This window comes from Streptomyces sp. NPDC029014, assembly GCF_055564695.1.
In genome coordinates this window covers 1-44,066 of record NZ_JBVHVT010000076.1, presented here as the reverse complement: position 1 = coordinate 44,066, position 44,066 = coordinate 1, and the positions used below count along the sequence as shown (strand labels likewise).

Annotated in this window: 40 protein-coding genes, 3 tRNA genes and 1 pseudogene; 19 read left to right on the top strand and 25 right to left on the bottom strand. The window is 73.3% G+C overall.

Going from position 1 to position 44,066, the window contains the following annotated elements; all coding sequences use genetic code 11:
• The first annotated feature begins 406 nt into the window (after positions 1-406).
• The 3 genes from ACZ4VL_RS31715 to ACZ4VL_RS31705 all read left to right on the top strand — a co-directional run bounded on the left by ACZ4VL_RS31715 (position 407) and on the right by ACZ4VL_RS31705 (position 3,041).
• Positions 407-1,042, top strand: coding sequence for a lytic polysaccharide monooxygenase auxiliary activity family 9 protein (locus ACZ4VL_RS31715; RefSeq protein ID WP_468206827.1), 636 nt, complete (start codon positions 407-409; stop codon positions 1,040-1,042).
• 130 nt (positions 1,043-1,172) lie between these two features.
• Positions 1,173-2,909 (top strand): AMP-binding protein, encoded by a 1,737-nt coding sequence (locus ACZ4VL_RS31710; RefSeq protein ID WP_468206824.1) that lies wholly within the window; start codon positions 1,173-1,175, stop codon positions 2,907-2,909.
• A gap of 58 nt (positions 2,910-2,967) precedes the next feature.
• A tRNA-Lys gene (locus ACZ4VL_RS31705) sits at positions 2,968-3,041 on the top strand.
• A gap of 161 nt (positions 3,042-3,202) precedes the next feature.
• On the opposite strand, the gene ACZ4VL_RS31700 is transcribed toward ACZ4VL_RS31705, so the two are convergent.
• Entirely contained in the window at positions 3,203-3,961 is a 759-nt protein-coding gene (locus ACZ4VL_RS31700; RefSeq protein WP_468206822.1) for an IclR family transcriptional regulator, read from the bottom strand.
• Between the two features lie 338 nt (positions 3,962-4,299).
• On the opposite strand from ACZ4VL_RS31700, the gene ACZ4VL_RS31695 reads away from it, so the two are divergent.
• On the top strand, positions 4,300-5,367 hold the full coding sequence (locus ACZ4VL_RS31695; protein ID WP_468206829.1) for an LLM class flavin-dependent oxidoreductase: 1,068 nt from the start codon (positions 4,300-4,302) through the stop codon (positions 5,365-5,367).
• A 254-nt stretch (positions 5,368-5,621) separates the two neighbouring features.
• Entirely contained in the window at positions 5,622-7,346 is a 1,725-nt protein-coding gene (locus ACZ4VL_RS31690; protein WP_468206821.1) for a glycosyl hydrolase family 18 protein, read from the top strand.
• A gap of 84 nt (positions 7,347-7,430) precedes the next feature.
• Here the strand turns inward: ACZ4VL_RS31690 and ACZ4VL_RS31685 are convergent, their stop codons facing one another.
• Positions 7,431-9,275 carry a putative bifunctional diguanylate cyclase/phosphodiesterase gene (locus ACZ4VL_RS31685; protein WP_468206819.1) on the bottom strand — a complete coding sequence of 615 codons (1,845 nt, stop codon included), beginning with the start codon at positions 9,273-9,275 and terminating at the stop codon, positions 7,431-7,433.
• 387 nt (positions 9,276-9,662) lie between these two features.
• On the opposite strand from ACZ4VL_RS31685, the gene ACZ4VL_RS31680 reads away from it, so the two are divergent.
• The gene (locus ACZ4VL_RS31680; RefSeq protein WP_468206816.1) at positions 9,663-10,859 is read left to right on the top strand and encodes a M6 family metalloprotease domain-containing protein; all 1,197 of its coding nucleotides are present in this window, start codon (positions 9,663-9,665) and stop codon (positions 10,857-10,859) included.
• A gap of 62 nt (positions 10,860-10,921) precedes the next feature.
• Here the strand turns inward: ACZ4VL_RS31680 and ACZ4VL_RS31675 are convergent.
• The 4 genes and pseudogenes from ACZ4VL_RS31675 to ACZ4VL_RS31660 form a co-directional block, all read right to left on the bottom strand.
• A tRNA-Lys gene (locus ACZ4VL_RS31675) sits at positions 10,922-10,995 on the bottom strand.
• Positions 10,986-11,571, bottom strand: a pseudogene (locus ACZ4VL_RS31670) (bifunctional DNA primase/polymerase). Before ACZ4VL_RS31670 ends, ACZ4VL_RS31675 begins: the two are co-directional and overlap by 10 nt.
• A 254-nt stretch (positions 11,572-11,825) precedes the next feature.
• A complete protein-coding gene (locus ACZ4VL_RS31665; RefSeq protein WP_468206813.1) occupies positions 11,826-12,173 on the bottom strand; it encodes a hypothetical protein in 348 nt (115 codons plus the stop codon).
• An 88-nt stretch (positions 12,174-12,261) separates the two neighbouring features.
• Positions 12,262-12,825, bottom strand: a complete 564-nt coding sequence (locus tag ACZ4VL_RS31660) for an NADPH-dependent FMN reductase (RefSeq protein ID WP_468206811.1) — start codon at positions 12,823-12,825, stop codon at positions 12,262-12,264.
• Positions 12,826-12,946: 121 nt separating this feature from the next.
• On the opposite strand from ACZ4VL_RS31660, the gene ACZ4VL_RS31655 reads away from it, so the two are divergent.
• Positions 12,947-13,432, top strand: coding sequence for a MarR family winged helix-turn-helix transcriptional regulator (locus tag ACZ4VL_RS31655; protein WP_468206809.1), 486 nt, complete (start codon positions 12,947-12,949; stop codon positions 13,430-13,432).
• Between the two features lie 15 nt (positions 13,433-13,447).
• On the opposite strand, the gene ACZ4VL_RS31650 is transcribed toward ACZ4VL_RS31655, so the two are convergent.
• The 4 genes from ACZ4VL_RS31650 to ACZ4VL_RS31635 are packed head-to-tail and all read right to left on the bottom strand — an operon-like array spanning position 13,448 to position 18,366.
• Positions 13,448-14,803 (bottom strand): AAA domain-containing protein, encoded by a 1,356-nt coding sequence (locus ACZ4VL_RS31650; RefSeq protein WP_468206807.1) that lies wholly within the window; start codon positions 14,801-14,803, stop codon positions 13,448-13,450.
• Positions 14,800-16,377 (bottom strand): hypothetical protein, encoded by a 1,578-nt coding sequence (locus ACZ4VL_RS31645; protein WP_468206804.1) that lies wholly within the window; start codon positions 16,375-16,377, stop codon positions 14,800-14,802. The genes ACZ4VL_RS31650 and ACZ4VL_RS31645 overlap by 4 nt, the downstream gene beginning before the upstream one ends.
• Positions 16,368-17,507 carry a hypothetical protein gene (locus ACZ4VL_RS31640; RefSeq protein WP_468206803.1) on the bottom strand — a complete coding sequence of 380 codons (1,140 nt, stop codon included), beginning with the start codon at positions 17,505-17,507 and terminating at the stop codon, positions 16,368-16,370. The genes ACZ4VL_RS31645 and ACZ4VL_RS31640 overlap by 10 nt, the downstream gene beginning before the upstream one ends.
• Positions 17,446-18,366 carry a phosphatase PAP2 family protein gene (locus tag ACZ4VL_RS31635; RefSeq protein ID WP_468206800.1) on the bottom strand — a complete coding sequence of 307 codons (921 nt, stop codon included), beginning with the start codon at positions 18,364-18,366 and terminating at the stop codon, positions 17,446-17,448. The genes ACZ4VL_RS31640 and ACZ4VL_RS31635 overlap by 62 nt, the downstream gene beginning before the upstream one ends.
• 115 nt (positions 18,367-18,481) lie before the next feature.
• Here ACZ4VL_RS31635 and ACZ4VL_RS31630 point away from each other — a divergent pair, with 115 nt between their 5' ends.
• Complete coding sequence (locus ACZ4VL_RS31630; protein ID WP_361084476.1) at positions 18,482-19,078, top strand: histidine phosphatase family protein; 597 nt, start codon at positions 18,482-18,484, stop codon at positions 19,076-19,078.
• 74 nt (positions 19,079-19,152) lie between these two features.
• Here the strand turns inward: ACZ4VL_RS31630 and ACZ4VL_RS31625 are convergent, their stop codons facing one another.
• Entirely contained in the window at positions 19,153-20,445 is a 1,293-nt protein-coding gene (locus tag ACZ4VL_RS31625) for a tetratricopeptide repeat protein (RefSeq protein ID WP_468206797.1), read from the bottom strand.
• A gap of 287 nt (positions 20,446-20,732) precedes the next feature.
• On the opposite strand from ACZ4VL_RS31625, the gene ACZ4VL_RS31620 reads away from it, so the two are divergent.
• Together ACZ4VL_RS31620 and ACZ4VL_RS31615 are read left to right on the top strand one after the other, a co-directional pair.
• Positions 20,733-21,128, top strand: a complete 396-nt coding sequence (locus ACZ4VL_RS31620; RefSeq protein ID WP_468206794.1) for a hypothetical protein — start codon at positions 20,733-20,735, stop codon at positions 21,126-21,128.
• A 100-nt stretch (positions 21,129-21,228) separates the two neighbouring features.
• The gene (locus ACZ4VL_RS31615; protein ID WP_468206791.1) at positions 21,229-22,104 is read left to right on the top strand and encodes a spermidine synthase; all 876 of its coding nucleotides are present in this window, start codon (positions 21,229-21,231) and stop codon (positions 22,102-22,104) included.
• Positions 22,105-22,131: 27 nt separating this feature from the next.
• Here the strand turns inward: ACZ4VL_RS31615 and ACZ4VL_RS31610 are convergent, their stop codons facing one another.
• Positions 22,132-22,689 (bottom strand): hypothetical protein, encoded by a 558-nt coding sequence (locus ACZ4VL_RS31610; RefSeq protein WP_468206788.1) that lies wholly within the window; start codon positions 22,687-22,689, stop codon positions 22,132-22,134.
• A gap of 79 nt (positions 22,690-22,768) precedes the next feature.
• On the opposite strand from ACZ4VL_RS31610, the gene ACZ4VL_RS31605 reads away from it, so the two are divergent.
• The 5 genes from ACZ4VL_RS31605 to ACZ4VL_RS31585 all read left to right on the top strand — a co-directional run bounded on the left by ACZ4VL_RS31605 (position 22,769) and on the right by ACZ4VL_RS31585 (position 26,605).
• Positions 22,769-23,458, top strand: coding sequence for a response regulator transcription factor (locus tag ACZ4VL_RS31605; protein ID WP_404237566.1), 690 nt, complete (start codon positions 22,769-22,771; stop codon positions 23,456-23,458).
• Entirely contained in the window at positions 23,455-24,843 is a 1,389-nt protein-coding gene (locus tag ACZ4VL_RS31600; protein WP_468206785.1) for a sensor histidine kinase, read from the top strand. Before ACZ4VL_RS31605 ends, ACZ4VL_RS31600 begins: the two co-directional genes overlap by 4 nt.
• A gap of 79 nt (positions 24,844-24,922) precedes the next feature.
• Entirely contained in the window at positions 24,923-25,087 is a 165-nt protein-coding gene (locus tag ACZ4VL_RS31595) for a DUF5993 family protein (protein WP_468206783.1), read from the top strand.
• A 17-nt stretch (positions 25,088-25,104) separates the two neighbouring features.
• On the top strand, positions 25,105-25,761 hold the full coding sequence (locus ACZ4VL_RS31590) for a disulfide bond formation protein B (RefSeq protein WP_468206781.1): 657 nt from the start codon (positions 25,105-25,107) through the stop codon (positions 25,759-25,761).
• A 130-nt stretch (positions 25,762-25,891) separates the two neighbouring features.
• A complete protein-coding gene (locus ACZ4VL_RS31585; RefSeq protein WP_468206778.1) occupies positions 25,892-26,605 on the top strand; it encodes an NADPH-dependent F420 reductase in 714 nt (237 codons plus the stop codon).
• Between the two features lie 71 nt (positions 26,606-26,676).
• Here the strand turns inward: ACZ4VL_RS31585 and ACZ4VL_RS31580 are convergent, their stop codons facing one another.
• Positions 26,677-27,171, bottom strand: coding sequence for a MarR family winged helix-turn-helix transcriptional regulator (locus ACZ4VL_RS31580; RefSeq protein ID WP_468206775.1), 495 nt, complete (start codon positions 27,169-27,171; stop codon positions 26,677-26,679).
• A gap of 118 nt (positions 27,172-27,289) precedes the next feature.
• On the opposite strand from ACZ4VL_RS31580, the gene ACZ4VL_RS31575 reads away from it, so the two are divergent.
• Positions 27,290-28,177: an NAD(P)H-binding protein gene (locus ACZ4VL_RS31575; protein ID WP_468206772.1), complete on the top strand. Its 888-nt coding sequence runs from the start codon at positions 27,290-27,292 to the stop codon at positions 28,175-28,177.
• On the opposite strand, the gene ACZ4VL_RS31570 is transcribed toward ACZ4VL_RS31575, so the two are convergent.
• The 4 genes from ACZ4VL_RS31570 to ACZ4VL_RS31555 form a co-directional block, all read right to left on the bottom strand.
• Positions 28,169-28,241: transfer RNA gene (locus tag ACZ4VL_RS31570), tRNA-His, on the bottom strand. The two genes, ACZ4VL_RS31575 and ACZ4VL_RS31570, sit on opposite strands and share 9 nt — an antisense overlap.
• Positions 28,242-28,359: 118 nt before the next feature.
• Positions 28,360-28,962 carry an oligoribonuclease gene (gene orn, locus ACZ4VL_RS31565; RefSeq protein WP_361084445.1) on the bottom strand — a complete coding sequence of 201 codons (603 nt, stop codon included), beginning with the start codon at positions 28,960-28,962 and terminating at the stop codon, positions 28,360-28,362.
• 118 nt (positions 28,963-29,080) lie between these two features.
• Positions 29,081-30,253, bottom strand: coding sequence for a helix-turn-helix domain-containing protein (locus tag ACZ4VL_RS31560; RefSeq protein WP_468206769.1), 1,173 nt, complete (start codon positions 30,251-30,253; stop codon positions 29,081-29,083).
• Positions 30,254-30,626: 373 nt separating this feature from the next.
• Complete coding sequence (locus tag ACZ4VL_RS31555; RefSeq protein WP_468206767.1) at positions 30,627-31,079, bottom strand: hypothetical protein; 453 nt, start codon at positions 31,077-31,079, stop codon at positions 30,627-30,629.
• Positions 31,080-31,419: 340 nt separating this feature from the next.
• Here ACZ4VL_RS31555 and ACZ4VL_RS31550 point away from each other — a divergent pair, with 340 nt between their 5' ends.
• Both ACZ4VL_RS31550 and ACZ4VL_RS31545 read left to right on the top strand, forming a co-directional pair.
• A complete protein-coding gene (locus ACZ4VL_RS31550; protein ID WP_468206764.1) occupies positions 31,420-31,950 on the top strand; it encodes a universal stress protein in 531 nt (176 codons plus the stop codon).
• 97 nt (positions 31,951-32,047) lie between these two features.
• Positions 32,048-32,617, top strand: a complete 570-nt coding sequence (locus tag ACZ4VL_RS31545; protein WP_468206761.1) for a GPR1/FUN34/YaaH family transporter — start codon at positions 32,048-32,050, stop codon at positions 32,615-32,617.
• A gap of 118 nt (positions 32,618-32,735) precedes the next feature.
• Here the strand turns inward: ACZ4VL_RS31545 and glmS are convergent, their stop codons facing one another.
• From glmS to ACZ4VL_RS31530, 3 genes are all read right to left on the bottom strand, one after another.
• Positions 32,736-34,553: a glutamine--fructose-6-phosphate transaminase (isomerizing) gene (gene glmS / locus ACZ4VL_RS31540; RefSeq protein ID WP_468206758.1), complete on the bottom strand. Its 1,818-nt coding sequence runs from the start codon at positions 34,551-34,553 to the stop codon at positions 32,736-32,738.
• Between the two features lie 86 nt (positions 34,554-34,639).
• A complete protein-coding gene (locus tag ACZ4VL_RS31535; RefSeq protein ID WP_468206755.1) occupies positions 34,640-34,915 on the bottom strand; it encodes a hypothetical protein in 276 nt (91 codons plus the stop codon).
• 109 nt (positions 34,916-35,024) lie between these two features.
• Positions 35,025-35,939, bottom strand: a complete 915-nt coding sequence (locus ACZ4VL_RS31530) for a DUF4429 domain-containing protein (RefSeq protein ID WP_468206752.1) — start codon at positions 35,937-35,939, stop codon at positions 35,025-35,027.
• A 51-nt stretch (positions 35,940-35,990) separates the two neighbouring features.
• Between ACZ4VL_RS31530 and ACZ4VL_RS31525 the strand changes: the two genes are divergently transcribed.
• The gene (locus tag ACZ4VL_RS31525) at positions 35,991-37,589 is read left to right on the top strand and encodes a beta-N-acetylhexosaminidase (protein WP_468206749.1); all 1,599 of its coding nucleotides are present in this window, start codon (positions 35,991-35,993) and stop codon (positions 37,587-37,589) included.
• 107 nt (positions 37,590-37,696) lie between these two features.
• Here the strand turns inward: ACZ4VL_RS31525 and ACZ4VL_RS31520 are convergent, their stop codons facing one another.
• The 5 genes from ACZ4VL_RS31520 to ACZ4VL_RS31500 all read right to left on the bottom strand — a co-directional run bounded on the left by ACZ4VL_RS31520 (position 37,697) and on the right by ACZ4VL_RS31500 (position 43,950).
• On the bottom strand, positions 37,697-39,478 hold the full coding sequence (locus ACZ4VL_RS31520) for an IucA/IucC family protein (protein ID WP_468206747.1): 1,782 nt from the start codon (positions 39,476-39,478) through the stop codon (positions 37,697-37,699).
• Positions 39,475-40,059: a GNAT family N-acetyltransferase gene (locus ACZ4VL_RS31515; protein ID WP_468206744.1), complete on the bottom strand. Its 585-nt coding sequence runs from the start codon at positions 40,057-40,059 to the stop codon at positions 39,475-39,477. The genes ACZ4VL_RS31520 and ACZ4VL_RS31515 overlap by 4 nt, the downstream gene beginning before the upstream one ends.
• On the bottom strand, positions 40,056-41,375 hold the full coding sequence (locus ACZ4VL_RS31510) for a lysine N(6)-hydroxylase/L-ornithine N(5)-oxygenase family protein (protein ID WP_468206741.1): 1,320 nt from the start codon (positions 41,373-41,375) through the stop codon (positions 40,056-40,058). The genes ACZ4VL_RS31515 and ACZ4VL_RS31510 overlap by 4 nt, the downstream gene beginning before the upstream one ends.
• The gene (locus tag ACZ4VL_RS31505) at positions 41,359-42,840 is read right to left on the bottom strand and encodes a pyridoxal phosphate-dependent decarboxylase family protein (RefSeq protein WP_468206738.1); all 1,482 of its coding nucleotides are present in this window, start codon (positions 42,838-42,840) and stop codon (positions 41,359-41,361) included. Before ACZ4VL_RS31505 ends, ACZ4VL_RS31510 begins: the two co-directional genes overlap by 17 nt.
• A gap of 201 nt (positions 42,841-43,041) precedes the next feature.
• The gene (locus ACZ4VL_RS31500) at positions 43,042-43,950 is read right to left on the bottom strand and encodes a siderophore-interacting protein (protein WP_468206735.1); all 909 of its coding nucleotides are present in this window, start codon (positions 43,948-43,950) and stop codon (positions 43,042-43,044) included.
• Between the last annotated feature and the right edge of the window lie 116 nt (positions 43,951-44,066).

Sequence of the window (44,066 nt, the reverse complement as noted above, 5' to 3'; positions counted from 1 at the left end):
CTCCCCCCCCCCCCCCCCCCCCCCCCCCCCCCCCCCCTCCCCCCCCCCCCCCCCCCCCCCCTCGCCCTCCCCCCCCCCCCCCGCGGTCGTGCCCGCCTTGCCGCTCCTTTCGGCCACGGCCGCCGGTCGCCCGTCCTCGGCGGCCCGGGGCCGGGAAGAGGGGCGGAGGCCCGTGCGGGCAGCGCTCTTCCGGGCGGTCCGGTCCGGACCGAACGTTCCCGCATTGGTCTGGACATGGCCAACTCCCGTCAATAGATTGGAACTTGGTCTAGACCTGGAAGCGTGCCCGGTGCGGCCGCGGGAACCGCCCCCGCGGCCATCCCCGCACGCGCGCACGCTCTCACCGGAACTCCCCCCACGTTCGAGGAGCAGCTGACCCATGCGCCCCATCCGCATGCCCATTCGCATGCCCATCCGCGTCCGCACGCCGTTCCGTACGCCCGCCCGTCTGCCCCGGCGCGCCGGCGCCGCCGCCCTCGGGATCGGCGTGGCCGCCGGTCTCGCGCTCGCCGTCGCACCCGGAGCCAGCAGCCACGGCTACACCGACACCCCCGTCAGCCGCCAGAAGCTCTGCGCCAACAGGACCGTCTCCGACTGCGGCCCGATCCAGTGGGAGCCGCAGAGCGTCGAGGGCCTCAAGGGCTTCCCCGCCGCCGGCCCGGCCGACGGCCGCATATGCGCCGGCGGGCACGGCGAGTTCGCCCAGCTCGACGACCCGCGCGGCGGCGCCTGGCCCGCCACCCGGGTCACCGCCGGGCAGGGGTACGCCTTCCGGTGGCAGTTCACCGCCAACCACGCCACCACCGACATCAAGTACTACGTCACCAAGAACGGCTGGGACCCCACCAAGCCCCTCACCCGCGCCGCCCTCGAACCCCAGCCCTTCCTCACGGTCGCCTACAACGGCGCCCGGCCCGCCATGACCACCGTCCACCAGGGCGTCATGCCCGCGGGCAAGACCGGCCGGCACGTGATCCTGGCCGTCTGGACGGTCCACGACACCCCGAACGCCTTCTACGCCTGCTCCGACGTCCAGTTCTGACCGGCGACGGGCGAGGGTCGGAGCGGGGCCGGGGGTCGGGGTTCGGGGGTCGTGAGGTCGGGCCGGGGACCGTAGGGCCGCACCGCGACGGCATTCAGTTCTGACGCTGCGTCAGCTACCCTCCGGCCGCATGCGGACGACACCCGGCACCGGCACCGGCACCCCCGCCCACCGCACCGGCACCCCCGCCCACCGCACCGTGGCCGAGCTCATCGCCCGCCAATGGGGCGACCACCGCCCGGGGCTGAAGTACCACGGCCCGGACGGAGGCGCCGTCACCGTCCTCAGCCGCCACCGGACCGCCCAGGAGAGCGCGGCGCGCGCCGCGCTGCTCGCCGACCTCCTGCCGGCCCGGGCCGAACCGCACGTGGGGGTGTTGCTCGACAACACCCCCGAGTTCCCGTTCTGGCTCGGGGCGGCGGCCCTCGCCGGGGCCGCCGTCGCCGGGATCAACCCCACCCGGCGCGGTCCCGAGCTGGCGCGGGACGTCCTGCACACCGACTGCCGGATCCTGGTCACCGAGTCCGCCCACCTGCCGCTGCTGCGCGGCCTCGACCTGCCGGGCGTGCGCATCCTGGTGACCGGCACCGAGGAGTACGCCGCCCTGCTCGCCCCGTACGCGGCTGCCGCGCCCGGCGATGCCGGCATCGACACCGCCCCCGGGCCCGACTCCCGGTTCCTCCTCTACTTCACGTCCGGCTCCACCGGCACGCCCAAGGCCGCCGTCTGCACCCAGGGCCGGCTCGCCGCCGCCGGTGACTCCCTGGCCCGCGCCTTCTCGGTCACCCCGGACGACGTCCACTACGTCTGCATGCCGCTCTTCCACGGCAACGCCGTCATCGCCGACTGGCTGCCCGCCCTCGCCGCCGGCGCCCCGGTGGCGCTGCGCCGCCGCTTCTCCGCCTCCGCGTTCCTGGAGGACGTACGGGCCTTCGGCGCGACCTACTTCACGTACGTCGGCCGGGCCGTCCAGTACCTGCTGGCCACCGCGCCCCGCCCCGACGACCGCGAACACCCCCTGCGCCTCGGCTTCGGCACCGAGGCCGGGGCCGTGGACGCAGCCCGCTTCACCGACCGCTTCGGGGTCCGGCTGGTGGAGGGCTACGGGGCCACCGAGGGCGGCGCCTCCGTGCAGCGCACCCCCGACACCCCGCCCGGCGCCCTCGGCCGGGCGGCGCCGGGGGACGACCTCGCCGTGGTCGACCCGGAGACCGGAGCCGAGTGCCCGCCGGCCGAGCTGGACGGCCACGGCCGCCTCCGCAACGGCTCCGCGGCCATCGGCGAACTGGTCAACCGCGGCCGCGCCCGGTTCGAGGGGTACTGGCGCAACCCGGACGCCGAGGCGGCCCGCACCCGCAACGGCTGGTACTGGACCGGCGACCTCTTCTATCGGGACGCCGCCGGGTTCCTCTACTTCGCGGGACGCACGGACGACCGGCTGCGCGTCGACAGCGAGAACCTGGCCGCCGCGGCGATCGAGAACATCCTGGCCCGATGGTCCCCGGTGGCCGCGGTCGCCGTGTACGCGGTGCCGGACGAGGCGGCCGGCGACCAGGTCATGGCCGCACTCGTCATGAAGTCGGGGGAGCGGTTCGTGCCGGAGGCCTTCTCCGCGTTCCTGGCCGCCCAGCCCGATCTCGGCACCAAGATGGCCCCGCGCTACGTCCGCGTCCTGGACGCCATGCCGACCACCGCCACCAACAAGATCCACCGGGTCGCGCTGCGCCGTGCGGGCTTCCGCTGCCCGGACCCGGTCTGGTGGTCGCCCCCGGGCACGCAGGGCTACCGCCCGCTCGACCCGGAATCCCGGGCGGCCCTGCTCGCCGCGTACGCCGCGCACGGCCGCACGGAGCTCCTGGAGCGCTGACCGGAGAACCTGGTTTGGAGCACCCCTCGGGACCAGGTAGTATTTTCTCTGTCAGCAGGCGCCGCTAGCTCAGTTGGTTAGAGCAGCTGACTCTTAATCAGCGGGTCCGGGGTTCGAGTCCCTGGCGGCGCACCTGTCCTTCGGGCGGTTACCGGTTCACCGGTAACCGCCCGAAGTGTTTTCCCGGGCCTCCGCGCCCCGGGTCGTTCCCCGGTCGCCGTCTCCGCCCCGCCCCGCGCCGTCCCGCCCCGCCCCGCCCGCGCCCTCTCCCGTGAGGCGCGTCACAGGACGGTTCAGAGGGCGAGCGACAGCAGCAGGGGTGCGGCCTTCCGGTTCAGGACCTCCGCGGCGGCCCGCAGCCGGTGCGCGTGCTCGACCGGCATCGACAGGGCCAGGCAGCCCACCGAGGCTCCCGCGGTGATCGGGACCGCGGCACACACCGTGCCGAGCGCGTACTCCTGGAGGTCCAGCATCGGGACCGTGGCCGGCTGGGCGTCGAGCTTCGACATCAGGACCCGCTCGTTCACGATCGTCTTCGACGTGAGCCGGGCGATCTTGTGCCGGGACAGGTGGTCGCGCCGCCCGTTCTGGTCGAGCTGGGTGAGCAGGCACTTCCCGACCGCGCTGGCGTGCGCCGCGGACCGGAAGTCGACCCACTCGTGCACCTTCGGGGTGCGCGGACTGTCCGCGAACTGCGTGATCTTCACCTCGCCGTCCTCGTACCGGCTGATGTAGACCGCCGCGCCCACCGAGTCCCGCAGCCGGTCCAGGGTGTCCTGGAGCTTGGTCTGCAGGGCCTGCTGCCTGTCTATCCCCGAGCCGAGGAGCACGAGGGAGTCGCCTATGGCGTAGGCGCCGTCCGACACCTCCAGTACGTACCCCTCCCTGCGCAGCATGAGGAGCATGGGCGCGAGATGGACGGCGGGCAGTCCGGTCTCGCGCGCGATCTGTACGTCGGTCACCCCACCGGAATGGCGGGCGATGGCTTCGAGCACGCGCAGGGCGTACTGCACCGAATGGAACGGCGCGGTCGGCTCGGGCTTCAGCGCCACGGTCTCCCCCTACCAGGTTGTTACCGCTTGCGTTACCACGATAGCCACCAAGGGGCCCACGTGGAGCGCCTGTTGATGAGATTGATGGCTCAATCATGTGCCTCTGCCTCGATCTACTCCATTGGCATATGCCAAGGTCAAGGGCCCGCCCCCGGAGGGGTCGGGAATGCCCGCCGGGCCCTCACGGTTCGAGTTCCTCGTACGGATGCCGAACCGAGACGGGAGCGACAGTGAGTGACATCGGGGACCCCGAGAACGCCCGACGCGACACGGGACAGGACGCCGGACGACACCCCGGAGCGGGCGCGGCCCGGGCGACGGACCCCGCGCCCGACCCGGTGCGCGGCACCCGCCACGGCCGCGCGCCCGTCCCGCTCTCCGTCCTCGACCTCGTCACCGTCGGCAGCGGCAGCACCGCCCACCACTCCCTGCGCACCAGCGTCGCCCTCTCCCGGCTCGCCGAGTCCCGCGGCTACCAGCGCCACTGGGTCGCGGAGCACCACTCCATGCCCGGGGTGGCCAGCTCCTCGCCGGCGGTGATCCTGGCCCACCTCGCCGCCCACACCTCCCGGATCCGGCTCGGCTCCGGCGGGGTCATGCTGCCCAACCACGCCCCGCTCGCCGTCGCCGAGCAGTTCGGCACCCTGGAGGCCCTCGCCCCCGGCCGGATCGATCTCGGCCTCGGTCGCGCCCCCGGCACCGACGGGCGCACGGCCGCCGCGCTGCGCGGGCCGGGCCGGCTCGACGAGGCCGCGGACGAGTTCCCCCGCCTCCTCGCCGAACTCACCCGCTTCCTCGACGACGACTTCCCCGCCGGCCACCCGTACGCCCGGGTGCACGCCGTGCCCGGCCCGGTGCAGGGGCCGACCGGCCGCCCGCCGCTGTGGCTCCTCGGCTCCTCCGGGTTCAGCGCCCGCCTCGCCGGCGAGCTCGGCCTGCCGTTCGCGTACGCCCACCACTTCTCCGCCGCCGGCACCCTGCCCGCCCTGGAGCTCTACCGGCAGACGTTCCGGCCCTCGGCCGTCCTGGACGCCCCGTACGCCCTGATCGGCGTGTCCACGCTGGCCGCGGACACCGCCGCGGACGCCCGCGCCCAGGTCCTCACCGGCGCCCTGTCGATGCTGCGGCTGCGCACCGGCCGGCCCGGGCTGATACCCACCCCGGAGGAGGCGGCGGCGTACGGATACTCCCCGCTGGAGCGGGAGTTCGTCGACAACTGGATGTCCAACGTCGTGCACGGCACCCCCGACGAGGTCCGTGCCGGGCTCGACGCCCTGGCCGCCCGCACGGGCGCCGACGAGCTGATGCTGACCGCCAACGCGCACGGCGGCGCGGCCCGGCTGCGCTCGTACGAGCTCGTCGCAGACGCGTACGGGATGCCCGCCGGGGAGCCGGCAGCTGATTGATCCCGGGCGAACGCAGTTCGGCTGGTTTGTTGCCGAAACCTTGCGGGAGCATGCCCTAAAGGACCCTTAAACCGCTCGTCACCCGGGGTGGCGAGCGGTTTCTCTTGCCCTCGCACGCCTCTGACGAGGGGATTTGTGCGCGGAGTGGTCTAGTCCTTCTTTGGTCCAAACCATTGACGGGGTCAGTTGGTGATCGCTATCACTTCTCCCACCCGAACCTCTTGCCCTCCCCTCCCACTTCCCGGAGGCAGTTCATGCACATCCGTAAACCCCTCGTCGCGGCCGCCGCCACGGCCGCGCTGGCAGCCGGAGCGATGGCCGGCTTCGCGGGGCTCGGCACCGCCCGGGCCGCGGACGCCTCCGCGACGGCCGGCAGCGGCAACGTCCGGATCGCGTACTACGACCAGTGGAGCGTGTACGGGAACGCCTTCTACCCCAAGCACCTCGACACCCGTGGCATAGCGGGCAAGTTGGACGTCATCAACTACTCGTTCGGCAATATCCACCCCACCAACCTCACCTGCTTCATGGCCAACAAGGCCGCGGGTGACGACAACAACCCCAACGCGGGCGACGGTGCGGGCGACTCCTACGCCGACTACCAGAAGTCCTTCGGCGCGGCCGACTCCGTCGACGGCGTCGCCGACACGTGGGACCAGCCGATCGTGGGCGTCTTCAACCAGTTCAAGGAGCTGAAGGCCAAGTACCCCCACCTGAAGATCAACATCTCGCTGGGCGGCTGGACCTACTCCAAGTACTTCCACGACGCGGCCAAGACGGACGCCTCCCGCAAGAAGTTCGTCTCCTCCTGCATCGACCAGTACCTCAAGGGCAACCTCCCGGTCGAGGGCGGCTTCGGCGGCCCCGGCACCGCGGCCGGCATCTTCGACGGCATCGACATCGACTGGGAGTACCCGGGCTCCTCCGGCGGCCACCTCGGCAACCACTACGGCCCCGAGGACAAGCAGAACTTCACGCTCCTCCTCGCCGAGTTCCGCAAGCAGCTCGACGAGTACGGCGCCGCGGGCGGCGGCAAGAAGTACATGCTGACCGCGGCCCTCCCGGCCGGCCAGGACAAGATCAAGTACATCGAGACCGACAAGATCGGCCGGTACTTGGACTACGCCAACATCATGACGTACGACATGCACGGCGCCTGGGACGGCGACGGGCCCACCTACCACCAGTCCCCGCTGCTGGACTCCCCGGCCGACCCGACCGACCCGATCGCCCCGGGCACCGAGAAGTACGGCATCAAGAACGCCATCGACGCCTGGATCGACGGCGACCCGGTCTACGGCATCGCCGGCGGCTTCCCCGCCGACAAACTGACCCTGGGCTACGAGTTCTACTACCGCGGCTGGAAGGGCGTCCCGGAGGGCACGACCCACGGCCTCGCCCAGACCGCGACCGGCGGATCCGGCCCGCGCCCCTACAGCCAGCAGGCCGGCATCGCCCACTACAAGGAGCTCGGCGGCATCGTCGACAACCCGGCGACCACCTTCTGGGACGACCGGGCCAAGGCCTCGTACTTCTACAAGGACGGCGAGTTCTTCACCGGCCTCGACCAGAAGTCCGTCCGGGCCCGCGTCAACTACGGCAAGAGCCGCGGCCTCGCCGGCGCGATGATGTACTCCCTGCTCGGCCTGGACGACAACGCCACCCTGCTGAACCAGATCTCGGACGCCCTCGGCAGCTCCACGCAGCCCCCGACCACGCCGCCTCCCACCACCCAGCCGCCGACCACGCAGCCCCCGACCACCCAGCCGCCCACCACCCCGCCGACCACGCAGCCCCCGACCACCCAGCCGCCCAGCACGGGCTGCACCGCCCCGGTCTACGCCGCGGGCACGGTCTACACCGGCGGCACGGAGGTGTCGCACAAGGGCCGCAGGTGGAAGGCCCAGTGGTGGACGCAGAACGAGGAGCCCGGCACTACCGGTGAATGGGGTGTCTGGAAGGACCTCGGCGCCTGCTGATCTCCCCCCACCCCGCGCCGAGCGACTCCCCGCCCCGCACCCACCAGCCCGGGTGCGGGGCGGAGGGGTGCCTACGACACGGGCCTACCAGCCGTCGTGGTCGGCGCCCGGGCGGGTGCCGATCATTTCGGCGATGCGTTCCGGGGCGACCGCGCGGGAGTACAGCCAGCCCTGGCCGGTGTCGCAGCCGACGCGCCGCAGCCGGGCCGCCTGGCCGGCGGTCTCCACGCACTCCGCGGTGACGGTGAGGCCCAGCCGGTGCGCGAGCTGTACGAGGGCCTCGACGATGGTCTCGTCGGCCGGGTTCGGGTGGGTGCCCTCGTCGTAGCGGAAGCCGCGGACGAAGGAGCCGTCCAGCTTGAGCACCGACACCGGGAGGCGGCTCAGGTAGGCGAGGTTCGAGTAGCCGGTGCCGAAGTCGTCGATGGCGATCCGCACGCCCATGTCGCTGAGGGCCTGGAGGGCCTGGAGCGGGCGGCCCGCGGAGCCCATCACCGCGGACTCGGTGAGTTCCAGCTGGAGCAGCTGCGGGGCGAGTCCGGTCTCGGCGAGGATCCCCGCGACGTCGCCGACCAGGTCGGAGTCCCAGACCTGGCGGACCGCGACGTTGACGGAGACGAAGACGGGGGAGTCGCTGGGGTGCTCGATCTGCCAGCGCCGGGCCTGCCGGCAGGCGGTCCGCAGCACCCAGCGGCCCAACTGGACGATGGAGCCGTCCTCCTCGGCGATGCCGATGAACCGATTCGGCGTCAGGCTGCCGAACTGCGGGTGGTTCCACCGGACCAGGGCCTCCACCCCCCGCACGGCCCCGCTCTCCAGGTCCACCAGCGGCTGGTACTCCACCTCGAACTCGCCGCGCTCCACGGCCGGGCGGAGCGTGGAGGTGAGGGCCTGGCGGGTCATCCGGTGGGCGTTGCGCTCGGGGTCGAAGAGGGTCCAGCGGGCCTTGCCGTCGGCCTTCGCCCAGTACAGGGTCGTGTCCGCGGCCTGCATCAGGCCGGTCGCCGAGGTGCCGGCCGCGGCCCGCTCCACCACGCCGATCGACGCCGACACCGACAGCCGCTGCCCGGCCAGGTCGAAGGGCTCCTGGACGGCGGCCAGGGCGCTGCGCGCCAGGTCCACGAGCTGCTCGGTGCCGGTGGAGTCCTCCACCAGCAGGGCGAACTCGTCGCCGCCGAGCCGGGCGACGAGGTGCCCGCCGGTGCGCCCGTACCCGGACTGGTCGGCGCACTGGGTGAGTCGGGCCGCGACGGCGGTCAGCAGTCGGTCGCCGACCCGGTGGCCGAGGGTGTCGTTGACCGCCTTGAAGCCGTCCAGGTCGAGGTAGCACAGGCCGATCCGGCCCGTGCCGCCGTGCTCGTACGAGGAGGCCTCCAGGGCGGCGGAGAGCCGTTCGAAGAACAGGGTCCGGTTGGGCAGGCGGGTCACCGGGTCGTGCATCTGGAGGTGCCGCAGCCGGGCCTGGAGGTCGCGGCGGTCGCTGATGTCGGCGACGGACAGCAGCACGTCCCGGGTGCCGGGGACGGGGCCGAGGGTGACCTCGGTCCACAGGGAATGCCCGTCGGGGTGTTTGAGGCGGCGCGTGCAGCGCAGTCGGGCCTGTCGGCCGCGCAGCACCTCCTGGTAGGCCTGCCAGGTGCGGGCCTCGGCGCCGAGGTCCACCAGGTCGGCTGCGCGTTGTTCGACGAGCGCGTGCGGTTCGGTGCCGAGGAGGCCGGCCAGGGCGGTGTTCGCGGCGACGACGTGGCCGCTGCGGTCGACGACGGCCATGGCGAGGTGGGCGGCGTTGAACGCGGCCCTGAAGTCCCGTGCTTCGGAGTCGCTGCGGGGGGTCGGGGAGGGCATGACTGGCACGGCGGGGTGACGCTCCGTAATGGCCGATCGGATGCTGTCGGCCGCCGAACCGGTTTCGTCAGAGGTTCCGCTCACCGTTGGCTCCCGCAGTGCTCGTCGTGTCCGTGCAGGAAAGTGTGCCGATCATAGAGGTAGCCGTACGGCCCCATCCAGCGGCGTCGCCGGATGGGGGGCGGTGCTTCGGTGTGCTGACGGTCTGTCGGCACGTCCTCGCGCGATCGTTTCTGCGCAGCCCTGAGCGGCCTCCGACCCCTACTGATCTCCCGTGATCGGTCGTGACGTTCTGTAGCAAGAGGGTGAACCTCTGAGGTCACCGGGTTGCCGTATTGCTCACTCGTGTGGGGCACTGGAACAGGGCGCTAGTACGACAATCACCCCAGGGTGGGAGGAGTTGGTACGAATCCACCACGGGAGGTCGATGTGCCGCGACAGGAGACACCCGGGGGAGTGGATCGCTCCCGCATGCGCAGCACGGCGGCGGCCCTCACCTCCCTGACGGCGCTCGCGGCCATGTCGCTCGTCACGGGTCCCGCGTCCGCCGCCGATCCCGGTGTCGGCCCCTGTGCGCTGACCCGCACGTCGGCCCACCACTCCCTGGGGCTGGACACCTGGAACGGCGCCTATCCGCAGCCGCAGCGCACCCTGAACGCGGTCATGGTCTTCCTGTCCTTCCCCGACCACCGGGCCACCCTGACCACCGAGGAGCTGGCCGCCGACTACTTCCCCGCCACCAGCGACTTCTTCGAGCGGGCCTCGTACGGCCGGTTCCGCCTGGTCCCGCACCCGCAGGCGCAGTGGATCACCATGCCCAAGCCGTCCACCGCGTACGGGATACAGCGCGACTGGGCCGCCCGGGACCGGGCCGCCTACCTGCGCGACGCGGTCGTCGCCGCCGACCGGGAGGTCGACTTCTCGCGGTACGACATCGTGTACTTCGTCGCGGACCCGGACGCACCGGGCGTGGACTCGGACGCCACCAAGGTGGTCAACTTCGAACGGCCGATCCGGGCCGACGGGACGGACCTGCACCGCATCGTCACCGTCTTCGAGCGGCACCCGCCGGACCGCAACGTCCTGGCGCACGAGACCGGGCACGTCTTCGACCTGCCCGACCTCTACCACCGGCCGACGGACGGCAAGGGCGACTGGGACACGTACGTCGGCGACTGGGACGTCATGGGCAGCCAGTTCGGCATGTCGCCCGACCTCTTCGGCTGGCACAAGTGGAAGCTGGGCTGGCTGGACGCCTCCCAGGTGGACTGCGTGCAGTCGGGCTCCTCCCTGCACACCCTGCAGCCCGTGGGCCGCTCCCCGCTGCCGGGCGCCACGGGCGGGACCCGGCTCGCGGTGATCCGTACGGGGCCCGGCAGCGCCATCGCCGTCGAGGCGCGCGGCTCCTCCGGGAACGACGGGGACACCTGCACGGAGGGCGTGCTGGTCTACCGGGTGCGCAACGAGGCCCCCTCGGGCGGCGGCCCGATCGAGGTGCTGGACGGGCATCCGGACACGGAGGCGTGCTGGGACCGCTCGGTGTACCCGCCGCTGGCGGACGCGCCGCTGGAGGTGGGGCAGTCGTTCACGGTGCCGGGGGAGCGGATCAGGGTCGAGGTGGCGGACCGGACCGCGACGGGCGCCTACACCGTCAAGATCACCACTTGACCGGAGGCTGTCGGCATGACGAAGAAGGCCCCCCACTCGCGTGGGGGGCCTTCTTCCGTCTGTGCGCCGCCAGGGACTCGAACCCCGGACCCGCTGATTAAGAGTCAGCTGCTCTAACCAACTGAGCTAGCGGCGCTTGCTGACGAGGAAGACATTAGCAGGAGGACGGCCGGAAGGAAAAATCGATATCCGCAGCTCGGGCCGCCCGCACGTACGCCCACAGCAGCGTCTCCGGTCCGGGCAGCCAGGGGGAGCGGGTGTCGGGGGCCACGAGCCAGCGCGACGGGCCCGGGACGGCGGCCAGCGGCGGGACGGTGACGGCGTCCCCGTGGCCGTGGCACAGCGGTGCCGGGAGCGGCCCGCCCCACTCCTCCCAGGTCAGCAGGGACGGGAGCCGGTGGGCGGTCCCGGTGGTGGCGAAGAGCAGCATCCGGCCGCGGTGGACGGCGACCGGCCCGCAGCCCGGCCCCTCGGACCACAGCAGGTCCAGCATGCGGCGGCCGAGGACGAGGGGGACGTTGACGACGTCGAAGGCGGTCCCGCAGGGCAGCACGGCCGGGGCGGCGGGACGGGCCTGCCAGGCGGCGAGGGTGCCGTGCGGACGGGTCGAGGCCGACGCGAGCCAGGCGGCGCCCAGCGGGGTGACGTGGGTGGCGGTGCGGGCGTCCTGGGTGGGACAGGCGGAAGCGGAAGCCGTCGTCAGCGTCGTCATGCCGTCCGGTTTACCGCGCGTAGCGATTCGGTTTCCAGCAGTTACCGGAAACCCGGACGCGCGGGGTGCGCATGCGCTATGTTGCGCCCCGCATATGCCGCGGGCCGGTCCCCCCGGCCCGTTCCGCCGGCCCGTTCCGCCGGCCCGTTCCGCCCGCGCGGCCCGTTCCGGCCGCTGCCGTCCCGCCCGCTGGGCCTGTCCCGCCCGCCGGGCCCCGGCGGCCCCGCCGGTCCCGCTCGTCCCGCTCGTCCCGGTCAGACCGTGCCCGGCCCGCCGCTGCGCTGGAGGGTCTCCCCGAACTCGATCATCTTGCGGGCGTAGTCCTCGGTCCACTCGGCCTCGGCGGCGATCACTGTCGGGTCCAGCCGGTCGAACCGCCGCGGGTCCGCGAGCTGGGCCGCCGCCACCGCCTGGAACTCCATGGCCCGCTCCGTCGCCGCCCGGAAGGCGAGCGTCAGCTCGGTGGCCCGGGCCAGCAGCTCCCGCGGGTCCTCGATCGACTCCAGGTCGAAGAAGTGCTCCGGGTCCGCGGTCGCCTCCGAGGGCTCGAAGAGCAGGGGTGCGGGTCGCAGCTTCCGCTCGGTCCGCTCGGGCTCTGCCATGCGTGTCCTCCTGCTGACCTGCTGGACGTACGGGACCGGTCCTTCCGGGCCACCCTCCATTGTCCAACGCCGCGCAAGAGCGCCGTCGTCAGGCCGCGACCGGCTGCTGCCGCCGCAGCGTCGCCACTTCGTCGAGGACGCCGGCCAGTGCCCGCGCCGCCCCCTCCGGCGCCCGGAAGCCGCCGGCTCCGTCGAGGAGCTCGTGGATCCCGGGGAGCGAGAGGGTCCGCTGCGCCGGCAGCATGCCGACGCGGGCCAGCACGGGGCGCAGCATCTCGGCGGCCGGTGCACCGCCGGTGGGTCCGGCGCTGTAGCTGACCAGGCCGACCGGCTTGGCCTGCCACTCGTGGAAGAGGTGGTCGACGGCGTTCTTGAAGGGGGCGGTGAAGCCGCCGTTGTACATCGGCATGACGAACAGGAAGGCCTCGGCGGAGTCCACCAGGGCGCTCCAGTCGCGGGTGTGCCGGTGGGTGTAGATGCCGGTGGAGGCGTACTCCGGCTCGTCGAGGAAGGGCAGGGCGATCTCGCCGAGATCGACGGGGGTCACCTCGAAGCCGCCGTGGGTGCGGGCCTGCTCGGCGACCCAGCGGGCCACCGGGCGGGCCGAGGAGGTCGGGCGGACGGAGGCGGAGATGACGTGCAGGCGGGTCATGGTGGGGCTCCTCGGTGGCGTGGAGGGGGTCAGTGGTTGACGTATCACCTATCGAAGCGGACGGATGAGTGACGTGTCAACCATGTAGATGACATGTCATCGATCTGGGTAGAGTGGCCGTATGAGCGAATCAGGGCCGCGCTGGCTCACCGACTCCGAGCAGGACGCCTGGTACGCGTGGCGGCGGATGTTCCCGCTGGTCAACGCCGAGATCGCCCGCGACCTGACCCAGGACAGCGGACTGTCCGAGGCCGACTACGACGTCCTGTCCGTCCTCGGCTCCACCGACGGCCACCGCCTGCGCATCAGCGCCCTCGCCGAGCTCATGCAATGGTCCCGCAGCCGCCTGTCCCACCAGCTCACCCGCATGGAGCAGCGCGGCATCGTCCGCCGTGAGGACGTCGCCACCGACGGGCGCGGCGCCGAGGTCGTCCTCACCCCGCTCGGGGTGGACACGATCACGACGGCGGCGCCGCTCCACGTCGAGTCCGTACGCCGCCACCTCGTCGACGTCCTGACCCCGGAGCAGCTGCGCACCTTCGCCGAGGTCGGCGAGCTGCTCCGGGAGCGGATGGGCGTCACCCGCAAGCCCCGCACCCCCCGCTGAGACCGTCCGACGGGCTCAGGGCCGCCAGGGCACCCGGTGCTCCGCCAGGTGCGCCAGCACCGCGTGGTTGGCCTCCCAGCCGTCGGGGAACTTCACCGTCACCCCCAGCTGCACCGGCTCCGCGGACGGATGGTCGTCCAGCAGTTCCGCTATCCCCGCCCGGGCCACCACCACGCAGGCGTGCCGGTGCCGCGAGGCCAGCACGCACAGCCGGCCCGTCTCCAGGTGGAAGGCCGTGGCGTCCGGCCGCCCCGACAGCGGGTGCAGCACCACCGTCAGGTCGTACTCGCGGCCCTGGAGCCGGTTCGCGGTGTCCACGGTCACCCCGGACACCCCGAGCGAGGCCAGCGCCGTGCGCACCGCGGCCGCCTGGTCGCGGTGCGCGGTCCCCACGGCGATCCGGTCGGCCGTGAGCGGGACCGGGGCGGGCGACTGCTCGTCCGAGGTCGCCGCCCTGCGGTCCAGGGCCCGCCGGACCACCAGGGCCACGGCCCGGACCGCCTCCGGGTCCGTGCGCGGCGTGCGCCGGGCGGGCAGCTCCAGCAGGCCCCAGCCGGCCTCGGCGGCCTCGTCCAGCACCCGGTCCGGGCCGGAGCCGTCCGAGGGGACCCCGTACGCGAGCCGGCGCTCGCCGGGGCCGGTCCCGCTGCGGAACTGCGAGTACGGGTAGAAGGCTCGCGAGACCAGCGGCGCGGCCGTCGCCGGGAGCCGCCAGGACACGGGCAGCCGGTGCTGCGGCAGCTGCGGGTTGTGCGCCAGCAGCGTGGTGACCGCCGAGGCCGAGGGGTCGTAGGACAGGCCCGCCCACTGCTCGGCACCCACCACGCTGAACGGGTCCAGCTGCCCCGGGTCGCCCACGAACAGCGCCCGCTCGAACAGCCCGCCCACGGCCAGCAGCGCGTCCGAGCGCATCTGGTACGCCTCGTCGACGATCGCGTGCTCCCACGGCTCGGCGTCCTTCACGTACGCCCACTTCGCGGCCGTGGAGATGGTGACCGGCAGCTCGGCGAGGTCGGCGAGCTTCGCCGACAGCGTCACCGAGGGCAGCTCGCGCAGCGCGGGGTCGTAGGCGTCGGCGTCGCTGCTGTGCAGCCGTCCGACCTTCAGCTCCGGGTCCTTGGCGGCGAGCCGCAGCACCAGGTCGTCGACCTGGGCGTTCGTCTGCGCCACCACCATCAGCCGGCGGCCGGCCGCGGCCAGCTCGCGGGCGGCGCGCACCACGAGGGTGGACTTGCCGGCCCCCGGCGGGGAGTCGACGACGACGCCCCGCTCCGGCCCGTGCAGCGTGTCGTGCAGGATCGCGGCCGTGGCCGCGGCGGCCGCCGCAACCGGGTCGAAGCCGGCCACGGAGCAGCTCTCGGTCGCGGTCACAGGAGGTCCTCGTCGGTCACGGCGTCGGGCAGCCGGGCTTCGGCGGTCGCGGACCCGGGCGGCCCGCCGTGCGTCCAGGGCGTCTTCTCCGGCTCGGGCAGCTTCGGGCCGCCGCGCGCGTCGTGCTCGAACAGCGTCCAGCACACCCGCTCGCCCTTCTCCGGCACCGTGCCCGGTTCCGGCTCCCGGCCGCGGCCCATCTTGTCCAGCAGCCGCAGCACCACGCTGCCGTCGGGCTCCAGGCGGACGAACTGCGCGCTCTGCGGGCGCCCCTCCAGGGACCGGAACACCTTCTGCCCGCCGCTGCCGGGGCCGTCGGCGAGCTGCGGCCGGTCCTCGGTGGCCACCGTCACCAGCGGGCGCGGGCTGGGCCGCTTCGACTCCGTCCACTCCATGACGACGTCGGTGACCTCACCCGCGAAGGCCTCGCCCGCGAGCCGCCGCCCCGCCATCACCAGCGGGTCGTCCAGCGCCTCCTGGGCGTCGAGCCGCACCTGCTCGGTCTCCCGGGTGGCCAGCTTCTGGGCCGCCGTCACCGCGTCGTCGCGGCGCGGCTGCGGCGGCTCGCCCGCCCGGACCCGGTCGCGGTGCCCGGTGTACGACCAGCGGTCACGGACCCAGCGTTCCTCGGCCCGCTCCGCCCCGGGCAGGCCGCGCACCAGCTCCAGGGCCTGCCACACCGCCCGCCAGGTCGGCCGCAGCTGCGTCGCGACGAGCTCGCGCACGGCCTCCTCGGCGCGGGCCACCTCGGCCGGCCGGCCGGCGGCCCGAGCGGCGTCGTACCGGGCCATCGCCGGGGCCAGCAGCTTGTTGTCGAAGGCCGGGTCGGTGGCCGGTCCGGCGGGCGGGACCAGCAGCTGCCCGTCACGGTCGCGGCCCTGCTCGGCGCGCAGGGCCGCGGCGGCGCCGGACACGCCCTCCGGCGGGGCTATCCAGGCCAGCAGCGCGCCCAGGTGCTGGTCCTCCAGGTTGCTCTGACCCGTCGCCCAGTGCCGGCCGAGCAGCTCCGTCGCCGTCAGCAGCATCGACGAGCCGGGGACGCGGGCCCGCTCGCCCAGATGGGTGAGCCAGCGGCCCAGCAGCGGAACCCGGGAGGGAGCCGGGTAGGGGTTCTCCGGATCCTCCTCGGCGGTCCGCCTGAACCGCATCGACCGGCCCAGCAGCCGGACGAAGTCGACGCCGGCCCGGTTCGGCACCACCAGCTGCGGCGCGTCCAGGCACAGCTCCGCCGACACCTTGGCGCGGGCGCCCGTCTCCGGGTCGGTCTCGGTGCGCTCCACCAGCTCGACCTCGTCCGCGTACGCCTCCACGTACGGCAGCACCTCGTCGGCCAGCCGGGCGAGGAACGCCCAGCGCAGGTCGCGGTCGCGGGGCTGCGGCACCACCAGCAGCCGCGGCTCGTCCGGATCGGTGCCGACGAGCGCCCCGAGCGGGGCGCCCGTCTCGCCCGCGGTGGTCAGCGGGACGAAGACCAGCGGGCGCTCGTGCAGGTGCCGGTGGCGTACGGTCGCGAGCGGCTGGGCCCGGCCCGAGCGCACGGCCTCCAGCCGGGCGAGGGTGTCCATCAGCGGCATGCGGCCTCCCCGAGGGCCTCGGAGCGCAGCCGGGCGGCGTGCTGCAGCGCGGCCGCGGTCGGGTCGGCCGGACCGTCGGGGGAGCCCGCGCCGGCGGCGGCCGCCAGGGCCTCCTCGACGGTGGTGTACGCCCCGAGCTCCGCGCGGACGCCGCGGCCGAGCGTGGTGGCCTCGCCGGCGGCCCGGGCCCGCTCCCGGCAGTGGAAGGCCAGCTCGCAGGCGGCCAGGCACTCGGGGGCGTAGGCGGCGGAGACGGCGGCGACGGCCTCGGTCAGCTCCTCGGCGGGCCGGGCGGGGTCGAAGGTGAGCCCCTCGGGCAGCGCCGCGGCCAGTTCCTCGACGCGGGTCAGCCGGTCCAGCTGGCGCAGGGTCACGGAGCGTTCGCGGCGGATGTCGACGGGCGCGGCGGCGGGCAGGTTGGAGAAGTCCTCGGGGCAGACGAGCAGCACGCGGTGCCCGACGGAGGCGGCGGGCAGTTTCTCGGCGGTCTTCTCCAGCGCGAGGACGTAGACGGCGGCCTGCCGGGCGGCGGCGCCCACCTTCGCCGGGTCGGCGGCGCCGTCCAGCAGCGGGAACGACTTGATCTCCACCACGGTCCAGCGGCCGTCGGGATGCACCACGACGGCGTCCGGCTCCAGGTAGGCGGGGGTGCCGGCCACCTCCAGGGCCAGCATCGGGTGGTCCAGCAGGGTCCACTCGCCGGCGGCGGTGGCCTCGCGCAGGGCGAGCGCGGTGCGCGCGGCGCGGCCTTCGGGGCCGGCGGCGGTGAGGTCGGGGACGCGGGCGCCGCTGCCGGGGGGCTCGGCCCCGCCGGCCAGGTGCCGGTGGACCAGCCGCAGCAGCTCGGCCCCGCCGTCGGCCTTGACCCGGGCTTCGAAGGAGTGGCCCCGGATGATCGCGAACTGCGACTGGCCGAAGGCGGCCGGGGTGCCCAGCGCCGCGGCGAGGGCGGTCTTGTCCACCCCGGCCCCGTCGAGCAGTGCGCGTCTGCCGCAGCCCGGGTTGGCGGCGAGGGCCGCCAGCGCGCGGGCGTCGAGCGGGCGGGGCGGCACGGCGGGGCCGCGCAGGTCAGCGAGCCGCTGCCGCAGGGTCGTCTGCTGGGGCGGGCCGCTGTGCGGGTAGGAGCTCACGGGCGGAAGTGTCCCATCCGCCACTGACAATCGGGGTCGTACCGCGGAAACCGGCCGGTGGGGCCGCCTCCCCGGCCGGCGCCGGGGGCGCCTCGCCGACTGCCTCGCGGACCGTCGCGGGGACCTTCGTACGTGCCTGCGTGCGGCCCGACAGGGCGCGGGCCGCGGCGTGGCCGAGGCCCATGACGGCGGCCCCGGCGACCGCGTCGAGGAAGTAGTGGTTGGCGGTGCCCATGACCACGAGCACGGTGACGGCCGGGTAGGCGACGCCGAAGGCCCGCAGGAGCGGGTGCCGCCCGTGCCGCCACAACAGGACACCGCACCACAGGGCCCAGCCGACGTGCAGACTCGGCATGGCCGCGTACTGGTTGGTGAGCCCGCCGAGCCCGCGCGGGGCGCTGGCCTCGGCGCCCCACCAGCCGTACCCGCTGTACTGGGCCATGGTGTCGGTGAACCCGTGCGCCGCGTCGAGCAGTCGGGGCGGGCAGGTGGGCATCAGGGCGAAGCCGACGAGCCCGAGGAGGGTGGAGGCCGCCAGCCAGGTGCGGGCGGTCCGGTAGTGCGCGGGGCGGCGGCGGTAGAGCCAGACCAGCACGGCCGGGGTGACCAGGTAGTGCAGGGAGGCGTACACGAAGTCGGCGGGTACGCCGACCTGGGCGTGGTGGGAGAAGAGCCGGTTCAGCGGCCGTTCGAAGGCGATCCCCAGCAGCTCTTCGGTCCGGAGGATCGCGAGCCCGTGGTCGACGGCCAGGTGCACGTCACCCCGGGCGAGGAGTCTGCCGCCGGAGTACGCGCCGTAGAGGAGCCCCAGGAGCAGCAGTTCGGCCCACCAGCGGGTGGGCTTCTGCCAGTTGTTCATACGGTCTAGGACGACCGTTCGGGCGCGTGGGTTGCCTGCGGTTCATGTGATGGATGATGGTCGGACGATCCAATCGTCCGAATCGTGACGGACCACCAAAACCGGGAGAAACCGCATGGCCCCCCGTATCCTCCTCGCCCGGCACGGCCAGACGGCGTGGTCCAAGCTCGGCAAGCACACCGGACGCACCGACGTCCCCCTGCTGGAGGAGGGCCGGCGGGGCGCGAAGCTGCTCGGTGAGCGGCTCGCGCAGGACCCGTGGGGCGGCCTGCCCGGCGTGGAGGTCCGCACCAGCCCGCTGGTCCGCGCGAGCGAGAGCTGCGACCTGGCCGGCTTCGGCGCCCGCGCGGAGCCCTGGGACCTGCTGATGGAATGGGACTACGGCGACTACGAGGGCATGACCCCGGCCGAGATCCAGGCCGTCCGCCCGGGCTGGCTGATCTGGCGCGACGGCGTCCCCGGCGGCGAGTCCGTCGCCGACATCGCCGCCCGCGCGGACGAGGTCGTCGCCTGGGCCCGCTCGGCCGAGCGGGACGTGCTCGTCTTCGCCCACGGCCACGTCCTGCGCACCCTCGCCGCGCGTTGGCTCGGCTTCGACGCCTCCTTCGGGGCCCGCATCCGCCTGGAGCCGACCTCCCTGTCGGTCCTCGGCTGGGCGTACGGGGCCCCCGCGCTGGAGCGCTGGAACGACACCGGCCACCTGGAGGCGTAGCCCCCGCAGGCCAGCCCCCGGCAGGCCCCCCGCAGGCCAGCCCCCCCGCAGCCTCCCGCAGGCCCCCCAGGGGCTCAGGCCTCGGCGTGACGGGCCAGGAAGCCGCCCACCCGGGGGCTGCGCTGGTGCGGGACCAGGGTGCGGGCGGTCCCCGACAGCATCGACCGGATCCGCGTCGACTGGACGTCCTCCAGCAGGTCCAGGACCCGGCCGCCCGCCCAGGCGGCCTCGTCCGGGGCCCCGGCGCGGGCCAGGTTCTCGGCCAGCTCGGCGGTGTAGAGCGCCACGTTCCGCGCGAAGTGCGGGTCCTGGAGGTCCGCGGCGCGCCGGGCGTGCCGGGCCGCCCGGGCGTGCTCCCCGAGCGCCGCCCAGCAGCGCGACTCCAGCGACTCCAGCTCGGCCTCGCCGAAGAAGGACATCCACTCCGGGTCCGCGTCCGAGGGACCGCGGGAGAACTCCGTGTGCGCCCGCACCAGCGCATCCTCGCAGGCCCGACGGTCCGCCAGACCCGCCCAGCCGCCCGCCTCGCGCAGCGCGAGCAGCGACAGCAGCCGCGGGGAGCCGAGGGGGCGGGCGGCGCGGCGGCCCGCCTGCGCGGCCCGTACCGACTCGCGCGGCCGGCCGCAGTCCCGGGCCAGGAAGGACATGTTGCTGAAGGCGTGCGCCTCCAGCCCGGCGTCCCCCGCGACCCGGGCCGTCGCCAGGGCCTCCGAGTAGTGCGAGCGGGCGTCGTCGAAGCGCCCGGAGTCGTGGGCCAGCCAGCCGACCGAGACCGCCAGCTCCCCGGCGCCCGCGTGCAGCCGGTCCTCGGTGGACTGCCGGGTCGCCCCCGCGTCCAGCAGTGCGTAGGCGGCGCGCAGCGGTGCGGCCGCCCTGCGGTAGAGCGCGTCCGCGCCGTGCCGGTCGTCCAGCAGCCGGATCTGGCGTACGGCGTCCTCGACCGCGGCGGCCTCGGCCTCACCGGCGCGGGAGGGCGGGCGGCGGGTGTCGCCGAGGAGGGTGAGGCCGAACGTCGCGGCCGCCACGGTGGCGGAACCGCCCGCCATGAACGCGCGACGCTGCACGTCGCTCTCCTTGTGGGTGTCGGGGGTGCGCTGCGCCCAGCGGCCGCGGACCGCCTCGCGCGGGGAGAACCCCAGGTCGGTCAGCGTCCGGCCGGGGAACATGTGCAGGAAGACCCGTTCGTAGGCGTAGTTGGGGCAGCGGATCTCCCCGGACTCGACGCGGCCGACGTAGCGGGCGTCGCAGGAAACCGTTTCTCCGATCTCCCGTGCGGAGCGGCGCACCGCGGCCGCGAACTCGGCCGGGGAGAGCGGTCCGCGCAGCCGCCGGAAGGTGTGGTTGGGTGAGTGCGGGAACGCCGCCATGGACGTGGCCTCTCTGGCAAGGAACGCACTGCCGGTGCTGCGGGTGCTGCGGGGTGGAGCCGGTACCGGCGCGCATGAACGTACCGCCAGGGGCGGCCGGTTGATGCGGCGTTTGCCTACAAACCGGATATCTCACCCACGATCTGCCATGAAGTGCCATCCTTTGCAGCGTCTTGCCGCCGAACCTGTTGACGCCTGCGCGCGTTGGACCCCTTGCGGGGTGGGAGGCGACTCCCGCCCGGCCCGTAGGCGATCGATGAGGGGTGGTTCCCCTGGTGGAGGCCGGCATGGAGAGCGCAGGAACGAACACCCCGCCCCTCGGGTGTGACGCACCGGACATGGTGACCGTGCCCGCGCGGCAGGGCCTGGAGGCCGTGGACATCATCCGCCGGGCCGCGGTGAGCCGGGCCGGCGGCGTCGGCCCCGTGCTGCACGACGACGCCGGCGCCACCCTCGGCTTCCTCGTGCCGCCCGGCACCGCCGACGCCTGGGACCTCCCGGGCAGCGCCTGCACGCAGACCGACGGGCGCGGAATGCGGTTCGGCGACGTGCTGCCCGCCGCCGGGGACCGCGGCTGGCTGCTCCCGCCGGAGGCCGTCGACGCGGTCACCGACCCGGAGGTGCTGCGGGCCGCGCTCGGCGAGGCGGCCCGGCTGATCGAGGCCGCCGACAACTGCCGCTGAGCAACGGCCGCCGGGTCCGCGCGCCCGGCCCGGGGCGGACCGGGGCCGAGCGGCGGGCGGGGCCGGGCGGGGTCGGTGTACGGCCGGGGACAATGGGGTGGTGGCAGGCAAGGGCAGAGGCAGCAGACAGCGCGGGCGCGGTACCTCCGAGGCGGTCGTCGGGCAGGTGGGCGGCGGGCGGGCGGAGCTGGAGCCCGACCGGGAGCGGGCCGGGGCCTGGACCCTGCTGCTCGACGGGGCCCCGCAGTCCCACGTCGACCTCGACGACCCGGGGCACCTTGCCTTCGCCTACCAGCGCCGCATCGGCCACCTCATTGACCTCGCCGCCCCCGACCGGCAGCCGCTGAACGTGCTGCACCTCGGCGGCGGCGCCTTCACCCTCGCCCGCTACACGGCCGCCGCGCGCCCCCGCTCCACCCAGCAGGTCGTCGAGATCGACGCCGCCCTGGTGGCCTTCGTGCGCGAGCACCTGCCGCTGGACCCGCAGGCCCGGATCCGGGTCCGGGCGCTGGACGCGCGGGCCGGGCTCGCGAAGGTCCCGGACGGCTGGGCGGACCTGGTGATCGCGGACGTCTTCAGCGGCGCCCGCACCCCGGCCCATCTGACCAGCACCGAGTTCCTGGACGACGTACGCCGGGCCCTGGCGCCCGGCGGCTGGTACGTGGCCAACCTCGCGGACGGGCCGCCGCTCGCGCACCTGCGCGGCCAGATCGCCACGGCCGCGGCCCGCTTCACGCACCTGGCCATGGCCGCGGACCCGGTGGTGTGGCGGGGGAAACGGTTCGGCAACGCGGTCCTGGCGGCCGCCGACCGGGAACTGCCCGTCGCCGAGTTCACCCGCCGCGTCGCGAGCGACCCGCACCCGGGCCGGGTCGAACACGGCCGCGCCCTCACCGACTTCGCAGGCGGCGCGGCCCCGGTCCGCGACACCTCGGCCGTGCCGTCCCCGCAGCCGCCGCCGTCGGCCTTCCAGTGAGCGGGCCCCGACGGCGGCCCGGACGGACTACCCCTCGTACGTCTCCACCAGCGGCGGGTGGCCGTTCCAGGTGCAGAAGACCGACATCTCGCGGTCGCCCTTGGTGAAGGTCACCCGGATCCAGAACGGCTGCTTCCACACCTGCATCTGCCAGCCGGCGTCCGGGGTCGCCGAGACCAGGTCCGCCGAGGACGCCCCGAGGTCGAAGACCACCCGGCCGCCGTTGACCGTGTACGCCTTCACCGTGCCGCCGCCACCGCCGTACCCCTGCTCGCCGGGCGGGGGCGCGCCGGCGGACGCCTTCGGCGACGGCTTCGCGGGGGAGGCCTCCGCGGACGGCGACGCCGAGGCCGACGGGGACGCCGACACCGACGAGGAGGCCGTCGCGGACGCGGACGGGGACGGCGAGCCGGCGGCCGCCGCCCCGTGCGTCGACGAGGACTGCGGCTTCGTGGCCAACGGCACCGCCAGCGGCGGATCGTAGGCCGTCCCGGACATCACCGTGTGCACGCCCCACCACGACAGCGTCACCGCTGCCCCGGTCGCCAGCGTCCAGGCGAAAGCGTGTACAAGTCCTCGGTGCATCAGCCCACATACTGCACCACCGGCCCCGAACACCGCCCGACACCCCGCCGGGTCCCCCGAATGGACTACGGTGCGGCCCATGGCAAGTGTGCTCGTGGTCGAGGACGACCAGTTCGTACGTTCCGCCCTCATCCGGCACCTCACCGACGCCGCGCACACCGTGCGCAGCGTCGGAACGGCCCTGGAGGCCCTGCGCGAAGTCGCCCACCACCGCTTCGACGTGGTCATCCTCGACCTGGGCCTGCCCGACCTGGACGGGTCGGAGGCGCTCAAGATGCTGCGCGGCATCACCGACGTACCGGTGATCATCGCCACGGCGCGGGACGACGAGGCCGAGATCGTCCGGCTGCTCAACGACGGCGCCGACGACTACCTGACGAAACCGTTCTCCGTGGAGCACCTCTCCGCCCGCATGGCGGCCGTGCTGCGCCGTGCCCGGTCCGCCGCCGGGGCGGAGGCGCCCTCGCGGGTCCTGCGCGTGGGCGGCCTCGCCATCGACCCGCTGCGGCGGCAGGCCGAACTGGACGGGGCCGTCCTGGACCTCACCCGGCGCGAGTTCGACCTGCTGGCCTTCCTGGCCGGCCGGCCCGGGGTGGTCGTGTCCCGGCGCGAGCTGCTCGCCGAGGTGTGGCAGCAGTCGTACGGCGACGACCAGACCATCGACGTGCACCTGTCCTGGCTGCGCCGCAAGCTCGGCGAGACCGCCGCCAACCCCCGCTACCTGCACACCCTGCGCGGGGTCGGGGTCAAGTTGGAGCCGCCCCGGTGAGGTGGGCGCTGGTCAAGGTGTGCCTGGCGGTCACGACCATGGTGGTCGTCGCCTTCGCCGTGCCGCTCGGGATGGTCGTCCAGGAGATGGCCAGCGACCGGGCGTTCTCCAACGCCGAGCGGCAGGCCGCCACCATCGGCCCGACCCTGTCCATCACCACCGACCCGGGCCAGCTGCGCAGGGCCGTGGAGTCCACGGAGATGGGCGCCGCCCAGCGGATGGCCGTCCACGTGCCGGCGATCGGCGGCGGCGCGGCCGTGGAGATCGGCACCGGCTGGGCCGGCGCCCACGCCGTGGCGGAGACCCGGCGGCTCGGGCGGGCGATGACGGTGCCGCTGGCGCGCGGCGGATCGGCGCTGCTCCAGCCCACCGCGCTGGGGTCCGGGGACATCGCCGTCGTGGAGATCCTCGTGCCCGAGCGGGAGGTCAGCAACGGTGTCGCCACCGCCTGGCTGGTCCTCGCGGGCGTCGGCCTCGCCCTCGTCGTCGGCTCGGTGGCGGTCGCCGACCGGCTCGGCGCCCGGCTGGTGCGGCCCGCCGAACGGCTCGCGGACGCCGCGCACCAGCTGGGCGAGGGCCGGCTGGGGGCGCGCGTACCGGAGGCCGGGCCGAAGGAACTCCGGTCGGCGGCCGTCGCGTTCAACTCCATGGCGGACCAGGTCGTGGAACTCGTCGCCAACGAGCGGGAGCTGGCCGCCGACCTGTCGCACCGGCTGCGGACGCCGCTGACGGTGCTCCGGCTCAACACGGCCTCGCTCGGCGACGGTCCGGCCGCCGAGCAGACCCGGGCCGCGGTCGAGCAGCTGGAGCGGGAGGTCGACACGATCATCCGGACCGCCCGCGAGCAGCGCGCGCCCGGGGCGGCCGGGGCCGGCGCCGGAGCGGGCTGTGACGCCTCCGAGGTGATCCGGGACCGGATGGCCTTCTGGTCGGCGCTCGCGGAGGACGAGGGGCGCGAGGTCCGGCTCGCCGGCGTGGACCGGACGGTACGGATCCCGGTCGCCCGGCCGGAGCTGGCCGCCGCTCTGGACGCCCTGCTCGGCAACGTCTTCCGGCACACCCCGGAGGGCACGGCCTTCGCGGTCGACGTGCACGACGCGGGGGACGCCGTCATCGTGCTCGTGTCCGACAGCGGGCCGGGCATCGACGACCCCGACGCCGCCCTGCGCCGGGGCAACGACGGTGCCCGGGACGGCTCGACGGGCCTCGGGCTGGACATCGTGCGGCGGGTCGCCGAGGGGACCGGGGGCGACGTGCGGATCGGCCGCTCGGTGCTCGGCGGCACCGAGGTCCGGCTGTGGATCGCCCTGGACGACCGGGCCCGCAGCGGCGGGGCGCGCGGCGGGCGGGAGCGCCGCGGCCGGCGCAAGCGGCGCGGCGGCTGACGGTCAACCGGCGGAACGGGCCCGCGGCCGGGGCGCGCCTCTCGGGGTGCACGCGCTGTTCGTCGGTACGGTCCGCCGCATGGACACCCTCATCTTCGGCGCTCTCCTCGCCACGCTGGTCGCCCTGTGCCGGGACGCGTCGCGGACGGCCGTCCTCGGCGCCTGGTGGGTCACGCTGACCGCGGTGGTCCTGCTGGCGGCGCACCATCTGGCCGGCGGTCCCGGCACCGGCCCGCTCCACTGACCGCCGCCGTGGCCACGATGGAGAGCATCCTCCCGGAGACCCCGCTGGAGGGCGGTCTGCTGGGACGGGCGCAGTACTGGTTCGCGTGCCTCTTCGCGCTCGGCTGGACGGGCGTCGTCGGCGCCGGCCTCTTCACCCAGCTGGTGCTGGGGGAGCAGCCGCCCTGCCCGTTCTGCGTGGTGCAGCGGATGTTCATGCTGCTGGCCGCGACCGGGGCGGCGTACATCGTGCGCACGGCGCTCACGCACGGGGCGCTGACCGGCCGCGACTACATGACGGGCTGGGGACTGGCGCTGGCCGCGGTCGCCGCCGGCTCGTTCGCCTCCTGGCGACAGGCGGCGCTGCACGCCGTGCCCGGCGTCGGAGGCCTGGGCGGCGGGGGCAGCCAGGTCCTCGGGCTGCACCTCGACGTGCGGGCGTGGATCCTCTTCCAGGCCTCGGCCGTCGCGGTCGGCATCGTCCTGGCCTCCGCCCACGCGACCGCGGACCGCGCCGTTCCGACGTCCGGGCCGGGGCCGCACCGGGCGGCGGGGCAGCTCGCCCTGTGGCTCCTCGGGCTGGTCGTCGCCGTGAGCGGGCTGGCCGTGCTCCTGCAGGAGGGGGCCCACTGGTTCCTGCATGACGACCCGCAGCGCTACGAGTTCTTCCGCGATCTGCGGATCCTGGGCGGGTAGCGGGCGTACGGTCCGGCGTACGGGCACGGTGCGCGGCCGCGCACGGCAGGACACGGCGGGGCACAGTAGGGCGCGGCAGCACACGCGCGGGCACGGCAGATCAGGACGTATCGGAAGGATCGGAACGCTCATGCGCTACGCAGTCCTCGGCACCGGGATGGTCGGCCGCACGGTCGCCGCCCGCCTGAACTCCCTCGGCCACGAGGTCGTCATCGGCACCCGCGACCCCGACGTCACCGCCGGCCGCGACGAGTTCGCGGCGTGGCGGGCGGGCGACCGGGGCGCGGCGGACGTCGGCCTGGCCGGCTTCGCGGAGGCCGTCCGGCACGGCCGGACCCTGGTCAACGCCACGGCCGGGAAGGCCAGCGTCGCGATCCTGGCGGAGGCCGGCGCCGCGCACCTGGACGGCAGGATCCTGATCGACATCGCGAACCCGCTGGACTTCTCCCACGGGTTCCCGCCGACCCTGGACCCGGTGAACGACGACAGCCTGGGGGAGCGGATCCAGCGGACCTTCCCGGGGCTGCGGGTGGTCAAGACGCTGAACACCATGAACTGCCGGATCATGGTGGAGCCGGCGCGGGTTCCGGGAGAGCACACGGTGTTCCTGTCGGGCGAGGACCCCGAGGCCAAGGCGGAGGTGCGGGCGCTGCTGCACGCGTTCGGCTGGCCGGAGGCGAGCGTGCTGGACCTCGGCGGCATCGAGACCGCCCGCGGGACGGAGATGCTGCTCCCGGTCTGGCTGCGGCTGATGGGGGCCCTCGGGCACACGGACTTCAACTTCCACGTCCAGGGCGCCCGCAGGGGCGGCGCGGGCGGCCTGGTCGCCGGCGCCGACGCCTGACCCCGGCCTCCGCGAGGGCGTACGGTCCTGCTGGATCGTGTGCGAGGTCCAGGAGGGCCCGCAGCTGCGGTTCAGCCGCCGGACTGGAGCCGTTCGGCCTGGGACCGGCCGACCTCGGCGGCGCGGTGCAGGTAGTCGGCGATGAGGGCGAGTTCGGCGTCGGAGTAGCGGTCGAGGACGGCGCCGAAGGCGCGCCCGGGGATCTCCCAGGCCTCGCCGATCCGGTTGCGGGCGTCGGGGTCGAGGGCGACGAGGGAGCGGCGGCGGTCGTTCGGGTCGGCGAGCCGCTCGACGATTCCGGCCTTGACCAGGCGGTCGACGAGACGGGTGGCCGAGCCCGAGGTCAGGCCGGTGAGGCGGGCGACGTCGCCGGTGCTGACGGGGCCGGGCTCCAGGTCGAGCAGCGCGATGCACTGCATGTCGGTGGGGTGGAGGCCGACGTGGTCGGCAAGGGCCTGGGTGAAGAGCGAGTAGTCGGCGTAGTGGCGCTGGCTCTCGGTCACGACGTGCGCGAGCAGCTCGGCGCGGCTCCACTGCTCACCCGAACGGGGGGAATCGGTTGACATCGGCTTCTCCATGCCTGAAATTTAATTGCGTGACACAGAGAGTGTTCGGTACACAATCTGTATCGCGGAGTGATCCTATCGCGCGCTGCCCGACCCAGAACAGGAAGCAGGTCCCGCCATGTCGATCCTCGTCACCGGTGCCCGAGGCGCCGTCGCCCGCAATCTCGCCGCCCTCCTGGGCGCCCGCGGCATCGCCCACCGCCTCGGATCCCGGGAGCCGGACGGTCCCGGCACGGTCCGCTGCGACCTGTCAGATCCGGGCACCTTCCCCGAGGCCCTGGCCGGAGCCCGGTCCGTCTTCCTCTACGCGGAGGCCTCCGGTATCGAGGCCTTCGTCGAGGAGGCCGTCGCGGCAGGCGTCGAGCACGTCGTGCTCCTGTCCTCCTCCGCAGTGCTCGCCCCGGCCGCCGCCGACAATCCGCTGGCCGCCGCCCACCGCGCCGTGGAGGACGCCCTGCTCGCCTCGCCGCTGCGGGCCACCCTGCTGCGCCCCGGGTCCTTCGCGACCAACGCCCTCGGCTGGGCCGGACCGCTGCGGGCCGGCGTGCCCGTCCGGCTGCCGTACCCGGGAGCGCACACCGACCCGGTCCACGAGGCCGACCTCGCGGAGGCCGCGTACGCCGTGCTGACCGACCCCGACCTCGCCGGGCGGGCGTACACCCTGACCGGCCCGCAGTCGCTCACCTTCGCGGACCAACTGTCCATACTCGGCCGCGCCCTCGGGCGCCCCGTGCCGTACGAGGAGGTCACCGCCGAGCAGTGGAAGGCCGAGGTCGGCGCCTTCATACCCGGGCCCTACGCCGATGCGCTCCTGGAGTACTGGGCCGCGGGCGACGGCGTCCCCGCCCCCCTCACCGACCATGTGACCCGTCTCACCGGTCGGCCCGCCCGGTCTTTCGGGACCTGGGCCGAGGAGCATGCCGGTGACTTCCCGGCCGACGGCGTCCGGAACGCAGAAGACCCCGGCCCGCTCGCGCGGACCGGGGCCTCCGGTAAGGGTGAGTGACGGGACTCGAACCCGCGGCCACCTGGACCACAACCAGGTGCTCTACCAACTGAGCTACACCCACCATGTCCGGTCGGAAACCGACCGGCCGAAGAAAAGGGTACAGGGTCCGGAAGGGTGCTCGCTCCCCCGATTCCGCCGACCCCTCCTCCGGGAGGGTTCCGGAAGGGTCCCGGTGGCCGCTACTCGGCGGGCAGGACGTGCTTCGCGGCGATGGACCGCGCCGTGTCCGAGTCCGGGCCGGGCTGCGGGACGAAGACCGCCTCCCGGTAGTAGCGCAGCTCGGCGATGGACTCCTTGATGTCCGCGAGCGCCCGGTGGTTGCCGTTCTTCGGCGGGCTGTTGAAGTAGGCCCGCGGGTACCAGCGGCGTGCCAGCTCCTTGACCGAGGAGACGTCCACGATCCGGTAGTGCAGGTGGCCCTCCAGCGCGGGCATGTCCCGCAGCAGGAAGCCGCGGTCGGTGGAGACCGAGTTGCCGCACAGCGGCGCCTTGCGGGGCTCCTTCACGTGCTCGCGGACGTACGCCAGGACCTGCGCCTCGGCGTCCGCGAGGGTGGTTCCACCGGCCAGCTCGTCGAGCAGGCCAGAGGCGGTGTGCATCGCGCGCACCACGTCGGGCATGGTCTCCAGCGCCGCGTCCGGCGGGCGGATCACGATGTCCACGCCCTCGCCGAGCACGTTGAGCTCCGAGTCGGTGACCAGCGCGGCCACCTCGATAAGTGCGTCGTCCGCCAGCGAGAGGCCCGTCATCTCGCAGTCGATCCACACCATGCGATCGTTCATGCGTCCACCTTATGCGCTCGCCCGGCGGATCCGGCCGGGCCCGCATGACGGAAGGCCCCCGCACCGGTCGTGACCGGCACAGGGGCCTTCGGGAGTCGGGCAGCGCCCGGCGCCGGGGCTACGCGTGCTCGCGCAGCACCCGCGACGGGGCGTACAGCTCCGCCACCGCCGAGCCGGAGGCGGCCAGCGCCGCCGCCGCCCGCTGGGGCTGCGGAGTGCGCTGGTGCGGCACGGGACCCCCGGAGAGGTCCGACACCTGCGCCCCGTCGCCCTGGGGGCGGCGGGCCCGGTAGGCCGAGCGGTAGGCCGCCGGGGAGGACCCCAGCTGCCGGCGGAAGTGGCCGCGCAGCGCCACCGGCGAGCGGAACCCGCAGCGCCCGGCGACCTCGTCGACCGAGTAGTCGGAGGTCTCCAGCAGGCGCTGCGCCTGCAGCACCCGCTGGGTGATCAGCCACTGCAGCGGTGCGCTGCCGGTCAGCGAGCGGAACCGCCGGTCGAAGGTGCGCCGGCTCATGTAGGCGCGGGCGGCGAGCGTCTCCACGTCGAACTGCTCGTGGAGGTGCTCCAGCGCCCAGGCGACGACCTCGGCCAGCGGGTCGGCGCCGATCTCCTCCGGCAGCGACCGGTCGAGGTAGCGCTCCTGGCCGCCCGTGCGCCGCGGCGGGACGACGAGCCGGCGGGCCAGAGCCCCGGCCGCCTCGCTGCCGTGGTCGGTGCGCACGATGTGCAGGCACAGGTCGATTCCGGCCGCGGTGCCCGCGGACGTCAGCACGTCGCCGTCGTCGACGAACAGCTCCCGCGGGTCGACGTGGACGGACGGGTACCGCTTGGCCAGTGTCGGCGCGTACATCCAGTGCGTCGTCGCGGGCCGGCCGTCGAGCAGCCCGGCCGCGGCGAGCACGAACGCTCCGGTGCACAGTCCGACGATCCGGGCCCCCTCCTCGTGCGCCAGACGCAGTGCGTCGAGCGCCTCCGGAGGCGGCGGCGATGTGATGGAGCGCCAGGCCGGGACGACGACGGTGCCCGCGCGGGCGATCGCCTCCAGGCCGTAGGGCGCGGTCAGTTCGAGTCCGCCGGTGGTCCGCAGCGGACCGTCCTCACCGGCGCACACGAGCAGTCGATAGCGTGGAACTCCCGCGTCCTGCCGGTCAATGCCGAACACGGAGAGTGGAATGGAGCTCTCGAAGATCGGCCCGCCGCTGAACAGCAGCACCGCAACGATCTCCCTGCGGCGACGCCCCGCGAGCTTCCTGCCGGCGTCCGTGACGACGGCGGTGGAATCCTGGCTCATGGCTAAGCCCCCCTTGGGTGTCGCGACTCCCTGGTCTGGTCGCACCTGCACGTTTCCCCTCGGCCTTGCACGTGGATCCCCCGCCGTAAAACATGATCGAATCTACTGCGTCCCGTGGTGTCGGCGTGACAAGTTCAGCACGCAGCGCTATGTCGACTTGGCAACTTGGCGAAAAGCATTCGATCAGGAAGCGTTCCACTCCGCTACCGGAGTAGGAAGCTCGCGCTCCGGCCGTGGCCAGTACCCATCGGGTCTTCCGGCCTGCCTCCCACCATCGTCGCCGGTGGTGGGAGGTGCGGAGGGGCATTCCGGCAAGACCGGCACCTTGCCGCGAAGTTGGCTGAAATCATGCGGGTGTGGGTGTGTGAATCGGTCAGCCCCTCCGACGGGCCCCGCGGGAGGAGTTGCAGCCGCGCCGCGCCCCGTTCCGGCCCCCGCCGTGGGCCCCGCCCCCGCCGCGCGAGTGCCGCCGGCGCCGGTCCGACGCCGGCGTCCGGCCCTTCGTCAGCACCGCCACCGCGCCCCGGCTCCCCTTCTCCGACCAGCGCAGCATCACCCGGCACACCGCCGTGACGGCGACCAGGCCGAGGGTGGCCACGGCGGCCCCGCCGAACGTGCCCCCGTACACGACGAGGACCACCGGGACCAGCAGGCAGCTGAAGGCGGCCCAGCGCACGACGTCACCCGTGGGGTCGTCAGGGGAGTGCCTGCCGGACTGCACGGACGGGTGAACGGGGGCGGGGGCGACACGGGGACTCGTGTCGGCGATCGGGGTGGGCTGCGTCGACTGGGCGGGCTGGACGGGGTGAACCGGATGGCCGGGCACGGCGTGCTCCCTGCGGGCTCTCCTGGGCGGTCGGACGCCTGTCCAACGGTGTGCGGCGGGGCTCGGTCACTGTGCACGCGGGTGGCGCGTCGGGGGCGCTCGTCACTGCCTGTAGGGGACAGCGGGCATTGCCAAGGCGGCCTCGCTCCGGCATGCTCCCTGGGACGCTCTCCAAGTGCGGCAAGCCCTGTCCAGGACAGGAGTGTCGCCGTACCCTGGTGGGTAAGGGCTTGGGAAGATGCTTCCCGGACGGAGCTCCGTCACCCTGAGTCGTCGATTTCGCCCACTGCCTCCCCGTCGTCTTGTCCCTTCCCCCGAGGACCTCTTCGCCGAGACATCCATGGCCGGTCACGAATTCCCCGAACCCGCGGATCGCAAGCGCAAGCCGCTCGCCGATCACATGCCGAGCGATCTGCGCGCGGCGGAACAGGCGCGCCCGTCCTGCGACCCGGCCTTCCGTCACGGAGTGGTGGTGGGGTTCGACGGCTCCACCTCCAGCGAGCGCGCGCTCGCGTACGCCATCGGGATGGCCCGGCGGTCCGGATCCGGCCTGATCATCGTGCACGTGGCCAACCGGCTGCCCACCACCGTGTGGGCCGGGTGCGAGCCGCCGGTCTTCGTGGACGTGCCCGACCACCGCACCGAGGTCCTCGGGCTGGAACTGGCCTGTGCGGACTACTTGGCCGAGGTGCCGTGGATCCTGGTCGAGCGGGGCGGGGACATCTGCCACGAGCTGGAGGAGGTCGGCCGGGAGTACTCGGCGGACGCCATCGTGGTCGGTTCCACGCACGGGATCGTCGGCCGGATCTTCGGGTCCGTGGCGGGCCGGCTCGCCAAACGCGCGCAGCGACCGGTTGTTGTCATTCCGTAACCGCCACCCTGTCGATTGTGCGGTTGTGCACCCCTGTAAAGGGTAGATAAATGCTGCTGGGACGCAGCACACAACTGCAGATCGAAGGGAGCCCGCCGTGGACAACGCTGTCTCTGCGGGAAGCTCGGCCTCGACCTCGACCCTCGGGAACATCGCCCTGGGTCTCACCCTTCTCGCATTCGGTATCGGCCACACCGGCATCGTCAGCGGAGTGTCCGCGGCGGACGCCGTGTCGCTCGCCACCTACGTCGGCGGCTTCGCCCTCTTCGTCCTCGGACTCCTGGAGTTCCGCGGCGGGAACGGCTTCAACGGCACGGCGTTCGCAGGCCTCGGCGCCTTCTGGTTCACCTGGGCCGCAGGGGCGGACGGAAAGGTTTCCGCGCACGCCGCGGGCCTGTTCCTGATCCTCTTCGCGCTCCTCGCGCTGACCCTCACCACGGGCGCCGCGCGCGGACTGTTCGGCCAGGGCGCGTACGCCCTGCTCACCCTCTCGCTGCTGCTCCTCGCGATCGGCACCCTCGCCGACAGCGGCGGGCTGGCCAAGGCCGCCGGCTGGGTGGCGGCCGTCTCCGGGCTGCTGACCTGGTACGGCGCGACGGCCGCTCTGGCCCACTGGCCGACGGCCCTCGGCAAGGCCTCCGGCGGGAGCGCCGTCGCCGCGAGCTGAGGGACGGCACGGCGCGAACCGTACGGCGGGGCCCGCCGGCGGCGCGCCACGGCAGGAAGACGGAACGGCCCCCGGGTGTCCCGGGGGCCGTTCTCGTGGGTGCCCGTGGCGGGGGCGACTACTCGACCGTGACGGACTTCGCCAGGTTGCGCGGCTTGTCGATGTCCCGGCCCAGGGCCAGCGCCGTGTGGTACGCCAGCAGCTGCAGCGGGATGCCCATGAGGATCGGGTCCAGCTCGTCCTCGTTCTTCGGGACGACGATGGTGTGGTCCGCCTTCTCCTGCTCGCGGTGCGCGACGGCCAGGATCCGGCCGCTGCGGGCCTTGATCTCCTCCAGCGCGGCGCGGTTCTTCTCCAGCAGGTCGTCGTCCGGGACGATCGCGACCGTCGGCATCGCCGGCTCGATCAGGGCGAGCGGACCGTGCTTGAGCTCGGAGGCCGGGTAGGCCTCGGCGTGGATGTAGGAGATCTCCTTGAGCTTCAGGGAGGCCTCCAGGGCCACCGGGTAGCCCCGCACGCGGCCGATGAACATCATCGACTTGGCGTCCGCGTACTCGGCGGCGAGCTTCTTGATGTCCTCCTCGCCCTTGAGGATCTCCTCGATCTGGGCGGGCAGGCGGCGCAGGCCCTCGATGATCCGCTTGCCGTCGGTGACGGACAGGTCGCGTATCCGGCCCAGGTGCACGGCGAGCAGCGCGAAGGCCACGACCGTGTTGGTGAAGCACTTGGTGGAGACCACGCAGACCTCGGGGCCGGCGTGCACGTACACGCCGCCGTCGGCCTCGCGGGCGATCGCGGAGCCGACCACGTTGACGACGCCGAGGACGCGGGCGCCCTTGCGCTTGAGCTCCTGGACGGCGGCGAGGACGTCGTAGGTCTCACCGGACTGGGAGACGGCGATGTAGAGGGTGTCGGGGTCCACGACCGGGTTGCGGTAGCGGAACTCGGAGGCCGGCTCGGCGTCCGCGGGGATGCGGGCCATGCCCTCGATGAGGCTCGCGCCGATCATGCCGGCGTGGTACGAGGTGCCGCAGCCCAGGATCTTGACCCGGCGGATGCCGCGGGCCTCGCGCGGGTCAAGGTTCAGGCCGCCCAGGTGCACGGTGGAGAAGCGGTCGTCGATGCGGCCGCGCAGCACGCGGTCGACCGCGTCGGGCTGCTCGGAGATCTCCTTGTGCATGTAGGTGTCGTGGCCGCCCATGTCGTACGAGGCGGCCTCCCACTCCACGGTCTCCGGGGTCGCGGTGGTGGAGGTGCCGCTGGTGGTGTACGTGCGGAAGTCGTCGGCCTTGAGGGTGGCCATCTCGCCGTCGTTCAGGGTGACGACCTGGCGGGTGTGGGCGATCAGAGCGGCCACGTCGGAGGCGACGAGCATCTCCTTCTCGCCGATGCCGAGGATCACCGGGGAACCGTTGCGGGCGACGACGATGCGGTCGGCGAAGTCGGCGTGCATGACGGCGATGCCGTAGGTGCCCTCGATGACCTTGACGGCCTCGCGGACCTTCTCCTCCAGGGTGTCGGCCTGGGAGCGGGAGATGAGGTGGACGATCACCTCGGTGTCGGTCTCCGAGACGAAGACGACGCCCTCGGCCTCCAGCTTGGCGCGGAGCTCGGCGGCGTTGTCGACGATGCCGTTGTGGACGACGGCGACCTTCTCCTCGGCGTCCAGGTGCGGGTGGGAGTTGATGTCGCTCGGGGCGCCGTGGGTGGCCCAGCGGGTGTGGGCGATACCGCTGGTGCCGGCGAAGCGCTTGGGGACGCGGGTCTCCAGCTCACGCACGCGGCCCTTGGCCTTGACGACCTTCAGCGCCGGGGACTTCGGGCTGTTGACGACGATGCCCGCGGAGTCGTATCCGCGGTACTCCAGCCGCTGCAGGCCTTCGAGCAGCAGTGGTGCCACGTCGCGCTTGCCGATGTATCCCACGATTCCGCACATGAAGTGTTGCCCCTCCTGAGGTTCGGGTGTCGCTCTTGCCGCCGCCGAGGCGGCTCGTGTGCCGTGACCGGTGCCGTGCGGGCCGGTCAGCCGTAGACGATGCGGCGCAGCTGCCGCAGGGACAGCTCCGGCGGAGCCACGGCCCGGTGCGGCAGCTCGGCCGCGATCCGTTCGAAGATCGCCGCGTTGAGGGCCCCGCCGGACTGGAGCTCCCGGTGGCGGCGCCGGACGAATTCCTCGGTCGTCTCGTCGAAGTACGCGAGCACGTCGAGCACCACCCGGGAGGCCTCCCCGCGCTGGAGCGCGGTGCTGCGCACCAGGTGTTCGACAAGATCGTCGTACGACGGGCGGCGGTCGAGCACTCGTAGATATTGACGTCCGGGGCCCCGGAAAAGCAAAGATCCTGCCCGAATGCGGGCAGGATCACGCTGGTACGTACCTGCGGAATGCATCGATCCGCTAATGAACCGGCTAGAAACGCCGCAAAACGGCCTGTTTGGCGGCTGCGAACTCGTCCGCCGTGAGGATCCCCGACTGGTGCAGCTCGCCCAGCTCCCGCAGCCGCCGCAGCAGCGCATCGTGGTCCTCCCCGCCGACCGCCCCGGCCGGTGCGCCCGCCGCCCGCTGCTCGGGCGCCGGAGCCAGCGACGGCGACTGCGCCGGCACCGGAACCGGCTCGGCCGGAGCCGTCGGGTGCGGCATCCGCACCGCCACGGCCGCGGCGACCAGCGCCATCAGCGGGTCCTTCTTGAAGCCGAACAGCTCCACCGTGTACGGGTCGTACTTGGGCGCCGGAGCCGGCGCCGCCCCCGTCAGGCCGAACCGGATCCAGCCGTTGTCCAGGCCCTTCGACGGCGACCACTCCACCGACCGCAGGTCCGCGACCCGGAACTCGCGCGGCCCGCCCGAGCTCTTGGCCTCCTCCGTCGTCCAGTTCCAGTCCAGGCCGATCCGGTCCCCGTCGAAGGCGACCGTCCCGTCCCCCGCCCCCACCGAGATCGGCACCGCCGGCCCCGGCAGCACGTACGCGTCCAGCGGGCCCGCCGGCACCTGCTCCAGCAGCAGCGCGTTGCGCACCTCGTCCACGAAGTACTCGGCCACCCCGCCGCGGTCCGACTCCACCGTCAGCCGGTACGGGTCCGAGGCCTCCGGCAGCCGCCCCCCGGTCACCTGGAGCAGCGGGCACGCCCCGTCGCGCAGCCTCAGCCGCAGCCGGCCCGTCCTGCGGCCCGGCTCGTGGCTGATCCCCGCCAGGGCCCGCAGCGGTACGACCACCTCGCCGAGGGTCTGGCGCAGCAGGCCCACTCCCTTGTCCCGACCGGGCACGATGCGCACCGCGTCCCCGTCGAAGGTCCACGTACCGTCCTTCTGGATGATTTCCGCCATCCAGCGATTCTCGCACCGTCCCCAGCACGGGAGTTGGCCTATACCTGGGCCATGAGAGTCCTGCGACGCACGCTCGGCGCCCTCCTCGTCCTCGGCACGCTCGTCTCCTGCGCCTCCGCCCGCGGCGCCGACGTCCGGCCCGGGAACGCCCGCCCCGGCGGGGCCGGACCCGCCGCCGCCCCCACCCCCTACGAGCGGCTCCTGCCCGCCCCGGCCTCCGCGCAGGCCGCGGGAGCCGGCTACCCCGTCGCGGCGGGCACGGTCGTCCGCACCGCCCCGGCCGGCGGCGCCGAGGTCCGGCGGGTCGGCGAGCTCCTCGCCGAGCAGCTGCGCGGCCCCACCGGGCTGCCGCTCCCCGTGGTCCACGGCTCGGCCGGCGACGGGATCCGGCTGCGGATCGACGAGCGGGCCCAGGGGGTCGGGGAGGAGGGGTACCGGCTGGACTCCGGCCCGCGCGGGGTCACCCTGACCGCCCGCACCCCGGCCGGCCTGTTCCACGCCGGGCAGACCCTGCGCCAGCTGCTGCCCGTGTCCGGGCCGGGCACCGTCCCGGGCGGCCGGATCACCGACGCGCCCCGGTTCGCGTACCGGGGGGCCATGCTGGACGTCGCCCGCCACTTCTTCACGGTGGAGCAGGTCAAGCGGTACGTCGACCAGCTCGCCCAGTACAAGGTCAACGTCCTCCACCTGCACCTGACCGACGACCAGGGCTGGCGGATCGCCATCGACTCCTGGCCCCGGCTCGCCGAGTACGGCGGCGGCAGCGAGGTCGGCGGCGGCCCCGGCGGCCACTGGACGAAGGACCAGTACCGGGACCTGGTGGCGTACGCGGCCGAGCGGTACGTGGACGTGGTCCCCGAGATCGACATGCCGGGCCACGTCAACGCGGCCCTCGCCTCCTACCCGGAGCTGAACTGCGACGGCAGGGCACCCGAGCGCTACACCGGAACCAAGGTCGGCTTCAGCTCGCTGTGCGTGGCCGAGGAGCGGACGTACGAGTTCGTCGAGGACGTGCTCGGCGAGTTGGCCGCCCTCACCCCCGGCCGCTACCTGCACATCGGCGGCGACGAGGCCCACCAGACCCCGGCCGCGGACTACGCGGCGTTCATGGACCGGGCGCAGCAGGCCGTCGCGCGGCACGGCAAGACGGTGGTGGCCTGGCACCAGCTCGCCTCCGCCCGGCCGGCCCCGGGCGCGGTCCTGCAGTACTGGGGCCACGACCGGACGGCGGCGGCGGAGAAGGCGGCGGTGGCCGCGGCGGCGAAGGCCGGCCACCCGCTGGTCCTGTCGCCGGCGGACCGGCTGTACCTGGACATGAAGTACGACACGGCGACGAAGCAGGGCCTGGCCTGGGCCGGCTACGTGCCGGTGCGCCGCTCCTACGACTGGGACCCGGGGACGTACCTGCCCGACGTCCCGGAATCGGCCGTCCTCGGCGTGGAGGCGCCGCTGTGGACGGAGACCATCGCCACCCGCGCCGACCTGGAGTACATGGCCTTCCCCCGGGTGCTGAGCCTCGCCGAGCTGGGCTGGAGCCCGGCCCCGCGGGACTGGGGCGCGTACGGCGGGCGCCTCGCCGCCCAGGCAGCCAGGCTGGATGCCCAGGGCGTCGCGTTCCACCGCGCCCCGGACGTGCCCTGGGAGGGGTGACCGGAAGGAGGAAAGGAGGAGCGGAGGAAGGGGCGGGAGCCGGGGAAGGGCGAGGGGCGGGACCGCCCTGCGAGGGACCGTAGTCGCACGACGGGCCCGCCCCGTGCCTACCGGCGCGCGAAGGGCGCGACGGGGTTCTTGAGGTTGCCGATCAGCTGGAGCGCCGCCGACGGGTCGGCGAGGTCGACCATCTGCTTGTTGTTGCGCAGCTGGAGCCGGTTCAGGCAGGACAGCTGGAACTCCTGCGCGAACAGGTCGTAGCGCTCGAAGCGCTCCGCGAGCTGCGGCATCGAGTCCTGGTAGGCGTGGGCGCAGTCCGCGACCGCCCGCCAGAACACGTCCTCCTCGCAGACCCCCTCCGTGGCGAGGATGGGGCCCAGGAAGCGGAAGAAGCAGTCGAAGACGTCGGTGAAGACCGACAGCAGCTTCATGTCCTCCGGGATGTCCGCCCTGATCCGCTCCACCGCCGGCGGCAGGACCGCGTCCGGGTCCATGACCACGATCTCCTCGGCGATGTCCTTGAAGACCGCCCGCTTCACCACGCCGTTCTCGATGACGAGGATGGTGTTCTCGCCGTGCGGCATGTACGCCAGGTCGTACTGGTAGAAGCAGTGCAGCAGCGGGACCAGGTAGGCCCGCAGGTAGTGGCGCAGCCACTCCGCCGGCGTCAGCCCCGACTCGGCGATCAGGGCGCCGACGAAGGACCGGCCCTCGAAGTCCACATGGAGCAGCGACGCCATCGTCGCGAGGCGCTCGCCCTCCTTCAGGGAGGCGACGGGCGACTCGCGCCACAGCGCGGCCAGCATCTTGCGGTACGGCGAGTAGCGGTCGGTGGCGCGCTCGTACTGGCGGTGGTGGTAGCCGATGGCCGCCCGCTCGCGGATGATCGAGAAGTCCACCGACTGCAGCACCTCGTCGGACTCGATCAGGCGGTGCAGCCAGTCGTTGATCGCCGGGGTGGCCTCCATGTAGGCCGCGGACAGGCCGCGCATGAAGCCCATGTTGAGGACCGAGATCGCCGTCTTGACGTAGTGCTTCTCGGGGGCGCTGGTGTTGAAGAAGGTCCGGATGGACTGCTGCGCCAGGTAGCTGTCGGTTCCCTCGCCCAGCAGCACCAGGCGGCGGTTCGCGATCTCCGCGGCGAAGGTCACCGTGGTCTTGTTCCACCACTGCCAGGGGTGGACGGGCAGCAGGTGGTAGTCCGCCAGGTCCAGGCCCTGGGCGGCCATCCGCTCGGCGAAGACCGCGAGCGTCTCCTCGCCCAGCTCGTCCCGCATGAACGCGTCGTGTTCCAGGCCGGCGCCCGCCGTGAAGGTGGAGACGTCCTTGTGGGCGGCCACCCACACCAGGTGGACGGGGGCCGCCGCCTCCGGGGCGTAGGCGCGGTACTCGTGGACGCCGAAGCCGAGGCGGCCGTTGTTGGCCACGAAGCAGGGGTGGCCCTCGGTCATGCCCGTCTCGATGTCCTGGAACGAGGACTTCGCCAGGACCGCGGACGGCACCTGCTCCTTGGTGTACTTGAAGCCCGAGCCGGCCAGCGTGGAGGAGATCTCCTCCAGGTAGACCGGCAGGACCTCGGCGCTCAGGCCCAGCGCCTCGCGCATCTCGATGTGGAAGTCGAGGGCGTCCAGCGGGAGCTCGGCGCCGCCCCGGACGCGGGTGACCGAGGACTCGTCCACGGCCCAGTGGTCGAGGGCGTGGCGGCTGGCCGTGAAGCGGTACTCCACGGTCCCGTCGTCGCTGCGGACCGCGTACGACCCGTCGCCGAGCGGCTCCGGGGTCAGCAGGCGCTCGTGGGCGAACTCGGCCAGGGCCTTGCGGACCAGTGCGCGGTTCGCCCGCTCCCACAGCTCGGGGGAGAGGTGGGATATCGCGTCGGCGAGGCTCATATCGCCGCTCCTGTCAGGCCGGTGGCCGTCTCGAACTGTTCGCGGGTGCAGAAGCTCAGCAGGGCTTCCTTCTCCGGCTTCTGCACGGGGCCGTCCACGACGAAGCCGACGGCCTCGTTCAGGGCGTGCACGGCCGTGTTGCTCACGTCCGGCTCGACGACGACGCGGCGGGTCTCCGGGTCGGCGAACAGGGCGGCCATGACGGTGGTGATCACGGCGCGGGTGAAGCCGTGCAGCGGCGTGTCGCTGGGCGCGACGAGGAAGTGCATGCCGACGTCGCCGGGCTGGGCGTCGTACAGGCCGACGAGCTCCAGCCGGCTCGGGTCGTAGCGCTCCATGAGGAAGGCGGGGCGGCCCTCGTGGAGGCCGATGTACGCGTCGTGGTGCTCGGCGGCCGCGATCTTCATGTATTCGCGTTCGACGTCGGGCAGCGAGGCGTCCTGCATCATCCAGAACGCGGCCTTGGGGTGGGTCACCCAGCCGTGGAGCAGCTCCGCGTCGGAGAACGGGTCCAGCGGCCGGATGGCGAAGGTGCCGAGGGCGGCGTCGGTACGGGAGTACAGGGGTTCGGTGGTGCTCATGCGTGCGTGCCTTCCGGGGCCGCGAACTGCTGGAACGCGATGGACTTCTCGACCTTGTAGTACTCGCGGCCCAGCATCTCCTTGACGAGGTAGGCGTTGCGGTACGCGGCCATGCCCAGGTCGGGCGCCGTGATCGAGTGGTTGTGGACGGTGCCGTTCTGGAGGTAGACCTCGCGGCCGGTCACGTCGATGCTGTAGTTGCGGGCCGCGTCGGGTCGGCCGTGGCCGTCGAAGTTGAGGCGGTCGCGGACCGGCGCGAGGAACTCCGGCAGCACGAACTTGTAGCCCGTCGCGAGGACCAGGCCCTCGGTGGAGAGGGAGAAGTCGCGCTCCTGCTCCTCCTGGCGCAGGCCCAGGGTGTAGGTGCCGGTGGTGGTGTCGTACGCCGCCGAGTTCAGCGAGGTGTTGGTCAGCAGGGTGGTGGGCACCGGGCCCGGCATGCCGACCTTCTTCTGGTAGAGCAGGTCGAATATGGCGTTGATGAGCTCGCCGTCGATGCCCTTGAAGAGGTTCTTCTGCTGCGTCTCGAGGCGGTAGCGGGTCTCCTCGGGGAGGGCGTGGAAGTAGTCCACGTACTCCGGGGAGGTCATCTCCAGCGTCAGCTTGGTGTACTCCAGCGGGAAGAACCGCGGGGAGCGGGTGATCCAGTTGAGCTGGTAGCCGTGGACGTCGATCTCCGCCAGCAGGTCGTAGTAGATCTCCGCGGCGCTCTGGCCCGAGCCGACCAGGGTGATGGACTTCTTCTTCTGGAGCTCCGCCTTGTGCTGCATGTAGGTGGAGTTGTGGATGAAGTCGCCGCCCAGCTGCCCGCAGGCGGCCGGGACGTACGGCGGGGTGCCGGTGCCCACGACCAGGCGGCGGGTCAGGTGGGTCTCGCCGCGGTCGGTGCTGACCGCGTACACGCCGGCCTGCTCGTCGTACGTGACCTCGGTGACGGAGGTGGAGTACTGCACGTTGTCGAGCCGGTCGGCGGCCCAGCGGCAGTAGTCGTTGTACTCGGTCCGCAGCGGGTAGAAGTTCTCCCGGATGTAGAAGGAGTACAGCCGGTCCTTGTCCTTCAGGTAGTTCAGGAAGGAGAAGGGCGAGGTGGGGTCGGCCAGGGTGACCAGGTCCGACATGAACGGCGTCTGCAGGTGCGCGCCGTCCAGGAACATCCCGGCGTGCCACTCGAAGTGCGGCTTCGTCTCGATGAAGAGGCCGTCGAGCTCGTCGATCGGGGCGGTCAGGCAGGCGAGCCCCAGGTTGAAGGGACCGAGGCCGATGCCGATGAAATCGAGCGGCTGGCGGGGGTCACGGGGCTCACGAGACGACTGCAAGGGATTCTCCCAGGTACTGCTCGGCGTGGGACGCGAGCAGGTCGAGCACGGCCTCGATGTCGGCCGTGGTGGTCTGCGGGTTGAGGAGGGTGAACTTCAGGTACTGCTTGCCGTCGACCTTGGTGCCGGCGACGACGGCCTCACCGGAGGCGAACAGCGCCTTGCGGGCGTGCAGGTTGGCCTCGTCGACGAGGTCGGCGCGCACGTCGCCCTCGGGGACGTAGCGGAAGACCAGGGTGGAGATCTGCGGGCGGACGACGACCTCGTAGCGGGAGTCGGCGTCGATGATGTCCCAGCCGGCCGCGGCCAGGTCGATGACCTCGTCGAAGAGCTGCCCGATGCCGTCGGCGCCCATCGTGCGCAGGGTCATCCAGAGCTTGAGCGCGTCGAAGCGGCGGGTGGTCTGGATGGACTTGTCGACCTGGTTCGGGATCCGCTCCTCGGCCATGCGGCGCGGGTTGAGGTAGTCCGCGTGGTACGTGGCGTGCTTGAGGGTGTCGCGGTCGCGGACCAGCACCGCGCTGGAGCTGACGGGCTGGAAGAACGACTTGTGGTAGTCGACCGTGACCGAGTCGGCGTGCTCGATGCCGTCGAGGAGGTGCCGGCGGGTGGGGGAGACCAGCAGTCCGCAGCCGTAGGCGGCGTCCACGTGCATCCAGGCGGAGTGCTCGGTGGTCAGGCGGGCGATCTCGGGGAGCGGGTCGATGGACCCGAAGTCGGTGGTGCCGGCGGTAGCCACGACGGCCATCGGGTACAGGCCCTCGCGGACGCACTCCTCCAGCTCCAGGGCGAGGACGGAGGTGTCCATGCGTCGGTTGCGGTCGACCGGGACGGCGATGACGGCCTCGTAGCCGAGGCCGAGCATGGCGGCCGACTTCTTGACGCTGAAGTGGCTGGCCTCGGAGGTGAAGATGCGCAGCCGGGGCAGGACCTCGGACTTGGCGAGGGCGCGGTCGCTGCCCTGCATGACCTTCCGGCAGGCCTCGTCGCGGGCCAGGAGCAGCGCGTGGAAGTTGGACTGGCTGCCGCCGGAGGTGAAGACGCCGTCCGCGGCCGGTCCGAGGCCGATGCGCTGGGCGGTCCAGTCGATCAGGCGGCGCTCGATGAGGGTGCCGCCGATGGACTGGTCCCAGGTGTCCAAAGACGAGTTGACGGCCGAGAGGATCGCCTCGCCGAGGACGGCGGGGATGACGACCGGGCAGTTGAGGTGGCCCAGGTAGCGCGGGTGGTGGAAGTAGACCGCGTCGCGCAGGTAGACCTCCTCCAGCTCGTCGAGGACGGCGGCCGGGTCCTCCAGCGGGCGGTCGAGGTCGATCCCGCCCACGACCGGGGCGAGTTCGTCGACCGATATCCCGGTGTGGGGGCCCTGGACGGTCGCGAGTTTGGCCGCGACGCGCTCGACGCCCTCGATGACGGAGCGGCGGTAGTGCTCCGAGGTCGTCTCGTTCAAGAGATGCGAGCGCATCAACTTTCCTCCGGGCAGGGGGAGAAGGGTGGGGAAGATGTTGCTTAGGTTAGCCTAACCTAAGTTGCAAGCCAAATAGGGGCGGGCCCTGGCCGAAAGCCAGGGCCCGTCGAAGCGTTCTCAAGGGAGTCCGGAGGCGGTCGATGCGCGGTCGAGGTGGGGGAACCGTGGGGGAGCCGTGGGGGGCCGCGCCGGAGCCGTCTACAGCGCGGCGCCGGGGTCCTCGCTGGGCGCCTGGCCCGCGTAGGCCTCGGCGAGGAGCTCCTCCTCGCTCACGCCCAGACGCCAGTAGCCGGTGAAACGCACCGCACGCCGGTCGATGGAACGTTCCTGCACCAGGTGGCGGCGCACGGCGCGGATCGTTCCGGCCTCGCCCGCCAGCCAGGCGTACGGGACCTCGCAGGCAGGCAGTTCGGCCGCGCGCACCGTGTCGACGACGCGCTCGGTGCGGCCCGGGCCGCCCTCCCGCACGATCCAGGTGACGTCCGTACCGGCCGGGGCGTTCAGGTCGAGCCGGTCGTCGGCGTGCGGGACCTCGAAGAAGGCCGTGACGCGCAGACCGGGGTCGATCCCCTCCAGGATGGCTGCGGCCGCCGGCAGGGCGGTCTCGTCCGCGTACATCACCAGCGCGTCCGTGCCGGCGGGCGGCTGGAAGCGCACGGACTTGTTCTCCGCGACGGCCGGCCCGATCGCCAGGATCCGACGGCCGGTCACCGCCCGCCCGGCCCAGGCGGAGGCCGGGGAGGAGTCCCCGTGCAGCACGAAGTCGATGTCGACCTCGACCGCTCCCTCGGCCGTCGTGCGCTGCTCGCGCACGGTGTAGGAGCGCATCACCGGACGCTCCTCGTCCGGCATCCCGCGCCAGCCCGCGAACCAGGTGTCCTCGTCCGTGGACGGGAGTTCGGTGTGCTCCCGGTGGGCGGGCGGCAGGAAGAGCGACAGGCTCTGGTCCCGGCCGCCCGAGCGGAAGCCAGCGAGGGCCTCGCCGCCGAAGGTGACCCGCAGGAACGAGTGCCCGAGGCGGCGGGTGCGGACCACTTCCATCGTGAAGAAGCGGAAGTGGGCCACGGCCGCGGTGGCGTCAGCGGTCTCGGGCGCGGTGGCGGTCATACGGAATCCCCCCTGGGAAGTCGGGCGGGGGGGGGGGGGGGGGGGGGGGGGGGGGGGGGGGGGGGGGGGGGGGGGGGGGGGGGGGGGGGGGGGGGGGGGGGGGGGGGGGGGGGGGG

Excerpts from the sequence above, each read along its gene's own strand:
- ACZ4VL_RS31715 (WP_468206827.1), top strand. The coding sequence starts at position 407 with ATGCCCATCCGCGTCCGCACGCCGTTCCGTACGCCCGCCCGTCTGCCC.
- ACZ4VL_RS31710 (WP_468206824.1), top strand. The coding sequence starts at position 1,173 with ATGCGGACGACACCCGGCACCGGCACCGGCACCCCCGCCCACCGCACC.
- ACZ4VL_RS31690 (WP_468206821.1), top strand. The coding sequence starts at position 5,622 with ATGCACATCCGTAAACCCCTCGTCGCGGCCGCCGCCACGGCCGCGCTG.
- ACZ4VL_RS31680 (WP_468206816.1), top strand. The coding sequence starts at position 9,663 with ATGCGCAGCACGGCGGCGGCCCTCACCTCCCTGACGGCGCTCGCGGCC.
- ACZ4VL_RS31665 (WP_468206813.1), bottom strand. The coding sequence starts at position 12,173 with ATGGCAGAGCCCGAGCGGACCGAGCGGAAGCTGCGACCCGCACCCCTG.
- ACZ4VL_RS31660 (WP_468206811.1), bottom strand. The coding sequence starts at position 12,825 with ATGACCCGCCTGCACGTCATCTCCGCCTCCGTCCGCCCGACCTCCTCG.
- ACZ4VL_RS31655 (WP_468206809.1), top strand. The coding sequence starts at position 12,947 with ATGAGCGAATCAGGGCCGCGCTGGCTCACCGACTCCGAGCAGGACGCC.
- ACZ4VL_RS31645 (WP_468206804.1), bottom strand. The coding sequence starts at position 16,377 with ATGCCGCTGATGGACACCCTCGCCCGGCTGGAGGCCGTGCGCTCGGGC.
- ACZ4VL_RS31635 (WP_468206800.1), bottom strand. The coding sequence starts at position 18,366 with ATGAACAACTGGCAGAAGCCCACCCGCTGGTGGGCCGAACTGCTGCTC.
- ACZ4VL_RS31630 (WP_361084476.1), top strand. The coding sequence starts at position 18,482 with ATGGCCCCCCGTATCCTCCTCGCCCGGCACGGCCAGACGGCGTGGTCC.
- ACZ4VL_RS31625 (WP_468206797.1), bottom strand. The coding sequence starts at position 20,445 with ATGGCGGCGTTCCCGCACTCACCCAACCACACCTTCCGGCGGCTGCGC.
- ACZ4VL_RS31620 (WP_468206794.1), top strand. The coding sequence starts at position 20,733 with ATGGAGAGCGCAGGAACGAACACCCCGCCCCTCGGGTGTGACGCACCG.
- ACZ4VL_RS31610 (WP_468206788.1), bottom strand. The coding sequence starts at position 22,689 with ATGCACCGAGGACTTGTACACGCTTTCGCCTGGACGCTGGCGACCGGG.
- ACZ4VL_RS31605 (WP_404237566.1), top strand. The coding sequence starts at position 22,769 with ATGGCAAGTGTGCTCGTGGTCGAGGACGACCAGTTCGTACGTTCCGCC.
- ACZ4VL_RS31595 (WP_468206783.1), top strand. The coding sequence starts at position 24,923 with ATGGACACCCTCATCTTCGGCGCTCTCCTCGCCACGCTGGTCGCCCTG.
- ACZ4VL_RS31590 (WP_468206781.1), top strand. The coding sequence starts at position 25,105 with ATGGAGAGCATCCTCCCGGAGACCCCGCTGGAGGGCGGTCTGCTGGGA.
- ACZ4VL_RS31585 (WP_468206778.1), top strand. The coding sequence starts at position 25,892 with ATGCGCTACGCAGTCCTCGGCACCGGGATGGTCGGCCGCACGGTCGCC.
- ACZ4VL_RS31580 (WP_468206775.1), bottom strand. The coding sequence starts at position 27,171 with ATGTCAACCGATTCCCCCCGTTCGGGTGAGCAGTGGAGCCGCGCCGAG.
- ACZ4VL_RS31575 (WP_468206772.1), top strand. The coding sequence starts at position 27,290 with ATGTCGATCCTCGTCACCGGTGCCCGAGGCGCCGTCGCCCGCAATCTC.
- orn (WP_361084445.1), bottom strand. The coding sequence starts at position 28,962 with ATGAACGATCGCATGGTGTGGATCGACTGCGAGATGACGGGCCTCTCG.
- ACZ4VL_RS31560 (WP_468206769.1), bottom strand. The coding sequence starts at position 30,253 with ATGAGCCAGGATTCCACCGCCGTCGTCACGGACGCCGGCAGGAAGCTC.
- ACZ4VL_RS31550 (WP_468206764.1), top strand. The coding sequence starts at position 31,420 with ATGGCCGGTCACGAATTCCCCGAACCCGCGGATCGCAAGCGCAAGCCG.
- glmS (WP_468206758.1), bottom strand. The coding sequence starts at position 34,553 with ATGTGCGGAATCGTGGGATACATCGGCAAGCGCGACGTGGCACCACTG.
- ACZ4VL_RS31530 (WP_468206752.1), bottom strand. The coding sequence starts at position 35,939 with ATGGCGGAAATCATCCAGAAGGACGGTACGTGGACCTTCGACGGGGAC.
- ACZ4VL_RS31525 (WP_468206749.1), top strand. The coding sequence starts at position 35,991 with ATGAGAGTCCTGCGACGCACGCTCGGCGCCCTCCTCGTCCTCGGCACG.
- ACZ4VL_RS31520 (WP_468206747.1), bottom strand. The coding sequence starts at position 39,478 with ATGAGCCTCGCCGACGCGATATCCCACCTCTCCCCCGAGCTGTGGGAG.
- ACZ4VL_RS31515 (WP_468206744.1), bottom strand. The coding sequence starts at position 40,059 with ATGAGCACCACCGAACCCCTGTACTCCCGTACCGACGCCGCCCTCGGC.
- ACZ4VL_RS31505 (WP_468206738.1), bottom strand. The coding sequence starts at position 42,840 with ATGCGCTCGCATCTCTTGAACGAGACGACCTCGGAGCACTACCGCCGC.
- ACZ4VL_RS31500 (WP_468206735.1), bottom strand. The coding sequence starts at position 43,950 with ATGACCGCCACCGCGCCCGAGACCGCTGACGCCACCGCGGCCGTGGCC.